51 protein-coding genes, 7 tRNA genes and 4 pseudogenes (1 of these 62 running past the window's edge) are annotated in these 56158 nt (G+C 72.1%); 19 read left to right on the plus strand and 43 right to left on the minus strand.

What is annotated here, in order from left to right:
• Window positions 1-93: 93 nt before the first annotated feature.
• The 7 genes from M2266_RS06765 to pgsA form a co-directional block, all read right to left on the minus strand.
• The gene (locus M2266_RS06765) at window positions 94-846 is read right to left on the minus strand and encodes a YebC/PmpR family DNA-binding transcriptional regulator (RefSeq protein ID WP_138352640.1); all 753 of its coding nucleotides are present in this window, start codon (window positions 844-846) and stop codon (window positions 94-96) included.
• A gap of 60 nt (window positions 847-906) precedes the next feature.
• Complete coding sequence (pdxT, locus tag M2266_RS06770; RefSeq protein WP_277437329.1) at window positions 907-1503, minus strand: pyridoxal 5'-phosphate synthase glutaminase subunit PdxT; 597 nt, start codon at window positions 1501-1503, stop codon at window positions 907-909.
• A gap of 7 nt (window positions 1504-1510) precedes the next feature.
• Window positions 1511-2422: a pyridoxal 5'-phosphate synthase lyase subunit PdxS gene (gene pdxS / locus M2266_RS06775; protein ID WP_277437330.1), complete on the minus strand. Its 912-nt coding sequence runs from the start codon at window positions 2420-2422 to the stop codon at window positions 1511-1513.
• Window positions 2423-2504: 82 nt separating this feature from the next.
• Entirely contained in the window at window positions 2505-3062 is a 558-nt protein-coding gene (locus M2266_RS06780; protein ID WP_277437331.1) for a hypothetical protein, read from the minus strand.
• 22 nt (window positions 3063-3084) lie between these two features.
• The gene (locus tag M2266_RS06785; protein ID WP_277437332.1) at window positions 3085-4281 is read right to left on the minus strand and encodes a glycosyltransferase family 4 protein; all 1197 of its coding nucleotides are present in this window, start codon (window positions 4279-4281) and stop codon (window positions 3085-3087) included.
• Complete coding sequence (locus M2266_RS06790; protein WP_277437333.1) at window positions 4278-5192, minus strand: phosphatidylinositol mannoside acyltransferase; 915 nt, start codon at window positions 5190-5192, stop codon at window positions 4278-4280. The genes M2266_RS06785 and M2266_RS06790 overlap by 4 nt, the downstream gene beginning before the upstream one ends.
• Window positions 5189-5860 carry a phosphatidylinositol phosphate synthase gene (pgsA, locus tag M2266_RS06795; RefSeq protein ID WP_277437334.1) on the minus strand — a complete coding sequence of 224 codons (672 nt, stop codon included), beginning with the start codon at window positions 5858-5860 and terminating at the stop codon, window positions 5189-5191. The genes M2266_RS06790 and pgsA overlap by 4 nt, the downstream gene beginning before the upstream one ends.
• A 279-nt stretch (window positions 5861-6139) precedes the next feature.
• Between pgsA and M2266_RS06800 the strand changes: the two are divergent.
• Both M2266_RS06800 and M2266_RS06805 read left to right on the plus strand, forming a co-directional pair.
• A pseudogene (locus M2266_RS06800) lies at window positions 6140-8372 on the plus strand (elongation factor G-like protein EF-G2).
• Between the two features lie 159 nt (window positions 8373-8531).
• Window positions 8532-10181, plus strand: a complete 1650-nt coding sequence (locus M2266_RS06805; RefSeq protein WP_277437335.1) for a hypothetical protein — start codon at window positions 8532-8534, stop codon at window positions 10179-10181.
• 63 nt (window positions 10182-10244) lie between these two features.
• On the opposite strand, the gene M2266_RS06810 is transcribed toward M2266_RS06805, so the two are convergent.
• The 4 genes and pseudogenes from M2266_RS06810 to M2266_RS06825 all read right to left on the minus strand — a co-directional run bounded on the left by M2266_RS06810 (window position 10245) and on the right by M2266_RS06825 (window position 14869).
• A complete protein-coding gene (locus M2266_RS06810; RefSeq protein WP_277437336.1) occupies window positions 10245-10805 on the minus strand; it encodes an HIT domain-containing protein in 561 nt (186 codons plus the stop codon).
• Window positions 10806-10927: 122 nt separating this feature from the next.
• Window positions 10928-12908, minus strand: a pseudogene (gene thrS, locus M2266_RS06815) (threonine--tRNA ligase).
• A gap of 135 nt (window positions 12909-13043) precedes the next feature.
• A complete protein-coding gene (locus M2266_RS06820; RefSeq protein ID WP_277437337.1) occupies window positions 13044-14303 on the minus strand; it encodes a hypothetical protein in 1260 nt (419 codons plus the stop codon).
• On the minus strand, window positions 14303-14869 hold the full coding sequence (locus M2266_RS06825) for a DUF4365 domain-containing protein (RefSeq protein ID WP_277437338.1): 567 nt from the start codon (window positions 14867-14869) through the stop codon (window positions 14303-14305). The genes M2266_RS06820 and M2266_RS06825 overlap by 1 nt, the downstream gene beginning before the upstream one ends.
• Window positions 14870-15081: 212 nt before the next feature.
• Between M2266_RS06825 and M2266_RS06830 the strand changes: the two genes are divergently transcribed.
• On the plus strand, window positions 15082-15831 hold the full coding sequence (locus tag M2266_RS06830; RefSeq protein WP_277437339.1) for an exonuclease domain-containing protein: 750 nt from the start codon (window positions 15082-15084) through the stop codon (window positions 15829-15831).
• A gap of 110 nt (window positions 15832-15941) precedes the next feature.
• Here M2266_RS06830 and M2266_RS06835 read toward each other — a convergent pair.
• The 4 genes from M2266_RS06835 to M2266_RS06850 form a co-directional block, all read right to left on the minus strand.
• A tRNA-Val gene (locus M2266_RS06835) sits at window positions 15942-16013 on the minus strand.
• 38 nt (window positions 16014-16051) lie between these two features.
• Window positions 16052-16516 (minus strand): SRPBCC family protein, encoded by a 465-nt coding sequence (locus M2266_RS06840; RefSeq protein WP_277437340.1) that lies wholly within the window; start codon window positions 16514-16516, stop codon window positions 16052-16054.
• Window positions 16517-16611: 95 nt separating this feature from the next.
• Window positions 16612-16683, minus strand: a tRNA-Val gene (locus tag M2266_RS06845).
• A gap of 54 nt (window positions 16684-16737) precedes the next feature.
• On the minus strand, window positions 16738-17154 hold the full coding sequence (locus tag M2266_RS06850; protein WP_277437341.1) for a TIGR02611 family protein: 417 nt from the start codon (window positions 17152-17154) through the stop codon (window positions 16738-16740).
• A gap of 190 nt (window positions 17155-17344) precedes the next feature.
• On the opposite strand from M2266_RS06850, the gene M2266_RS06855 reads away from it, so the two are divergent.
• Together M2266_RS06855 and M2266_RS06860 are read left to right on the plus strand one after the other, a co-directional pair.
• Window positions 17345-17758, plus strand: a complete 414-nt coding sequence (locus tag M2266_RS06855) for an SsgA family sporulation/cell division regulator (protein WP_003959770.1) — start codon at window positions 17345-17347, stop codon at window positions 17756-17758.
• Window positions 17759-17945: 187 nt separating this feature from the next.
• Window positions 17946-18503, plus strand: a complete 558-nt coding sequence (locus M2266_RS06860) for a CGNR zinc finger domain-containing protein (RefSeq protein WP_277437342.1) — start codon at window positions 17946-17948, stop codon at window positions 18501-18503.
• Between the two features lie 243 nt (window positions 18504-18746).
• Here M2266_RS06860 and M2266_RS06865 read toward each other — a convergent pair whose 3' ends face one another.
• Window positions 18747-18983, minus strand: a complete 237-nt coding sequence (locus M2266_RS06865; protein ID WP_277441424.1) for a hypothetical protein — start codon at window positions 18981-18983, stop codon at window positions 18747-18749.
• 88 nt (window positions 18984-19071) lie between these two features.
• Window positions 19072-19548: a hypothetical protein gene (locus M2266_RS06870; protein WP_277437343.1), complete on the minus strand. Its 477-nt coding sequence runs from the start codon at window positions 19546-19548 to the stop codon at window positions 19072-19074.
• 166 nt (window positions 19549-19714) lie between these two features.
• On the opposite strand from M2266_RS06870, the gene M2266_RS06875 reads away from it, so the two are divergent.
• Window positions 19715-20230: a DsbA family protein gene (locus M2266_RS06875; protein ID WP_277437344.1), complete on the plus strand. Its 516-nt coding sequence runs from the start codon at window positions 19715-19717 to the stop codon at window positions 20228-20230.
• 31 nt (window positions 20231-20261) lie between these two features.
• Here M2266_RS06875 and M2266_RS06880 read toward each other — a convergent pair whose 3' ends face one another.
• From M2266_RS06880 to M2266_RS06890, 3 genes are all read right to left on the minus strand, one after another.
• Window positions 20262-21101 carry a GNAT family N-acetyltransferase gene (locus M2266_RS06880; RefSeq protein ID WP_277437345.1) on the minus strand — a complete coding sequence of 280 codons (840 nt, stop codon included), beginning with the start codon at window positions 21099-21101 and terminating at the stop codon, window positions 20262-20264.
• 68 nt (window positions 21102-21169) lie between these two features.
• Window positions 21170-21991, minus strand: a complete 822-nt coding sequence (locus M2266_RS06885) for an aminodeoxychorismate lyase (RefSeq protein WP_277437346.1) — start codon at window positions 21989-21991, stop codon at window positions 21170-21172.
• Window positions 21988-23037 carry a chorismate-binding protein gene (locus M2266_RS06890; RefSeq protein WP_277437347.1) on the minus strand — a complete coding sequence of 350 codons (1050 nt, stop codon included), beginning with the start codon at window positions 23035-23037 and terminating at the stop codon, window positions 21988-21990. Before M2266_RS06890 ends, M2266_RS06885 begins: the two co-directional genes overlap by 4 nt.
• 187 nt (window positions 23038-23224) lie before the next feature.
• Between M2266_RS06890 and M2266_RS06895 the strand changes: the two genes are divergently transcribed.
• The 5 genes from M2266_RS06895 (at window position 23225) to M2266_RS06915 (ending at window position 23704) form a co-directional block, all read left to right on the plus strand.
• Window positions 23225-23296, plus strand: a tRNA-Gly gene (locus tag M2266_RS06895).
• A gap of 32 nt (window positions 23297-23328) precedes the next feature.
• Window positions 23329-23399, plus strand: a tRNA-Cys gene (locus M2266_RS06900).
• Between the two features lie 3 nt (window positions 23400-23402).
• Window positions 23403-23474: transfer RNA gene (locus M2266_RS06905), tRNA-Val, on the plus strand.
• Between the two features lie 43 nt (window positions 23475-23517).
• Window positions 23518-23589: transfer RNA gene (locus M2266_RS06910), tRNA-Val, on the plus strand.
• Between the two features lie 43 nt (window positions 23590-23632).
• Window positions 23633-23704 (plus strand) — tRNA-Val (locus M2266_RS06915).
• A gap of 85 nt (window positions 23705-23789) precedes the next feature.
• On the opposite strand, the gene M2266_RS06920 is transcribed toward M2266_RS06915, so the two are convergent.
• From M2266_RS06920 to M2266_RS06935, 4 genes are all read right to left on the minus strand, one after another.
• On the minus strand, window positions 23790-24104 hold the full coding sequence (locus M2266_RS06920) for a zf-TFIIB domain-containing protein (RefSeq protein WP_277437348.1): 315 nt from the start codon (window positions 24102-24104) through the stop codon (window positions 23790-23792).
• 64 nt (window positions 24105-24168) lie between these two features.
• Window positions 24169-25098: an aminoglycoside phosphotransferase family protein gene (locus M2266_RS06925; RefSeq protein ID WP_277437349.1), complete on the minus strand. Its 930-nt coding sequence runs from the start codon at window positions 25096-25098 to the stop codon at window positions 24169-24171.
• Window positions 25099-25270: 172 nt separating this feature from the next.
• Window positions 25271-25474, minus strand: coding sequence for a hypothetical protein (locus M2266_RS06930; RefSeq protein ID WP_277437350.1), 204 nt, complete (start codon window positions 25472-25474; stop codon window positions 25271-25273).
• A gap of 299 nt (window positions 25475-25773) precedes the next feature.
• Window positions 25774-26010: a hypothetical protein gene (locus M2266_RS06935; RefSeq protein ID WP_277437351.1), complete on the minus strand. Its 237-nt coding sequence runs from the start codon at window positions 26008-26010 to the stop codon at window positions 25774-25776.
• A gap of 201 nt (window positions 26011-26211) precedes the next feature.
• Between M2266_RS06935 and M2266_RS06940 the strand changes: the two genes are divergently transcribed.
• From M2266_RS06940 to M2266_RS06950, 3 genes are all read left to right on the plus strand, one after another.
• The gene (locus tag M2266_RS06940) at window positions 26212-27375 is read left to right on the plus strand and encodes a serine/threonine-protein kinase (protein ID WP_277437352.1); all 1164 of its coding nucleotides are present in this window, start codon (window positions 26212-26214) and stop codon (window positions 27373-27375) included.
• A gap of 635 nt (window positions 27376-28010) precedes the next feature.
• On the plus strand, window positions 28011-29213 hold the full coding sequence (locus tag M2266_RS06945) for an acyl-CoA dehydrogenase family protein (protein ID WP_277437353.1): 1203 nt from the start codon (window positions 28011-28013) through the stop codon (window positions 29211-29213).
• Window positions 29210-30373, plus strand: a complete 1164-nt coding sequence (locus M2266_RS06950; RefSeq protein WP_277437354.1) for an acyl-CoA dehydrogenase family protein — start codon at window positions 29210-29212, stop codon at window positions 30371-30373. Before M2266_RS06945 ends, M2266_RS06950 begins: the two co-directional genes overlap by 4 nt.
• A 305-nt stretch (window positions 30374-30678) precedes the next feature.
• Here the strand turns inward: M2266_RS06950 and M2266_RS06955 are convergent, their stop codons facing one another.
• The 5 genes from M2266_RS06955 to M2266_RS06975 form a co-directional block, all read right to left on the minus strand.
• Window positions 30679-31497, minus strand: a complete 819-nt coding sequence (locus tag M2266_RS06955; RefSeq protein ID WP_277437355.1) for an RNA methyltransferase — start codon at window positions 31495-31497, stop codon at window positions 30679-30681.
• Window positions 31498-31647: 150 nt separating this feature from the next.
• The gene (gene cobA / locus M2266_RS06960) at window positions 31648-32880 is read right to left on the minus strand and encodes a uroporphyrinogen-III C-methyltransferase (RefSeq protein ID WP_277437356.1); all 1233 of its coding nucleotides are present in this window, start codon (window positions 32878-32880) and stop codon (window positions 31648-31650) included.
• 453 nt (window positions 32881-33333) lie between these two features.
• Complete coding sequence (gene cobT, locus M2266_RS06965; RefSeq protein ID WP_277437357.1) at window positions 33334-36519, minus strand: nicotinate-nucleotide--dimethylbenzimidazole phosphoribosyltransferase; 3186 nt, start codon at window positions 36517-36519, stop codon at window positions 33334-33336.
• A 261-nt stretch (window positions 36520-36780) separates the two neighbouring features.
• Window positions 36781-37983, minus strand: a complete 1203-nt coding sequence (gene cbiE, locus M2266_RS06970) for a precorrin-6y C5,15-methyltransferase (decarboxylating) subunit CbiE (protein ID WP_277437358.1) — start codon at window positions 37981-37983, stop codon at window positions 36781-36783.
• Between the two features lie 183 nt (window positions 37984-38166).
• Entirely contained in the window at window positions 38167-38814 is a 648-nt protein-coding gene (locus M2266_RS06975) for a GNAT family N-acetyltransferase (RefSeq protein ID WP_277437359.1), read from the minus strand.
• A gap of 186 nt (window positions 38815-39000) precedes the next feature.
• Here M2266_RS06975 and M2266_RS06980 point away from each other — a divergent pair, with 186 nt between their 5' ends.
• On the plus strand, window positions 39001-39792 hold the full coding sequence (locus tag M2266_RS06980) for a class I SAM-dependent methyltransferase (RefSeq protein ID WP_277437360.1): 792 nt from the start codon (window positions 39001-39003) through the stop codon (window positions 39790-39792).
• 62 nt (window positions 39793-39854) lie between these two features.
• On the opposite strand, the gene M2266_RS06985 is transcribed toward M2266_RS06980, so the two are convergent.
• From M2266_RS06985 to M2266_RS06995, 3 genes are read right to left on the minus strand one after another with little or no spacing between them, the layout of a single operon-like run.
• On the minus strand, window positions 39855-40691 hold the full coding sequence (locus tag M2266_RS06985; RefSeq protein WP_277437361.1) for a MetQ/NlpA family ABC transporter substrate-binding protein: 837 nt from the start codon (window positions 40689-40691) through the stop codon (window positions 39855-39857).
• 53 nt (window positions 40692-40744) lie between these two features.
• Entirely contained in the window at window positions 40745-41476 is a 732-nt protein-coding gene (locus tag M2266_RS06990; protein ID WP_277437362.1) for a methionine ABC transporter permease, read from the minus strand.
• Entirely contained in the window at window positions 41473-42507 is a 1035-nt protein-coding gene (locus M2266_RS06995; RefSeq protein WP_277437363.1) for an ATP-binding cassette domain-containing protein, read from the minus strand. Before M2266_RS06995 ends, M2266_RS06990 begins: the two co-directional genes overlap by 4 nt.
• A gap of 357 nt (window positions 42508-42864) precedes the next feature.
• On the opposite strand from M2266_RS06995, the gene M2266_RS07000 reads away from it, so the two are divergent.
• Both M2266_RS07000 and M2266_RS07005 read left to right on the plus strand, forming a co-directional pair.
• Window positions 42865-43233: a hypothetical protein gene (locus M2266_RS07000; RefSeq protein ID WP_277437364.1), complete on the plus strand. Its 369-nt coding sequence runs from the start codon at window positions 42865-42867 to the stop codon at window positions 43231-43233.
• A 55-nt stretch (window positions 43234-43288) separates the two neighbouring features.
• A complete protein-coding gene (locus M2266_RS07005) occupies window positions 43289-43714 on the plus strand; it encodes a hypothetical protein (protein ID WP_277441091.1) in 426 nt (141 codons plus the stop codon).
• A gap of 13 nt (window positions 43715-43727) precedes the next feature.
• On the opposite strand, the gene M2266_RS07010 is transcribed toward M2266_RS07005, so the two are convergent.
• From M2266_RS07010 to M2266_RS07020, 3 genes are all read right to left on the minus strand, one after another.
• Window positions 43728-44234, minus strand: a complete 507-nt coding sequence (locus M2266_RS07010; protein WP_277437365.1) for a GNAT family N-acetyltransferase — start codon at window positions 44232-44234, stop codon at window positions 43728-43730.
• A gap of 204 nt (window positions 44235-44438) precedes the next feature.
• Window positions 44439-44957, minus strand: coding sequence for a sigma-70 family RNA polymerase sigma factor (locus M2266_RS07015; RefSeq protein WP_346780873.1), 519 nt, complete (start codon window positions 44955-44957; stop codon window positions 44439-44441).
• Between the two features lie 91 nt (window positions 44958-45048).
• On the minus strand, window positions 45049-46218 hold the full coding sequence (locus M2266_RS07020) for a glycerophosphodiester phosphodiesterase (RefSeq protein WP_277437367.1): 1170 nt from the start codon (window positions 46216-46218) through the stop codon (window positions 45049-45051).
• 275 nt (window positions 46219-46493) lie between these two features.
• On the opposite strand from M2266_RS07020, the pseudogene M2266_RS07025 reads away from it, so the two are divergent.
• Window positions 46494-47163, plus strand: a pseudogene (locus tag M2266_RS07025) (lysophospholipid acyltransferase family protein).
• A 21-nt stretch (window positions 47164-47184) separates the two neighbouring features.
• On the opposite strand, the pseudogene M2266_RS32295 reads toward M2266_RS07025, so the two are convergent.
• The 8 genes and pseudogenes from M2266_RS32295 to argC form a co-directional block, all read right to left on the minus strand.
• Window positions 47185-48739 (minus strand): annotated as a pseudogene (locus tag M2266_RS32295) (MFS transporter).
• Window positions 48736-49284 carry a TetR/AcrR family transcriptional regulator gene (locus M2266_RS07040; RefSeq protein ID WP_277437369.1) on the minus strand — a complete coding sequence of 183 codons (549 nt, stop codon included), beginning with the start codon at window positions 49282-49284 and terminating at the stop codon, window positions 48736-48738. The pseudogene M2266_RS32295 and the gene M2266_RS07040 overlap by 4 nt, the downstream one beginning before the upstream one ends.
• Before the next feature lie 96 nt (window positions 49285-49380).
• Window positions 49381-50805 carry an argininosuccinate lyase gene (gene argH, locus M2266_RS07045; protein WP_277437370.1) on the minus strand — a complete coding sequence of 475 codons (1425 nt, stop codon included), beginning with the start codon at window positions 50803-50805 and terminating at the stop codon, window positions 49381-49383.
• Window positions 50806-50974: 169 nt separating this feature from the next.
• Window positions 50975-51511, minus strand: a complete 537-nt coding sequence (locus M2266_RS07050) for an arginine repressor (RefSeq protein WP_277437371.1) — start codon at window positions 51509-51511, stop codon at window positions 50975-50977.
• The gene (locus tag M2266_RS07055; protein ID WP_277437372.1) at window positions 51508-52710 is read right to left on the minus strand and encodes an acetylornithine transaminase; all 1203 of its coding nucleotides are present in this window, start codon (window positions 52708-52710) and stop codon (window positions 51508-51510) included. The genes M2266_RS07050 and M2266_RS07055 overlap by 4 nt, the downstream gene beginning before the upstream one ends.
• A complete protein-coding gene (gene argB, locus M2266_RS07060; RefSeq protein ID WP_277437373.1) occupies window positions 52707-53615 on the minus strand; it encodes an acetylglutamate kinase in 909 nt (302 codons plus the stop codon). The genes M2266_RS07055 and argB overlap by 4 nt, the downstream gene beginning before the upstream one ends.
• On the minus strand, window positions 53612-54763 hold the full coding sequence (gene argJ / locus M2266_RS07065; protein WP_277437374.1) for a bifunctional glutamate N-acetyltransferase/amino-acid acetyltransferase ArgJ: 1152 nt from the start codon (window positions 54761-54763) through the stop codon (window positions 53612-53614). The genes argB and argJ overlap by 4 nt, the downstream gene beginning before the upstream one ends.
• Window positions 54760-55788 carry an N-acetyl-gamma-glutamyl-phosphate reductase gene (argC, locus tag M2266_RS07070; RefSeq protein WP_277437375.1) on the minus strand — a complete coding sequence of 343 codons (1029 nt, stop codon included), beginning with the start codon at window positions 55786-55788 and terminating at the stop codon, window positions 54760-54762. Before argC ends, argJ begins: the two co-directional genes overlap by 4 nt.
• A gap of 87 nt (window positions 55789-55875) precedes the next feature.
• On the opposite strand from argC, the gene M2266_RS07075 reads away from it, so the two are divergent.
• On the plus strand, window positions 55876-56158 hold the start of the coding sequence (locus M2266_RS07075) for a YdeI/OmpD-associated family protein (protein ID WP_277437376.1). Its footprint extends 293 nt past the window's final position; 283 of the gene's 576 nt are visible here — the first part of the coding sequence; its start codon is at window positions 55876-55878; its stop codon lies off the right edge, out of view.

Consider the following 56158-nt stretch of genomic DNA (forward strand, 5'->3'; position numbering starts at 1 on the left):
GCCGTTCCGACTGACAACGCCGCAAAAGCCGACGGGCCGGCGGGGTGTGTCCCCCTCCGGCCCGTCGGCTGACAGTGCGCGATCGAACGGCGATCAGGCGTCGACCTGTTCCATGACCTCGTCGCTCACGTCGAAGTTGGCGAAGACGTTCTGCACGTCGTCGCTGTCCTCCAGCGCGTCGATGAGCTTGAAGATCTTTCGGGCGCCGTCCTCGTCCAGTTCCACCTGCATGGTGGGGACGAAGTTGGCGTCCGCCGAGTCGTAGTCGATGCCGGCGTCCTGGAGCGCGGTACGGACCGCGACCATGTCGGTGGCCTCGCTGATGACCTCGAAGGACTCGCCGAGGTCGTTGACCTCTTCGGCCCCCGCGTCCAGCACCGCGCCCAGCACGTCGTCCTCCGACAGCTCACCCTTGGGGACGATGACGACGCCCTTGCGGTTGAACAGGTAGGAGACCGAGCCCGGGTCCGCCATGGCGCCGCCGTTGCGGGTCATCGCGACCCGGACGTCGGACGCCGCGCGGTTGCGGTTGTCGGTGAGGCACTCGATGAGCACCGCGACGCCGTTCGGCCCGTAGCCCTCGTACATGATCGTCTGGTAGTCGGCGCCGCCGGCTTCCAGACCGGCACCGCGCTTGACCGCGCTGTCGATGTTCTTGTTCGGGACCGAGCTCTTCTTCGCCTTCTGGATGGCGTCGTAGAGGGTCGGGTTACCGGAGACGTCACCGCCACCCATGCGCGCCGCCACCTCGATGTTCTTGATCATCTTGGCGAAGAGCTTGCCGCGCTTGGCGTCAACCACGGCCTTCTTGTGCTTGGTGGTAGCCCATTTAGAGTGGCCGGACATCGCCAGCTCCTTACAACGTCGCCAGTAGAAATGAACAGGAGAGATCCTACCGGGGTCGGGCTAGGTAGCGGTGCGCGCCATGGCGACGAAGAGCTCGTGGACCCGGTGGTCGCCGGTCAGCTCGGGGTGGAACGAGGTGGCCAGCAGGTTTCCGGAGCGCACGGCGACGACCGTGCCGTCGTCGAGCCGCGCCAGCACCTCGGTGCGCTCGCCGGTCGACTCCACCCACGGGGCGCGGATGAAGACGCCCTCGACCGGGCCGCCGCCGATACCGGTGATCTCCACGGCCGCTTCGAAGGACTCGTTCTGCCGTCCGAAGGCGTTGCGGCGCACGATCATGTCGATGCCGCCGATCGTCTCCTGGTCGTCCCGGCCGTCCAGGATCTTGTCGGCGAGCATGATCATGCCCGCGCAGGACCCGTAGGCCGGCATACCGGCCGCGACCCGCTCGCGCAGCGGCTCCAGCATGCCGAAGATGACCGCCAACTTGGACATCGTGGTGGACTCGCCGCCGGGGATGACCAGGCCGTCGACCGCGGCGAGCTCCGCCGGCCGGCGCACGGGCACGGCCCGTGCGCCGGCGGCGGTGAGCGCCGCGAGGTGTTCGCGTACGTCGCCCTGCAGGGCCAGTACGCCGATGGTGGGTATGGCGCTCACGGTCCGGTTACCAGCCGCGGTTGGCGTAGCGCTCGGACTCGGGGAGGGTGTCGCAGTTGATGCCGACCATGGCCTCGCCCAGGCCGCGCGAGACGTCCGCGATGACCTTCGGGTCGTCGTAGAAGGTGGTGGCCTTCACGATGGCGGCGGCGCGCTGCGCCGGGTCGCCGGACTTGAAGATGCCGGAGCCGACGAAGACGCCCTCGGCGCCGAGCTGCATCATCAGCGCGGCGTCCGCCGGGGTGGCCACACCACCGGCGCTGAAGAGCACGACGGGCAGCTTGCCGAGGCGCGCCACCTCCTTGACCAGCTCGTACGGCGCCTGAAGGTTCTTGGCGGCGACGAACAGCTCGGTCTCGTCCAGGGTGCCGAGGCGGCGGATGTCGGTGCGGATCTGGCGCATGTGGCGCACGGCCTCGACGACGTTGCCGGTACCGGCCTCGCCCTTGGAGCGGATCATGGCCGCGCCCTCGGCGATACGGCGCAGGGCCTCGCCCAGGTTGGTGGCGCCGCAGACGAAGGGGGTGGTGAACGCCCACTTGTCGCTGTGGTTGACCTCGTCGGCCGGGGTCAGGACCTCGGACTCGTCGATGTAGTCGACACCGAGCGCCTGCAGGACCTGGGCCTCGACGAAGTGGCCGATGCGGGACTTCGCCATGACGGGGATGGAGACCGCGCCGATGATGCCGTCGATCATGTCCGGGTCGGACATACGGGCCACGCCGCCGTCCTTGCGGATGTCGGCGGGCACCCGCTCCAGGGCCATGACCGCGACGGCGCCGGCGTCCTCGGCGATCTTCGCCTGCTCGGCGTTGACGACGTCCATGATCACGCCGCCCTTGAGCTGCTCGGCCATGCCGCGCTTGACGCGCGCGGTGCCGGTCTCGGGGTTCTGGGCGGTGGCGGGGGTGCTGGACACGGTATGACCTCACTCGATGACGAATGGTGCGTTGTAGCCATCGTGAACCGGTCCACCTTGCCGGAAAAGGGCCAATCCGGGTTCAGTGGCCTGCCGCGCCGTCCGCTGTGAACGCCGTCGGTGGCTCGTCGTCCATCTCGAAGGCCAGCGGGAAGGGCGCGTGGCCGGCCAGCCGGAACCAGCGCACCACCCGGTGCCTGCGCACCGCCCGCGTGCCCCGGACCGCGTCGTTGTGGAAGCGCCGGGCCATCGGCACCCGGCGCACGGCCTGGGTCAGCTCGCCGACGGTCTCCTCGCCGCCGGGCGCGGCCAGCACCGCCTCGACGGCGTCCGGCTCGGCGAAGACGGCCCGCAGCGCCTGGCTCAGCTCGCTCTCGGCCACTTCCCGGTGCTCGTCCTCGCTCTGCCGGGCGGCGTGCGCGGACTGGTACAGCACGATGGAGGCCGCCGGGTCCAGCACCCCGGACGTCGCGAGCTCCTGGGCCACCGAGGCGCGGCGCAGCAGCTGCGCGTCCAGGGCGGCACGGGCGGCGTCGATACGGGCGTGCAGCCGGTCAAGGCGGCCCGCGGTCCAGCTCAGGTACAGGCCGATGGCGACGACAGCCACCGCGACCCAGATGAAGGTGGTCACGGGCGGCAAGGCTACCGTCGCGCCGGGTGCCTCAGTCCCGGGCCAGCCCCAGGCGGGCCCGCAGGCCCACGCGTTCGTCGGCGGCGACCGCGGTGGCGCCCTCCGTCACCGTCTCGTAGACGGAGAGGATGTCGGCGCCGACCGTGCTCCAGTCGAAGCGGCGCACATGCCGGCTGCCCAGCTCCCGCAGCTCCCGCAGTCGCTGGGGATCGCCGAGCAGCCGCACCGCGGCGACCGCGAGCGCGTCGGCGTCCTCGACCGGGAACAGTTCGCCGGCCGCTCCCCCGTCCAGGACCTGGCGGAACGCGTCCAGATCGCTGGCCAGCACCGGGGCGCCCGCCGACATCGCCTCGACGAGGATGATGCCGAAGCTCTCGCCGCCGGTGTTGGGGGCCACGTACAGGTCGACGCTGCGCAGCAGCCGGGCCTTGTCCCGGTCGCTGACCATGCCGAGGAACTCCACCTGGCCGCGCAGGTGTTCCGGCAGGGCCTCGACGGCCTCCTTCTCGTCGCCCTTCCCGGCGACCAGCAGCCGGGTGCCCGGGCGTTCGGCGAGGATCTTCGGCAGGGCCCGCATGAGCGCGGGCAAGCCCTTGCGCGGCTCGTCGATCCGGCCGATGAACCCGATCGTCCCGCCCGCCGGGGGCCGGCCGTCCGCGCCGGTGCCCGGCGTCTGCCACTTCGGCTCGGCCTCGGCGGTGGCGAAGAAGTCGACGTCCACGCCGTTGGGAATGACCACCGCGTCGCCGCCGAGGTGCTCCACCAGGGTGCGCCGGGCGTACTCGCTCACCGCGATGCGGGCGCTGATCTTCTCCAGCGCGGGCTGCAGGATCGGATAGGCGGCGATCATGGCCCGCGAGCGCGGGTTGGAGGTGTGGAAGGTGGCGACGATCGGCCCCTGGGCCGCCCAGCACGCCAGCAGGCCCAGCGACGGCGAGGTCGGTTCGTGGATGTGGATGACGTCGAAGCCGCCGTCGTGCAGCCAGCGGCGCACCCGCGCGGCGGACAGGAAGCCGAAGTTGAGCCGGGCCACCGAGCCGTTGTACGGGACGGGGACGGCGCGGCCGGCCGAGACGACGTACGGCGGGAGCGGCGTCTCGTCGTCGGCGGGCGCGAGCACGGAGACCTCGTGGCCGAGCTTGATCAGGTGCTCGGCGAGGTCGCGGATGTGGAACTGGACGCCTCCGGGGACGTCCCAGGAGTACGGGCAGACGATCCCGATCCTCAAGGCTTCTCCGTTCCGGAACTGTTCGAGCGCGCTTCGAGGTCGGCGAGCCACAGCCGTTGGAGCATGTGCCAGTCCGCGGGGTGCTCCGCGATCCCGGAGGCGAAGGCGTCGGCCAGGTCCTGCGTCATGACCGCGGCCTTCTCGGTCCGGTCCCCGAGCTCGGGGACGTCGACGGGCGGGTGGATCCGGCCGCGCATGACGGGGCCGTCGTACCAGAGGGTGACCGGCAGGAGCAGGGCGCCGGTCTGCTGCGCCAGCAGCGCGGGCCCGGCGGGCATCCGCGTGGCCTCGCCGAAGAACGTGACCTCGATGCCCGAGGCGGACAGGTCGCGGTCGGCGACCAGGCAGATCAGACCACCCGCGCGCAGTCGGCGGGCGAGGGTGCCGAAGGCCGCGCCGCCGGTGTGCGGCAGCACCTCCATGCCGAGCCCCTCGCGGTAGGCCACGAAGCGGTCGTACAGGGTCTCGGGCTTGAGGCGCTCCGCGACCGTGGTGAAGGGCACCCCGATCTTGGTGGTCACCCAGGCGCCGGCCAGGTCGTAGTTGCCCATGTGCGGCAGGGCGATGACGACGCCGCGGCCGGACGCCAGCCCGTCCTCCAGGATGTGCGCGTCCTGGATGAGGACGTCGGTGCGGAAGCGTTCCCGGTCCCAGGCGGGCATCCGGAAGGACTCCATCCAGTACCGCAGGTAGGAGCGCATCCCGGCCCGGGACAGCTCGCGCAGCCGGGCCTCGTCCGCGTCCGGGACGACACGGGCCAGGTTGGACTCCAGCCGGAGCACTCCCTTGCCACGCCGCCGCCAGACCGTGTCGGCGATCCGCCGGCCGAGGGCGTTCGCCACCGGTTCCGGCAGCTTCTTCACCGCTCCCCAGCCCAGCCCGTACAGGCCGTCGGTCAGCCGGTCCTTCACGCGGCGCCGCCCCCGTTCGCGCCGGCGACGGCGTCGGCCGCGTCGGCCTCCGCCGCCTCGCGGCGCACGGTGACGACCCGCTGGACCAGCGTCACCAGGCTGCCCACGGCGACGACCCACAGGGCGATCGGCAGGAGCCACTCGATATAGGGAACGCCGAACTTGTGCAGTCCTGCCAGACCGCACAGGACGAGGGTGATCACGAGCCGTTCGGCGCGCTCGACGAGCCCGTTGACGTTCACCGGCAGGCCGATGGCCTCGCCGCGGGCCTTGGTGTAGGACACCACCTGGCCGCTGGCGAGGCAGAACAGCGTCACCGCGCAGAGCACGAGGTCGTCGCCGCCCCCGGCGTACCAGAGCGCGAGCCCGCCGAAGACCGCGGAGTCGGCGACCCGGTCGAGGGTGGAGTCGAGGAAGGCGCCCCATCGGCTGGAGACCCCGGACTGCCGGGCCATGTTCCCGTCGACCAGGTCCGAGAAGACGAACAGGGTGATGACGACGGTGCCCCAGAAGAACTCGCCCCTGGGGTAGAAGACCAGCGCACCCGACATCACTCCCCCGGTGCCGATGAGGGTCACCGCGTCGGGGGTGACCCCGATGCGGAGCAGGAACGAGGCGAACGGCGTGAGGACACGCGTGAAGAATGCACGCGCGTACTTGTTCAGCATGGCCTTCCCGGATGGAATCGGTGGAAGTCGGCTGGCCCGGTCGGCCACTGGACGGCCCATCGTAGCCAGCCCGCGTCGTCCGTACGCGTGAGGCTCCCGCCGGGACCCCGGGCGGTACGACGTATGGACGCACCGTGACCGTCGTGGGAAGGTCGAAGTACCGCGGGCGTCGCCGGAAACCCTCCTTTTGTACCCCGTCGGGGCACTCCGGTGCGGTCTCTCGTGACGCTGCGCGTTCGTGCCCCCGCAGAGGGCGCGGTCCCCCATGCAATGACGGACATGGAGGCGAGACCCGTGGGTGGAGCAGCCGACAGGAGAGACGTACATCCAGGAGCCGCCGGAAGGGCACCGGCGGCCGGCCGTCCCGAGAAGGTGCGCAACGTGGTGCTGGTCGGCCACAGTGGAGCGGGCAAGACCACACTCGTCGAGGCGCTGGCGCTGGCGACCGGCGCGGTGAACCGGGCGGGGCGGGTGGAGGACGGCGGATCGATCTCCGATCACGACGAGATCGAACAGCGGCAGCAGCGGTCGGTACAGCTGTCGCTGGTGCCGGTCCTCTGGGGCGACATCAAGATAAATCTGCTGGACACTCCCGGATACGCCGACTTCGTCGGGGAGTTGAGGGCCGGGTCTGCGAGCTGCGGACGCGGCCCTCTTCGTCGTCTCGGCGGCGCAGGACGCCACGGGCGTGGGCGGCGCGACCCGGCTGCTGTGGGACGAGTGCGCCGCCGTCGGGATGCCGCGGGCGGTGGTGGTGACCCATCTGGAGGCGACCAGGTCCGACTTCGACGAGATGACGGCGCTGTGCTCGCGGGTCCTGGGCGGCGATGCCCCCGACGCGCTGCTGCCGCTGTACCTGCCGCTGCACGGCCCGCAGGGCGCGGACGGGCACGCCCCGGTGACCGGGTTGATCGGCCTGCTCTCGCAACGGGTCTTCGACTACTCCTCGGGTGAGCGGACCGAACGGGCCCCGGAGCCGGGCGAGTTGCCGCTGATCGAGGAGGCCCGCAACCGGCTCATCGAGGGGATCATCGCCGAGAGCGAGGACGAGACCCTGATGGACCGCTACCTCGGCGGTGAGGAGCTGGACCTCAAGACCCTCACCGAGGACCTGGAGCGGGCGGTCGCCCGCGGCAGGTTCCACCCGGTGCTGGCCGCCGCCCCGGCGGCCGACGGCGCCCGCCAGGGGCTGGGCACCCTGGAGCTGCTGGAACTCGTCACCGGCGGCTTCCCGACCCCGCTGGAGCGCGAGGCGCCGCCGGTGAGCACCCCGCAGGGCGGCTCCTGCCCCCCACTGACCTGCGATCCCGACGGGCCGCTCGCCGCGGAGGTGGTGAAGACCTCCTCCGACCCGTACGTCGGGCGGATCAGCCTGGTGCGGGTCTTCTCGGGGACGCTGCGGCCGGACGAGACGGTCCATGTCTCGGGCCATGGCATGGCGGACCGCGGACACGCGGACCATGACGTGGACGAGCGGGTGGGCGCCCTCTCCTCGCCCTTCGGCAAGCAGCAGCGCGGGGTGGGGAGCTGCGTCGCGGGCGACCTGGCCTGTGTCGCCAAGCTGACCCGCGCCGAGACCGGTGACACCCTCTCGGCCAAGGAGCAGCCGCTGCTCATGGAGCCGTGGGTGATGCCCGACCCGCTGCTCCCGGTGGCCATCCAGGCGCACAGCAAGGCCGACGAGGACAAGCTCTCGCAGGGGCTGGCGCGGCTGGTCGCCGAGGATCCCACGATGCGGCTCGAGCAGAACCCGGACACCCGGCAGGTCGTCCTGTGGTGCCTGGGCGAGGCGCATGTCGATGTCGCGCTGGAGCGGTTGCGCAGCCGCTACGGGGTCCAGGTGGACGCCGTGCCGCACCGGGTCTCGCTGCGCGAGACGTTCGGCGAGAAGATCACCGCGCGCGGCCGGCACGTCAAGCAGTCGGGCGGGCACGGGCAGTTCGCGATCTGTGAGATCCAGGTCGAGCCGCTGCCGACCGGTTCCGGCATCGAGTTCGTCGACAAGGTGATCGGCGGGGCGGTACCGCGGCAGTTCATCCCATCCGTGGAGAAGGGCGTCCGCGCGCAGGCCGCCCGTGGCGTAGCCCTCGGCCACCCGGTGGTGGACATCAGGGTGACCCTGGTCGACGGCAAGGCGCACTCGGTGGACTCCTCCGACGCCGCGTTCCAGACCGCCGGCGCGCTCGCCATGCGGGAGGCGGCCGCCGGGGCCAGGATCGATCTGCTCGAACCGGTCTCCGAGGTCGGGGTGATGGTCCCGGACGACTACGTCGGCCCGGTGATGAGTGATCTGTCCGGACGGCGCGGCCGGGTCCTGGGCACCGAACCGGCCGGGCCGGGGCGCACCCTGGTACGGGCCGAGGTGCCCGAGATTGAGATCGGCCGGTACGCCGTCGACCTCCGGTCGCTGTCGCACGGCACCGGCCGCTTCAGCCGCGCGTACGCCCGCCACGAGCCGATGCCCCCGCCGCTGGCGGCCAAGCTCAGGCAAGAGGCGGACGGCCCCAAGTAACCCCGTACGAGGGCCGGTCGGTGGTCCGCGCGCCCCGCGCGGACCGCCGCGCCGATACGCTGGGCACTGCTCCATAAGTGTGACGGCCCCCCTCGCGGGGAATTGGGTCGGGGGAGTCGCTGTGCCCGCGGGGTCGTGTGGGGGAATGAAGGAGCGGTAGTGGCAGACGGCAAGGGGTTCGACTTCAGCCCCGGGGCGCAGGTCCCGCTGATCGGTACGGAAGGCGGCACCGCCGCGACCCAGGCCCTGTCGTCCGCGGCCTATCGGGACTCCCCGGTCGAGGACCTCAGGAAGGCCAACGAGGACGCGGTCTTCACGCCTCCCCGGCTCTCCCTGTTCGAGCCCAACCTCGGTGAGGCGTTCGCCCGTTCCGTCCAGGTGCGGATGCTCGGCGCGGCGCGCGGGGAACTCGTCCAGTCCTTCGGCGCCGAGCCCCAGTCCGTGGTCGAGCACTGCCTCGCCGCGAACCGCATCCGCCAGGAGCGCGACAACAAACTGACGATCGTGATGGCCGTCTTCGGGCTGCTGTTCCTGCCCGGGGTGTTGGTCTGGCTCGGCGCGTTCCAGCTGCGCAGGTCACTGGCGAAGGTGCAGGGCTCGAAGGCCGGCCCGCTGGGCGGGGTCATCCTGCTGGTCGTCGTCGCGTTCGCCCTGCTGCTCCTGCTGCGGCCGCCGCTGACCGGCTTCTGGCGCCAGTACCTCCGCTTCATGATGCTCGTGCCGGTGCTGGGCTGGTTCATCGCCAAGCGCATCTGCGAGAAGACCGCGCAGGACCTGCGCGAACGCTGGGCCGGCCTGGTCTCCGGCAGCGGCGTCGGGGCCAAGATCCCGGAGGCCGTCCCCCGAAACCCCAACCAGGTCCGGGCCGAGACCCTGCGGCAGAGCCTGGCCAAGCTCTCCGCCGAGCAGAACAGCAACGTGATCTTCTACGCCGGCCCCAAGGGAATACTGGGCATGGGCACCCGCTGGGGCAGCTGGCAGATGGCCGAGGAACTGGTACCGCGCGACGGGCTCGCCGAGATCCACCCGTTCCGCAGCTGGGACGTGGTGCGCGCCATCCACGACAGACTGCGGATGCTGGAGCGCGGCCCGCTGCACACCGGGGGCTTCCCCAAGGCGTCGATACGGCACTGGGTCGTCGCCCCGACCGGGGAGAACGCCAAGACCATCTCCCGGCCCACCGGGGCCGAGGTCGAGGCGTTCACCGTCAAGGACTTCGAGATCCAGCGGATCTGTAACACCCAGCAGTTCGGCAAGGGCAACCGGCACTACCTGGGCATCCAGTTCGTCCTGTGGGACGGCCAGCTGGTGATCAGCCTGATGGTCACCGTGACCGTGCTGGCGCACACCCTGCGGGTCGAGGTGACCGGCCACGCGCTGGGCCCCGTGCACCCCATCTTCACCGCCGCGCCCGCCCCCAACTCCAAGACCGTCTCCCACCCGGTCAAGTTCTGGGAGACCCGGACGGTGCAGCTCCCGCTGATCCACCCCGGCGAGGTGGTCCGGCTGGCGGCCCGCGCGCCGCTCACCCGCTTCCCCAGCGTGCTGGACCACCTCGGCGGCACGCTCTCGCTGCCCGAGCCGTTCGGCCTGCGGCACACCTGGGCGGACAAGCCGTGGAAGCACCGCTTCATGGCCGATGACGCACTGCGCGCCGCGACCCCGGTGCTGCGGGCGGTACACGCGGCGGCGATCAGCGTCATGAAGGAGAACGGCGTGGACGTCTCGCACTTCACCAGCCGCTCGCTGATGCTGAGCGGCCTGGTCCAGGGCGCGGAACCGCGCAAGGCGGACGTGTACGACGCGTGACGCCCTTCCGGCGGATCGTGGGAGCCGGGCCCGGAGGGGCCCGGCTCTTCCGGCCCTGAGCCCTTAGTCCTTCGGCCAGACGTCCGCGAGCATCTTGCGGGTGTCGGCCAGCAGTTGGGGCAGGACGCGGGTGTGGCCGACGATCGGCATGAAGTTGGTGTCGCCGCCCCAGCGCGGCACCACATGCTGGTGCAGATGGGCCGCGATGCCCGCGCCCGCCGCCCCGCCCTGGTTCATGCCGATGTTGAAGCCGTGCGCCCCCGACGCGGTGCGCAGCGCCCGCATCGCGCGCTTGGTCAGTTCCGCCAGCTCCGCGGTCTCCGCGAGGTCCAGCTCGGTGTAGTCCGCGACGTGCCGGTACGGGACCACCATCAGGTGGCCGCCGTTGTACGGGTAGAGGTTGAGCACCGCGTAGACGTGCTCGCCCCGCGCGATGATCAGGCCGTCCTCGTCGGATGTGGACGGGATCGAGCAGAACGGACATCCGTCGCCGGCCTCCGGGCCGGTCGGCTTGTTCTCGCCCTGGATGTACGCCATCCGGTGCGGGGTCCACAGGCGCTGGAACGCGTCCTGCGTACCCACTCCGATCTGCTGCTCCGGCTCACTCGTCATGCCGATCAGCATAGGACTTCGGTCCGCGCCGCGTGTCGCAGGGGCGGTTACGTCCGCGGTGTGCCGGTAGCCGGGCACGGCAGCGCGCGAAGGCCCCCGGAGCACACGCTCCGGGGGCCCGCGTACGCCGTGCGTCAGACCTGGACGCGGTCCTCGACGGCCTTGGCGATCTCGGCGATGGCCTCGTCGACCGGCACGCCGTTCTTCTGCGAGCCGTCGCGGTAGCGGAAGGACACCGCGCCGGCCGCCATGTCCTCGTCACCGGCGATGATCATGAAGGGCACCTTGGCCTTCTGGGCGTTGCGGATCTTCTTCTGCATCCGGTCCGAGGACGCGTCCACGTCGACCCGCAGCCCGAGCGCCTTCGCCTTGGCGGCGAACTCCTGCAGGTACGGGATGTGCGCGTCGCCGATCGGGATGCAGGTCGCCTGCACCGGCGCCAGCCAGGCCGGGAACGCGCCCGCGTAGTGCTCCAGCAGCACGGCGAAGAACCGCTCGATCGAGCCGAAGAGGGCACGGTGGATCATCACCGGACGCTGCTTGGAGCCGTCGGGCGAGGTGTACTCCAGGTCGAAGCGCTCCGGCAGGTTGAAGTCGACCTGGATGGTCGACATCTGCCAGGTCCTGCCGATGGCGTCGCGCGCCTGAACGGAGATCTTCGGGCCGTAGAAGGCGGCGCCGCCCGGGTCCATGACCAGTTCGAGGCCCTGCTTCTCGGCGGCCTTGCGCAGCGTCTCGGTGGCCTCGTCCCAGTTCTCGTCCGACCCGATGAACTTCTCCGGGTCCTTGGTCGAGAGCTCCAGGTAGAAGTCCTCCAGGCCGTAGTCGCGCAGCAGGTTCAGCACGAAGGTGAGGGTCGAGTCGAGCTCGTCCGCCATCTGCTCCTTGGTGCAGTAGATGTGCGCGTCGTCCTGGGTGAAGCCGCGGGCGCGGGTCAGGCCGTGCACGACGCCGGACTTCTCGTACCGGTACACGGTGCCGAACTCGAAGAGCCGCAGCGGCAGTTCGCGGTAGGACCGGCCCCGGGCGTCGAAGATCAGGTTGTGCATCGGGCAGTTCATGGGCTTGAGGTAGTAGTCCGTGCCCTCGTCGAGCTGCATGGGCGGGTACATGCCGTCCGCGTACCAGTCCAGGTGCCCGCTCTTCTCGAAGAGCGCGCCCTTGGTGGCGTGCGGGGTGTAGACGAACTCGTACCCCCTCCTGCTCGTGCCGCCTGCGCGAGTAGTCCTCCATGACCCGGCGGATGATGCCGCCGCGCGGGTGGAAGACCGCCAGGCCCGAGCCGATCTCCTCGGGGATCGAGAAGAGGTCCAGCTCGGAGCCGAGCTTGCGGTGGTCGCGCTTCTCGGCCTCGGCGAGGAACTCCAGGTACGCCTTCAGCTCGTCCTTCGACGGCCACGCGGTGCCGTAGATGCGCTGCAGCTGCTTGTTCTTCTCGCTGCCGCGCCAGTACGCGGCGGCGCTGCGCATCAGCTTGAAGGCGGGGATGAGCCGGGTGCTGGGCAGGTGCGGACCACGGCAGAGGTCCTTCCAGCACAGGTCGCCGGTCCTGCTGTCGATGTTGTCGTAGATCGTCAGCTCGCCCGCGCCGACCTCCACGTCCGCGCCGTCGTCGGAGGAGGCGGAGCCCTTGAGGCCGATCAGCTCCAGCTTGTACGGCTCGGCCGCCAGCTCGGTGCGCGCCTCGTCGTCGGTCACCACGCGGCGCGAGAAGCGCTGGCCGCGCTTCTGGATCTCCTGCATCTTCTTCTCGATGCTCTTGAGATCCTCCGGGGTGAAGGGGGTCTCGACGTCGAAGTCGTAGTAGAAGCCGTCCTTGATGGGCGGGCCGATGCCGAGCTTCGCCGACGGGAACAGCTCCTGCACGGCCTGGGCCATCACGTGCGCGGCGGAGTGCCGCAGGATGTTCAGCCCGTCCTCGCTGGTCAGGGGGACGGCTTCGACCTCGTCGCCGTCGGCGACCGGGTACGCCAGGTCTTTGAGCGCACCGGCGACGCGCGCGGCCACGATGCTGCGGTCGCCGTCGAAGAGCTCGCCGGCGGTCGTCCCGGTCGTGACCACCCGCTCTTCCCGCTCAACGGAATCGCGAATGATGATCACTCGGACGTCAGACACCGGTTCTCTCCCATGACTCAATACCGCACGGCGGCGGATGCCGCACGGGTGAATCGTACCGAGCCCGGCGGGTGCGCCGCGAAGCGCGATCCGCTCCGCGGGGGTGGACGGGGGCGGCCGCCGGGCCGGTCCGCGTCAGGAGTCCCCGCCGCAGGCGTCCTCGAAGGTGTCGACCCCGCCGTGCAGCGACTTCAGCAGCCGGTCCCGCTCGGCCTCGTCCACCTGGACCGGCGTGACGCCGACGGCCTCGGTGAGCCGGCGGAAGCCGCCCCGGCTCTCCAGTTGCCCGCTGACCCGGATCGGCAGCCCGACCAGGTGGGCGTGGGCGGCTATGCGGTACGCCGCCTCGTCCAGCCGGACCCGGACCTGGCGGACGTCGGCACCCGCGAGGACGCGGAGCCGGACCGAGCCGCCGCCGGACGGGGTGGGCCGGCGCAGCCGGACGACGGTGCCCGTCACCCGGACCGGGATCGACGGTTCGCGGCGCAGGTAGCGGGCGCTCGCCGCCTCCAGGGCCGGCAGGTCGCCGGGCGAGAACTCCACCGGCTCGGGGCGGCCGCCGAAGCCGCCGGGCGGCCCGGCCGCCGCCGGCGACCAGGCGAAGGCCACCTCCATGCCCTCGGTGCCGCGCACCAGCCGGACCAGGGCCTCGGCCAGCTCGTGGCAGACCCCGAGGTCGACCGCGGCGTCGAACGCCTCCATCCCACCGGTGGCGCGCTGGAAGTCCACGGCGTCCCTGGCCGCCTGCAGGGCGCGCAGCAGGGTCGAGGTCACCGGCCGGCCGTCGGGAACGGGGGTGTACGCGGTGAGCAGGTGGCCGCCGGTCACCGGCCCGACCAGGACCTGCTCCAGGAACCCGGCGGCGTGCGGCCCGTGCCGCTCGCCGAAGTACCCGGCGGCCTGCCGGGCGCCGCGGGCGGCGGCCAGCAGCATCGCCCGGGCGCCGGCCCGCAGCTGCTCCGCCGTGGTCCACGGCACCGCGTCGCCGACCCGCGGCACGTCGCGCCGCCAGCGGATCTCGTCGCCGGGGACGGTGAGGGCGAGCAGCACCTCGCGGGCGGACGGGGCCGCGGAGCGGGCGAGGGCGGTGAGCGCCTCACCGAGCAGGTCGGTGTGGTCCGCGTAGCCGGCGTCCGTGGCCCGGCCGCGGCGCGGGCGGCCCTCGGGGACGAGCAGGCTGGTGCCGCTGCCCGCCGTCGGGCCGGCGTCCGCCGCGGAGCCCTGGAGGTGCGGGAGGCGGCCGGCGCCGCCGGGCGGGGTCCAGCGGCTGTAGCGGCCGGGGGCGCCGCCGCGCCGCTCCCAGCCGTGCCGCGCGAGCAGCGCGGTCAGCACCGCCGGGTCGACCCGCTCGGGGTCGGGCAGGGCGGGCTCGTCGGTGTCGGTGGGCCGGTACATCACGGTCTTCCTCCCGCCCCGACCCGCGCCATGATCTGGCACAGCGCTCGGTCGTCGAAGATCCGCGCGGTCGGTATCCGCACTGTGGTCTTGCGCTTTCCGGTCACGGCGACACCGGCCAGGTTCGTCCAGTAGCAGCAGTGCCGCAGTTCCAGCCGGTCGTGCCCGGCCGCCAGCCAGTCGTCCTGCGTGCGCGGCACGAGCATCACCACCAGGATCTTGTGCACCGACGCCGGGGTCCTGGCCAACTTCACCAGGTGCTCGTTCTCCAACGTGAAGCCGAAGGACGGCCCCGGCGGCCGCGGGGCGACCTGGTAGGTGCACTTGAGCTGCACCTTTATCGTCACCTCGTCATCGACGGCGTGCGCGCGCGAACTGTGGCTGAGGTGCCAGTCGATGCCGTTGTCCGGGAAGGGCTGGGCCAGTGAGCAACCGGCCGCCGCCGCGACCGCGTGCAAGTACCCCACCTGCAAGGTCTCCATGCAACTGGTGGTGGCGAGCCCTCCTCTGAGCGGTGCCGCCCGCTCGGCCGTCGGCTCGCCCGGGGCGGGCTGCGTCAGCGCCATCGCTCTTCCGTGCCTTCCGTGCCTTCCGGGCCGTGCGTCGTCAGTGCGTGTGTCACTACGCGCTCCGGTACGTATCCGTCTCCCGTGTCTTCTCCACCAGCGGAGCGTCGCAAACAGTCGCGGTTCAGTAACCCGGGGTTACGGGTACATACCGCACAACGGCGGCACGCCTGACCGCCCGTCAACCTCCCCGACATCCTTGGGAGTACGCCATGCCTCGCTGGTACGACGGACCACTGGCCTCCTTCGACACCGAGACCACCGGCGTGGACGTGGAGCACGACCGCATAGTCTCCGGGGCCCTCGTCGAACAGGACGCCCCCGGGGCCGAACCCCGCGTCCTGCGCTGGCTGGTGGACCCGGGCGTACCCGTGCCGGACGGCGCGCGGGCCATACACGGACTCAGCGACGCCTTCCTGCGGCGGCACGGCCGCCGTCCCGGTCCCGTCATGGAGGAGATCGCGCGGGCGCTGGCCGGGCGGGCGGCCCTGTCCGTGCCGCTGGTGGTGATGAACGCGCCGTTCGACCTCACACTGCTGGACCGGGAGTTGAAGCGGCACCGCGGCACGACGCTGAGCGGCCGACTCGACGGGGCGCCGCTGTGCGTCCTGGACCCCCGGGTGCTCGACAAGGCGCTGGACCGCTACCGCAAGGGCCGGCGCACCCTCACCGACCTGTGCGCGCACTACGGCGTCGAACTGTCGGCCGCGCACGACGCCGCGGCGGACGCGACCGCGTCCCTGGACCTGGCCCGGGCCATAGGCCGCCGCTTCGCGGAGCGGCTCGCCGAGTTCGGCCCCGCCGAGCTGCACGAGCGCCAGACGGCCTGGCACGCGGGCCAAGCCCGCGGCCTGCAGGCCTACTTCGCCAGGAACGGTTCGCCGGAACGCTGCGACCCGTCCTGGCCGCTGCGCCCCGCACCGATGATCCCCGCACAGCGCGCCCGACCCCCGGCCGCCTGAGCCCGTGCATGCGCCGGCCCGGACGTGGACGCACGGCCGGACGCGGACGCACAGCCGGCCCGGACGCACGAAACCGGCCGGTCCTGAAGGACCGGCCGGCTGCGATGCTGTGGGCGATACTGGGATCGAACCAGTGACCCCTTCGGTGTGAACGAAGTGCTCTCCCGCTGAGCTAATCGCCCGGGACGTTCCGAACAATACAGGGCGCGGGGCCGTCCGTTCAAACGCCATTGCCGGCCGGGCCGGCTGCCAGCAGGCCCCGCAGCCCGCGCCGTCCCTGGCGCATCATGAGCGCGTGGTTGGCCCGGAAGAACGGCCGGCACGGCACCGCGAGGCGGCGCATCAGGGGCTTGCGGACGACCACGTCCTCCTCGAAGAGCAGCCGCGTGCCGTCGCCGTCGGCCGTCACCGTCCAGCGGACCCAACCCTCCAGGTCGCCGGTCATGGCCACCTCCAGCACCCCCGCGGCGTCGTCGTGGCGCGACTCGCGCGCGTCGACCACCAGGTCGTAGGGGAGCACCGAACGGAACCGGAGGGTGCCGGTGGTGCCGCTGGTGCGCCGCACCTCGCGCACCTGCCGCCACCAGAGCGGGTACTCGTCGAGGCGTTCGAGGACGGCGTGGACGGCTTCGGGCCGGGCATCGAGGCGCCAGCTGTTGCGGAAGCGGTAGCGGCTCCAGTCCATCGGGCCAGTGTGGGCTCTACGGCGGGCTCCCGGTACCCGGTTCCGGAAACGCCGAAGGCCCGGAAGCTTCTCGGCTTCCGGGCCTCCGGTCGGGGTGGGCGATACTGGGTTCGAACCAGTGACCCCTTCGGTGTGAACGAAGTGCTCTCCCACTGAGCTAATCGCCCTCGTGCGGGGACAACGTTACCGCACCTCAGACGGTGCCCGGGACCACCCGCGGATCAGCTGATCCGCCACGGCATCTCGAATCCGAACCGCCAGACGTAGTAGCCGGCCAGTGCGGCGATGATCACGAGTCCGACGGTCGTCAGGATGATGTTGCGCCGCCGCACCTTGGGGTCGAGCGCGCGCTGCGCCGCCTCGGTCACCTTGCGCTTCGTCCAGCGCAGCACCAGCTGCGCCCAGACGAACTCGGTGGCCCAGATCGCCATGCCGCCGAAGATCACCAGCCAGCCGGGGCCGGGCAGCGGCAGCATCACCACGCCTGCCGCCACCACGGCCAGCCCGACGATGAAGACCCCCACCTGCCAGCTGAGGTGCAGTCCCCGGGATTTCCTGATGAATGCAGGAGCCCTGGAACCGAGCCCCCGGTCCACGGCGGCCTCCTCCTCCTGAATTTCGTCACTCTCCGCAGTCATGACACCAAACTTACCCGACGCGCGGAGATCACCGGAATGGCCTTCGACACCGTAAAAGTACTGGGCCGGACGAGGTACCAGAAGCCTCACAAACCAGTCAGAGGGGTTTACAACGTCCCTGCAGGTGGCATGTCGATTTCGCCGACGTGCGAATCCCCGAGCGCACACTGAGCGAAAGGCCCTGGCGCTTATGAACACCACGGTCAGCTGCGAGCTGCACCTGCGCCTCGTTGTGTCGAGCGAATCCTCACTGCCTGTACCCGCAGGCCTGCGGTACGACACGGCCGATCCCTATGCCGTGCACGCCACATTCCACACTGGTGCCGAAGAGACGGTCGAATGGGTGTTTGCCCGCGATCTTCTCGCCGAGGGCCTGCACCGGCCTACCGGCACCGGAGACGTCCGGGTCTGGCCGTCCCGCAGTCATGGCCAGGGCGTCGTGTGCATCGCCCTCAGCTCCCCAGAGGGGGAGGCGCTGCTCGAAGCCCCGGCGCGGGCACTGGAGTCGTTCCTCAAGCGGACCGACGCCGCCGTGCCCCCGGGCACCGAGCATCGTCACTTCGATCTGGACACCGAGCTCTCCCACATCCTCGCGGAGAGCTGACCCCAGCCCATAAGCCGTCCGGGCCGTCCTACTCGGGGGCATGGCCCGGACCCGACCAGCCGTACGAAGCCTGGCAAGCGCTTCCCAGAGCCACCGCCGCGGAGCACGACTCCCACGGCGGTGGCTCTCGCGCGCTAGAGTCGCCGGAACGCATCCGCCCGCCCCCTCACCGGCCAGGAGCGATTCCGTGTTGGTCAACCATGACACCAGGTACGCACTCGACTGCGTGGTGGACCTGATCAACACCTCCCCGGAGAGCGAGGGCCGGGAGGGCCTGCACGACGTCGCCGCGCTGCGCGCGTTCGTCGAGGAGCACCGCGTGAGCGAGGTGGGACGGCTCGGCGAGAGCGACCTCGCCGCCGTGCGCCGGGTGCGGGAGCGGTTCGCGCAGGTCTTCTGCGCCCCCAGCGTCCAGGCGGCGGCCACCCTGCTCAACTCGATGGTCGCCGAGGCCGGGACCACCCCGCGGCTGACCGACCACGACGGCCACGACTGGCACGTGCACTACTTCGCACCGGGCGCGTCGCTCTCCGACCACCTGGCCGCCGACGGCGGCATGGCGCTGACGTTCCTGGTCGTCGCCGGCGAGTGCGAGCGGCTGCGGCGCTGCGACGCCCCGGCCTGCCGCCGGGCCTTCGTCGACCTGTCGCGCAACCGCTCACGGCGCTACTGCGACAGCCGCACCTGCGGAAACCGGCTGCACGTCGCCGCGTACCGGGCACGCCGGCGCGAGGCCAACCGCTAGTGCTCCGGCCAGAGCACTGGGTCGCGTCTTCAAACTGGCGCCTGCCCGGCGACGCCTGGCACGCACGCTCTCCCCCAGCCACCGCTGGGCGTGCCCCCAGTTATCGGGCTCGCCTCGGTACGTCCAGTACAGGGCGAGCCTCCGCCGTGCGATCGCACGCGCCAGACGCCGCCGGGCCCGCCCTTCGGGCGGACACCGCCCGTTTGACGACACGACCCAGGTCCAGGGGTCAGGCGGCGCGCGTCACAGCATGACGATGTCGTAGAGCGCCCCGAACCCGATGAGCCCCGCGATCACGCACAGGAAGAGCATCAGCGGCGGTTGGGAGAGCGCGAACAGACACCCCTTGGGTTCGTCGGCGCCTCGGTCGGCGCCCTCGTCGGCACCCGTCCTCGGCCGCGGGATGTCTCCGGGGGCCGGCCTCTCGGCCTCGGATGTCGGCCTTGGGCACGGGGGTGACCCCCCGGAAGATCGCAGCACACCGCGATGATGACGCAGCACCCCGTCCCGCCGCGCCCAAGACGCGAACTCTCAGGGGTGGTTCTGCGTTCCGAAACCCGTCGGCAGGTCAGATACCGCGCCGCTTGAGGATCTCCTCGACGTCCGAGAAGTCGGACAGTCCGCCGTCGGCCGAAGCCTTGGGCTTGGCCGCGGGCTTGCGGCCCGTGGGCAGCGAGGGCCGGTCGGCACCGGGGGCCACCGCCGGGGCGCCCGCGGCGCCGGCGGCGGCCTTCCGCTCGCGGCGGCTGCGGCCGCCGTCGCGTCCGGCGGCGAAGCGCGTCACCGTGTAGAGCGCCGCGGAGACCGCGAGCACCCCGAAACCCACCCACACCGAGGGCTTGAAGACCAGGTCCGCGGCCCAGCTCCCGGTGGCCGTGCCGACCTTCCGGCCAAGCGTCACCAGGCCCGTCATGTACAGGCCCACCGGCAGCAGGGCGAACGCGGCGGTGCGGACGGCCGCGAGGTACCGCCGGCGGTACGCGGTCAGCATCGCGATCGCCAGGCCCGCCGCGGACAGGGCGACGCATACGGTCACGGTCAGCATCCAGTGCTCCTGATCCTGTACTCCTGCGGCTGTGTCTTCGGGGTCCTCGGGGTCTGAGGTTCCCGCATCCATCGTGCACCCGTCACGAAGCCGGAGGCCACGTCCCGGGGCCCGTCTCAGGGTGATCTCGGGGGAGGGCTCCTCCCCAGGTGCGAGACTGGGCCGCATGAACGACGTCACTCCTCCGACCGCCGCCCGCGCCGTCCTGGAAGTCTGGTGCGAGTTGCAGTGCCCCGACTGCCGCACCGCCCTCGACGACGTACGGGCCCTGCGCGCCCGCTACGGCGACACGCTCGACATCCAGCTGCGGCACTTCCCGCTGGAGAAGCACCGGCACGCCCTCGCGGCCGCCCAGGCGGCCGAGGAGGCCTGGGCGCAGGGGCAGGGCTGGCCGTACACCGAGGCGGTGCTCGCGCGGACGAAGGAGCTCGGCGAGCGCGGCGAGGAAGTCCTCGTCGAGGTGGCCCGCGAGCTGGGGCTGGACGCGGAGGAGCTGGACACCGCGCTCATCGACGGACGGCACATGCTGATCGTCGACGCCGACGAGGCCGAGGGCCGGGCGATCGGTGTCACGGGCACGCCGACGTACGTGATCGACGGGCAGCGGCTCGACGGCGGCAAGAGCCAGGAGGGACTGCGCGCGCGGATCGAGGAGATCGCGGACCGGCTGCTGGCCGGATGACCCGCTGCCGGCCGGATGGGCGCGACCTGGGTCAGAGCAGCCGCTTGAACAGGTACCGGCGCGTGGTCGCGTACCTCAGGGACTCGTACAACCGCAACGCCGGCGTGTTGCCGCCGAAGACGTTCAGGCCCAGGTCGGTGACCCCGGCGTCCAGGCACTCCCGTTCCGCGACGAGCATCAGGGTGCGGCCGTGCCCCTGGCCGCGGTGCTCCTCGCCCACCTCGACGGAGTAGACCCACGCCGGTACGGCCGGGTCGGCCGCGTCCCGCAGCCGCAACCACAGGATGCCGACGTCCCGGCGCCCGTGGACCAGGGTCAGCAGCAGGGTGCCCGCGGTGCGGGGTCCGTCGGGCAGGATCGCGCCGTGCTCCGTCTCGGCCTGGGCGGAGGCCTGGGCGAACGGGACGCCGCGCGCCACCAGGCCTTCCACGTAGCCGATCGTCTGGTGCTCGTTCCAGACCTCGTACTCCGCCTCGGTCATCGGCCGGACGGTGCTGCCCGCGGGCAGTTCCGGGGCCGGACCGGACAGCGGCTTGGCCATGTTGCGGTTGCGCTCGGTGTAGCCGAGGGTCTCCGCGAGCCGCTGCGCGGGGGTGGCGTCCCCCGCGAGGTCCACCTGCACCTCGTCGCAGCCCCAGCCGCGGAGCACCTCCTCGGCGGCGAGCGCGGCGACCGTGGCGCGGCCGCGCCGCCGGTCCGCCTCGTGGATCTCCAGTGCGGTGATCCGGCCGGCCATGACGCCGAACCGCAGCCCGGCGGAGAGCTCGATCCCGCCGACCGGTCTGCTGTTGACGCATACCGTGTAGCGGCGCGAACGCGCGCCGCCCGTTCCGTGCCGCTCCGGCTGATCGGGTCGCAGGGTGGTTGTCATGGCGTCTCCCCCGTTCGGAACTCCCCCGTTCGGACTGAGGCCAGTTCTACCCAATCCTCGGTGCCACGTCACGGATTCAGGTCGGCTCCGGCCCGTTCCGCGAAGACCCGCATCGCCTTGGCGGTGACCGGGCCCGGCGCTCCCGGCACTTCCCGCCCGTCGACCAGCCGTACGGCCTGGACGTCGCGGAGGGTGGACGTCAGGAAGATCTCCTCGGCCTCGTCGAGCGCTTCGAGCGGCAGATCCGCCTCCTGGGCCCCGCTCCACTCGGCGACCAGTTCGCGGGTGATGCCCGCCAGGCAGCCGGAGGAGAGCGGCGGGGTGAGCAGCTGCCCGCCGAGCACGACGAAGACGTTGGAGCCGGTGCCTTCGCAGAGGCGCCCGACGGTGTTGCCGAAGAGGGCTTCGGAGGCGCCCTGCGCGTGGGCGCGGGCCAGGGCCACGACGTTCTCGCCGTAGGAGGTGGTCTTCAGGCCGCTGAGCGCGCCCCGCTCGTTGCGCGTCCACGGCACCGTGACCACGGCGGTGGTGTCCGGCCGGACGGAGGCCGCGCCGAGGGCGATGACCAGGGTGGGGCCCGCGTCGCCCCGGTCGGAGCCGAGCGGGGAGATACCGCCGGTGTAGGTGATCCTGAGCCGGCCGAGGGGTGCCGGGTTGGCCGCCAGGACCGCCTCGCAGCCCCTGCGCACCTCGTCGAGGTCCGGGTCGGGCAGGCCGAGACCGCGCGCGGACCGGGTCAGCCGGTCCAGGTGGCGGGTGGTCGCGAAGGCCGCGCCCTCGACGGTCTTCAGCGTCTCGAAGACGCCGTCGCCCACGGTGAGTCCGTGGTCGAGCACCGACACCGTGGCGTCGTCGGCGTTCCGCAGCGTGCCATCGACCCAGATCCTCAACGTGTGATCCCTTCGTGTCCCTGATGTTCCCCCGACGCTACCGCCAGCAGCCGGGACGCCTTCAGCTCGGTCTCCTCCCACTCCCGCACGGGGTCGGAGCCCCACGTGATACCCGCCCCCGTGCCGAAGCGCAGCGTCGCGGCCGGGCCGGTGCGGTCGAGCCAGAACGTCCTGATGCCCACGGCCAGTTCACCGGTGCCGCGGTCGGCGTCGACCCAGCCCACGCCCCCGCAGTAGGGGCCGCGCGGCGCCGTCTCCAGCTCGGCGATGATCCGCAGTGCGCTGGACTTGGGGGCGCCGGTGACCGAACCGGGCGGGAAGGTGGCGGCGAACAGCCCGGCCCAGCCGGTGTCCCGGCGCAGCTCGCCCCGCACGGTGGAGACGAGGTGGACCAGGCCGGGGTGCTTCTCGACCGCGCACAGCTCGGGGACGGTGACCGAGCCGGTGGCGCAGACCCGTCCCAGGTCGTTGCGGACCAGGTCCACGATCATCACGTTCTCGGCGTGGTCCTTGGGCAGCAGGTCCGCCTCCGTACGCCCGGTGCCCTTGATCGGGCCGGATTCGACGAGGGAGCGATCACGGCGCAGATAGAGCTCGGGGGACGCCGTGGCGATCTCCACCCCGTGCGCCGGGAGCCGGATGGTGCCGGCGTACGGTGCGGGATTGCCGTGGGCGAGCACCGTGGCGAGCGCGTCGACGTCGGACCGGGCGGGGTCGGGCAGCGGCGCGGACAGCACCCGGCAGAGGTTCGCCTGGTAGACGTCTCCGGTCGCGATGTACTCGCGTATGCGGCGGACACCGGCGATGTAGGCGTCCCGGTCCAGCGAGGAGGTCCATGCCGCGGCGTCCGGTCCGCGCCAGCGTTCGGGGGCCGTCCGCGGCGCCGGGCGGACGTCTCCGAAGCGCGCGCACAGCACCCGTCCCTCGAAGTCCGCGGAGACCGCCCAGAAGCCGGCGGAGTCGAGCGCGGCAAGATCGCTGGTGACATCTCGCAGGTCGGAGGCGACGAGGCCGCCGAAGCGGGCCATCGGGACGAGGTCTCGCACAGTGCTTCCAGGGTCGGTCCGAAGGGGTGGGCCCGAGTCTAGAGCGGCGCCCGTCGCGGCGCCCCGCTGGTCATTCGCTGGTCAGCAGCCCGGCACGCTGCGGAAACCGGTTTTTGAGCTGGCCGGGGAATCCGCTAGAGTTCAACACGTCGCCGGGACGCGGAAGCGCCCCGGAGCTACGACACCTGCGGACGTGGCTCAGTGGTAGAGCATCACCTTGCCAAGGTGAGGGTCGCGAGTTCGAATCTCGTCGTCCGCTCGGCGTGGGGGATTCCCGTCCCTCGCGATGTTGGTGGAGTGGCCGAGAGGCGAGGCAACGGCCTGCAAAGCCGTCTACACGGGTTCAAATCCCGTCTCCACCTCACGCGCGATTAGCTCAGCGGGAGAGCGCTTCCCTGACACGGAAGAGGTCACTGGTTCAATCCCAGTATCGCGCACGCAGCACAGCAGCACGTGTACGGCAGTAGTCGTAGTGGTCCCGCGCGATTAGCTCAGCGGGAGAGCGCTTCCCTGACACGGAAGAGGTCACTGGTTCAATCCCAGTATCGCGCACGCAGCACAGCAGCACGTGTACGGCAGCAGTTGTAGTGGTCCCGCGCGATTAGCTCAGCGGGAGAGCGCTTCCCTGACACGGAAGAGGTCACTGGTTCAATCCCAGTATCGCGCACACGTCATGACCGAGGGCCGGAGCGATCATCGCTCCGGCCCTCGGTCGTTCCCGCGTCCGGGATCACTCCGGGATCACTCCGGGATCAGGACGAGAAGAGCATGTGCCCGAAGCTGCGGTGCTTCTGGTGGTGGCCGTGGTGGCCGCCGTGGCCGCCGTGCTGCGGGGCGCCCCAGGCGGGACCCGCGGGGTACGCCTGCGGCGCCGGGTAGGGCTGCTGGGCCGGGTAACCCTGCTGCTGCGGCGGCGCGACCGGCTGGCTCCACTGGCCTTCGACGCGGGTGAGGGCCTCCAACTCGCCGTAGTCCAGGAAGATCCCCCGGCAGTTGCCGCATTGCTCGATCTGGACACCGTTGCGATTGAACGTCTGCATCGGGCCCTGGCACTTGGGACAGTGCATCTCCGGCTCAACTCCTCGATTTGCGGTGATTCGCCGCCGGAACGCCCGTCCGGCGGAGCTGGGTTCACGATACGTCGGCGATCCGGGCGCAGGCAGCGGTGAGGTCCTGTTCGACCTCGTCCAGGGGGCGGCCCTCGCGGGCTGCGCGCACCACCGCCAGGGCGGCCGACTGGACGGTCAGGGCGCGGGCCGGCACATCCAGGGACGGCCAGGGGTCGCCGTCGGCGGGCACCGCCCGGCCGCCCGCCTCCCGGTAGGCGCCCAGGAAGCGCGTCCAGGCGTCCGGGTCGAGCAGGCCGGTCGCGAACCACATGGCGGGGCGGGCCAGGTCCCAGGCGGGATCACCGATCCCCATGTCGTCGACGTCGATGAGCCGCCACGGGCCGCCGGGGACGGGATGGCGGACGAGCTGGCCGAGGTGCAGATCGCCGTGGCAGAGGGTGTCCGCCCGCGGTTGCGGGGCCTCGTCGCGGGCCCAGGCCGGCAGCCGCTGCCAGGCGCGCAGCACGGTGCCCGCGGCGGGCGACGGGGTGCCGGTCGCCATCCGCGCGACGGCGCGGGCCGCCTTGGCGGGGCCGCGCATCGGAGGCAGCGGAGACGGCAGGGCGTGCGGGGGGACGGCGTGCAGCCGGGCGAGGAGGACGGCGGCGTCCTCCCAGGGCGCGCTGCCGGGCTCCGCCCGGTCCACCGGTTCGCCCAGCGGCCAGCCGGTGACCGGGCGGCCGTGCAGCAGGGGGCCGGTCGCGGGACCTGGCAGCGGGGCGAGCAGGATGCCGTGCAGCAGCCGGTGCGCGGCGACGGCGAGGCGGACGGCGAGGGCCGCACGATCGGTGTCGGGCGCGTGGGCCTTGGCGACGAACGCACCGCTGCGGACCACGGTGCCGTCGGGCCGGTGGGCCAGCACCGAGGTCTCGGGTATGCCGGAGATTCCCGCGGCGAGCGCGCCGAGCTCCGCGGTCAGCTCGTCCCCCGGCTCCTCCCCCGGCACTGTCATACGTGCAGTCAAGCACCCTCGCGGGCCTTGACGTCGCGATGCCCGGGTGCCCACCACGGGTACCCGGGCATCACGGCCGTCCGTCGCACCCCCGTCCCCACGGGGTTTCGAACCGGTTCCCCCGCCCGGACCGCTCTTCCGGGCATGGGGCCGATCGACGGGACGCTGAGGATCAGCGACCCATCAACCCGGCTACGGACGACGCTTGGGTGACCACCGCGTCGAATCCTCCGAAGAGCAGGGCGAGGAGCACCGCGAGCGGCAGCACCATGGCCGCTGCGACCAGCGGATGGCGCGTGCCGGACGGGCGGGTACCGAAGGCGGCGATCCTGCTGCCGCGCATGGGGCGCACCGTGCGACTCACTGTGTTCGCCATGGCCCTCTCCTGAGGTGTCGGTCGTGCACGCTGGTGGTACGTCGGTTGGTCGGTCAGGCAAGCGGCGGGCGTCTGACCTCGGGGGACGAGTGCTACGCCCGCCGCTTGACTTCAACATTAGGCACGCGCCGCGGCCGGGTCGTCATGCCGTCGTACCGCTTCGCGGGCCTCCGGGAGGATGACGCGGGACCGCCCGAGGTACTCCCTTGGGTGGACACCGGGCCGCCGGTCCCAGGGTGATCCCGGAGGGGGCTTCCCCCAGGTACCACCCAGGGAGGGGCCGCCCGGCGGGGCTCCGGCTATGGCTGGGCTTCGGTGTCGTCCCTCGGAATGGGCTGTTCCACCAGGGCGAGCACCCGGGTGGACATGAAGCGGGCGGTGCGTACGACGGTGCCGTTCCGGGTGACTTCACTCACTTCCACCACGCCGCGGCGCACCGCGGTCTCGACCCGGCGGCCGGCCCTGGTGGCCACCACCTCATAGGTACGGGTGGTGTCCCCGGCATCCACGACTATCTCCACGCGATCACCTTTCACGGCGTCATTCCCCCTTGGCAGAGCGGCCGTTGACGGTGCGGGCACAGCCTTTCCACGCCTTCGGAGCGGCCTGTTCCCACCTCTCAAGGATCCCACCCGGCACTGACAATCCACCGTCCGGCGCATGCGCGGCCTATCGGCGCACCGGGAGTTCAGTCCGTAAGCTGTGGACGTCCAACTGGCCAGGCAGCGGGGAAGAACATGGCGATGATGCGGCTCCGGCGCGAGGATCCGCGTGTCGTCGGCTCGTTCAGGCTGCACCGGCGGCTGGGCGCCGGCGGTATGGGTGTGGTCTACCTGGGCGCGGACAAGCGCGGCCAGCGGGTGGCGTTGAAGGTGATCCGGCCGGAACTGGCGGAGGATCAGGAGTTCCGTTCGCGGTTCGCCCGTGAGGTCTCGGCCGCGCGCAGGATCCGCGGCGGCTGCACGGCGCGGCTGGTGGCGGCCGACCTGGACGCGGACCGGCCGTGGTTCGCCACCCAGTACGTGCCGGGACCCTCGCTGCACGACAAGGTCGCGGAGGGCGGGACGCTGCCGGCGTCCGAGGTCGCCGCGATCGGCTCGGCGCTCGCCGACGGCCTGGTGGCGGTGCACGAGGCCGGGGTGGTCCACCGCGACCTGAAGCCCTCGAACATCCTGCTGTCGCCGAAGGGCCCGCGGATCATCGACTTCGGGATCGCGTGGTCGACGGGCGCGAGCACCCTGACGCATGTGGGGACGGCCGTCGGCTCCCCCGGGTTCCTCGCCCCCGAGCAGGTGCGCGGCGCGGCCGTCACCCCGGCGACCGACGTCTTCGCGTTCGGCGCCACCCTCGCCTACGCGGCGACCGCGGACTCGCCGTTCGGGCAGGGCAGCTCCGAGGTGATGCTGTACCGGGTGGTGCACGAGGAGCCGGACCTGAGCGCCGTGCCGGACGCGCTCGCGCCGCTGGTCTACGCGTGCCTCGCGAAGGATCCCGGGGACCGGCCGAGCACCGTCCAGCTCTCCGAGCGGCTCGCGGAGATCGCGGCGCGCGAGGCGCGCGGGCTCGGCTCGCCGCGGCGCGAGGCGGTGCCGAAGGCGGCAGGACCGCGCCCGGAGCGGCCCACCGGCCGGCGGGCCGAGGAGTACGCCCAGCAGCACACCGAGCGGCGCACGGCGGGCGGCGCGTCGTCCACCGCGCGGCACACCGGCCGTACACCGGTGCCGCGGCCTCCGGCGCAGCGCACGCCCGCACCGCGCAACCCGGCGCCACGCACGCCCACCGGGCGCCGTCCCGGCCACCCGGACCGGCGGCTGCTGCGCCAGCGCCTCATCGTGTTCGTGATCGTGACGCTGCTGGCCGCGGCCTGCATCGCGGTCGCGCAGGGCGCCTGGCCGCGCTGATCGGCTGGGCTCCGGCTGCGCTGGGTCGCTGTCCTGCCGTGCCGCTGTGCTGCGGGCGCTTGGCCGTACCGGCCCGCTGGGCGCTTGGCCGTACCGGATCGCTGGGCGCGTGGCCGTACCGGCCCGCTGGGCGCTTGGCCGTACCGGATCGCCGGGCGCCTGGCCGCACCGGCCCGCTGGGCACCTGGCCGTACCGGATCGCCGGGCACCTGGCTGCACTGCCTCGCCGGGCACCTGGCTGCACCGGATCACCGGGCACTTGGCCGTACCGGCCCGCTGGGCACGTGGCCGTACCGGCACTGCCTCGCTGGGGCGGGTGGCCGCACCGGCCCGCTGGGCGCTTGGCCGTACCGGATCGCCGGCCGCTTGGCCGTACCGGCCCGCTGGGCGCCTGGCCGTACGGGCACTGCCTCGCCGGGCGCGTGGCCACGCCGGCCCGCCGTTCTGTGGGGCGCTCGGCCGCCATGCCGGCTGCGTTGCCGTGTGGGCGCTTGGCCGCGCCAGGCGCTTGCCGCGCCGGCCTGCTTTTCCGCGGCGCCCCCCGGAGGGGTCTGGCGTCGACACCCTCACATCGACTACGTTACCAAGCGCTTGCTTAGTCACGATGAGATGGATGAGCGGGAAGGACGTGGCGTATGACGACCGAACCGGCGGGCACCCCCGACGAGGAGGGCCTGCGCCACCGCGTGCGGGCGCTGCTCGACGCGAACGACCCCGCCTCCACCGACCGCCTCGCGTTCCTGCGGGCGCGGTTCGACGCGGGTCTGGCCTGGGTGCACTACCCCGAGGGTCTGGGCGGGCTCGGCTCCCGCCGCTCCCTGCAGGGCGTCGTGGAGGCCGAGTTCACGGCCGCCGGAGCGCCCGACAACGAGCCGCGGCGGATCGGCATCGGCCTGGGCATGGCGGCCCCGACCGTCCTGACCTACGGCACCGACGAGCAGAAGGCGCGCTTCCTGCGGCCGCTGTGGACCGGTGAGGAGGTCTGGTGCCAGCTCTTCAGCGAACCGGGTGCCGGCTCCGACCTGGCCTCGCTCGGTACCCGCGCGGTACGGGACGGCGACGACTGGCTGGTGACGGGCCAGAAGGTCTGGACGTCCAACGCGCACAGCGCTCGCTGGGCCATCCTCATCGCCCGCACCGACCCCGACCTGCCCAAGCACCGCGGCATCACGTACTTCGTCTGCGACATGACCGACCCCGGCGTCGAGGTCCGCCCGCTGCGGCAGATCACCGGCGAGGCCGAGTTCAACGAGGTCTTCCTGACGAACGTCCGGATCCCGGACGCGCACCGGCTCGGGGCCGTCGGTGACGGCTGGCGGGTGGCGCAGACCACGCTCATGAACGAGCGGGTCGCGATCGGCGGCGCCTCCATCCCGCGCGAGGGCGGCATGATCGGCACCGTCGCCGCCACCTGGCGCGAGCGGCCCGAACTGCGCACCCCGGACCTGCACGACCGGCTGCTGCGCCTGTGGGTGGACTCCGAGGTCTCCCGGCTCACCGCCGAGCGGGTCCGCCAGCAGCTCGCCGTCGGTGCGCCCGGCCCTGAGGGCTCCGGGCTGAAGCTCGCCTTCGCCCGGCTCAACCAGCAGGTCAGCGGCCTGGAGGTGGAACTCCTCGGCGAAGATGGACTGCGCTACGGCGACTGGACGATGACCCGGCCCGAGACCGTGGACTTCTTCGGACGGGACGCGGGCTACCGCTACCTGCGCGCCAAGGGCAACTCGATCGAGGGCGGCACGTCCGAGATCCTGCGCAACATCGTCTCCGAGCGGGTGCTCGGCCTGCCGTCCGAGCCCCGCACCGACAAGGACGCCGCCTGGAAGGACCTCCCCCGATGAATCAGCCGTCGTCGCAGCCCGCGACCCCTGACCTGCTGTACTCCGACGTCGAGGACGACCTGCGGTCCGCCGTGCGCGGCCTGCTGGCGGACCGCTGCCCGCCGACCTCGATCCTCGCCCGGATCGAGAGCGGCACCCCGTACGACCTGGAGCTGTGGCGCACGCTGGCCGCGGAGATCGGCGTCGCGGGGCTGCTCGTCCCGGAGGAGTTCGGCGGCCAGGGGGCGTCCGCCCGCGAGGCCGCGGTGGTCCTGGAGGAACTCGGCGGCTCGGTGGCCCCGGTGCCGTTCCTCGGCAGCGCGGTGCTCGCCACCTCGGCGCTGCTGGCAGCGCCCGCGGCGGCGGGGCCGCTGCTGAAGCGGCTCGCCTCCGGCGAGGCGACCGCGGCGCTGGCCGTGGCGCTGCCGACCGCGCCCGGCGCGGCGTTCCCTTCGGGCGTCCGGGTCGCGGCGGACGGCACGCTGAGCGGCCGGATCACCAGCGTCGCCGACGCCTCGGCCGCGGACGTGCTCGTCGTGCCGGCTGTCGGTCCCGACGGGGAGCCGGGGCTCTACGAGGTCGCGGCCGACGCGTCCGGGGTCGGCATCGAGGTGCCGGTGTCGCTCGATCTGACGCGGCCGATCGCGGATCTCGCCTTCGACGCGGTTGCCGCCCGATTGGTCGTCGGTCCCGACTCTGCTGCCCGAGCGCTGCACACGGCGCTGCTCACCGGGGCGGGCCTGCTCGCCTCCGAGCAGCTGGGCATCGCCCAGTGGTGCCTCGACGAGACCGTGCGCTACCTGAAGGAGCGGCACCAGTTCGGCCGTCCCGTCGGTTCCTTCCAGTCGCTCAAGCACCGGCTCGCCGACCTCTGGCTGGAGGTCGTCTCGGCCCGCGCCGCCGCGCGCAACGCCGCTGACGCCCTGGCGTCGGGGTCCGACGGGTCCGACGGGTCCGACGTGGCGGTGGCGGTGGCCGTCGCCCAGGCGCACTGCGCCACGACCGCCGTGCACGCGGCGGAGGAGTGCGTCCAGCTGCACGGCGGCATCGGGATGACGTGGGAACACCCCGTCCACCTCTACCTCAAGCGCGCCAAGGCCGACGAGATCGCGCTGGGGACGCCGGGGCGGCACCGGGCGGCTCTCGCCGAACTGGTGGACCTGCCGTCGGCTTCCGGCTGACGGGCGCCTCCGGCTGGAGGGTGCGGTGTCTTCGCGCCCACCGGCCGGTGGACGTGCGGACCGTCGTTGCCGGGTCGGGGACGCGACGGGGCACCTCCTCGGCGCTCGAACCCGCGGGCCGTCCGCACAGTGACGGTCGTGGATTCTCGTCGCCTGCGGGGGCACCCCGCCGCGTCCCCTCCGGTCGGACGGGCGCCCGCAGACGGCAGGGCGCCGGGCCGTCCGCCGTGTCGACAGGTGGGGGTGTTACGCCGTGGGGCCCGCGCCCGGATGGACGCCTCGGGGCCGACTGGTGCGGGCGCTTCTCAGCTCTGGGGGCGGCCGGAAGCCACTGCGTAGAAGGCGACAGCCGCCGCCGCGCCGACGTTCAGGGAGTCCACGCCGTGGGCCATGGGGATGCGGACCCATTCGTCGGCGGCGACCAGGGCCTGGGTGGAGAGGCCGTCGCCTTCCGCTCCGAGGAGCAGGGCTACCCGTTCCAGCCGGTGCGGGGCGGCCTCGTCGATGTCGGTGGCCTTGTCGGCCGGGGTGAGGGCGAGCAGCTTGAAGCCGGCCTCGCGCACCGTCTCCAGGTCGCGGGGCCAGCTGTCGAGGCGGGCGTAGGGCACTGAGAAGACCGCGCCCATGGAGACCTTGACGGAGCGTCGGTAGAGCGGGTCGGCGCAGTCCGGGGAGAGCAGCACGGCGTCCATGCCGAGCGCCGCGGCGCTGCGGAAGATCGCGCCGATGTTGGTGTGGTCGTTCACGGACTCCATGACGACGATGCGGCGGGCGGTTCCCAGCAGCTCGTCCGCCTCCGGCAGTGGCTTGCGGCCCATGGACGCGAGCGCGCCGCGGTGCACGTGATAGCCGGTGACCTGCTCGGCGAGCTCCGGGCTCACCGCGTACACCGGCGCCGGCACCTCGTCGATGACGTCCCGCATGACGTCGACCCACTTGGCCGACAGCAGCATGGACCGCATACGGTACCCGGCGTGCCGGGCACGCCGGATCACCTTCTCGCCCTCCGCGATGAACAGCCCTTCGGCGGGCTCACGGCGGCGGCGCAACTCGACGTCGGTCAGGGCCACGTAGTCGTGAAGGCGCGGGTCGTCCGGGTCGTCGATCGTGATGAGCTCAGCCACAGGCTGATACTGCCCTGTCCGGCGGCACATGCCAACGCCGGGGTGGCTACCCGGCCGGTACGCAGCGGCCGGGGGCCCGGCCCTGTCCGTCGAAGGGGCGGGTCAGGCTGCCCCGGCGGTGGCTGGAAGCCGGATGCGTCAAACGCGGCTTCAGCCGCGCACGGCGCGGCCGACGCCGACGACATCGCCGATGACGATGACGGCCGGGGGGCGGATCTCCGTGTCGGTGACGACCTGGGCGACGGTGGCCAGGGTGGCGTCCACGCGGCGCTGCGTGGCCATGGTGCCCTCCTGGATGACGGCGACCGGGGTGGTCGCCGAGCGGCCGTGCCGGACGAGGGCGGTGGCGATGGCGCCGATCCGCTCGACGGCCATGAGCAGCACGAGGGTGCCGCGCAGCTTCGCGAGCGCCTCCCAGTCGACGAGGGAGCGCGGGTCCTCGGGGGCGACGTGGCCGCTGACGACGGTGAACTCGTGGGCGACGCCCCGGTGGGTGACCGGGATGCCCGCGGCACCCGGCACGCTGATGGAGCTGGAGATGCCCGGCACGACCGTGCAGGCGATGCCCGCCTCGGCGAGCGCCTCGGCCTCCTCCATGCCGCGCCCGAAGACGAACGGGTCGCCGCCCTTGAGCCGGACCACGGCCTTGCCGGCCCTGGCGTGTTCGATGAGCGCGTTGTTGATCGCCTCCTGGGCCATGAAGCGGCCGTAGGGGATCTTCGCCGCGTCGATCACCTCGACGTGCGGCGGGAGTTCGTCCAGCAGGTCGCGCGGGCCGAGCCGGTCGGCGATCACGACATCGGCCTCGGCGAGCAGCCGCCGGCCGCGCACCGTGATCAGGTCCGGGTCGCCGGGGCCGCCGCCGACGAGCGCCACGCCGGGGGTCCGCTCGCGGTGCCGGGGGGCGACCAGGGTGCCGTCCCGCAGCCCTTCGACGACCGCGTCGCGCACGGCGGCGGAACGGCGCGGGTCGCGGCCCGTGAGGACGGCGACGGTGACTCCCTCGCTGCGTCCGGTGGCCGGCGTCCAGGCGGTGGCGGCCTCGGCGTCGTCGCTGCGCACGCACCAGACGCGGCGCGCCTCCGCCTCCGCGGACGCGGCGGCGTTGGCCGTGGTGTCGGTGGTGGCGATCAGCGCGTACCAGGCGTCCGCGAGGTCACCCTCCTGGTACGGACGGCGCTCCCAGCGCAACTCGCCCGCGTCGGCCATCGCTTCGACGGACGGGGTCGCCGACGGGGAGATGAGCACGATGTCGGCTCCCGCCGACACCAGCGCCGGCAGCCTGCGCTGGGCGACGGTGCCGCCGCCGAGGACGACGACCCGCCGTCCGGACAGCCGCAGCCCGACGGGGTAGGCGGGAGCGTCGTTGCGGTCGTCGGCCATGGCTGTACGGCTCCTTGGGGCGAAGTATCTCTGCCGCTGCTCCCTCGGAGCGGCTGGGGTGCGTACGGGGCCGGGCCCCTGGGGCAAACCATACGGTCCGACGCCCCCCGACCGCAGCGCGCAAGATCACACCCGCGCACGCATCCACGGAACTGAGCCGGTAGCAATGCAGCCCGCCGGGCGTCTGAGCGTGCGGCCGAGCAGGACGACATTCAGCCCGTCGGGCGTCTGAGCGTGCGGCCGGACAGAACGACATTCAGCCCGCCGGGCGTCTGAGCGCGCGCCCGGACAGGCCCACATTCAGCCCACCCGGGGTTTGAGGGCGCCCGCCGCAGGCGCAGGGGGGCCGCAGGCTCCTGGTCGAGCCCGGCCGCAACCCAGCCCGCCCGGCGTCTGAGGGCGCCCGCCGCAGGCGCAGGGGGGCGGGGCTCCGCCCCCCTGGGTGCAAGGGCGTCAGCCCTTCTCGGTGACTCCCGCGGAGTCGAACGTCGCGACCTCGTGCATGACGCGCGCAGCGCTCTGTACCAGCGGCAGCGCCAGCAGCGCCCCGGTGCCCTCGCCGAGCCGCAGGTCGAGATCGATCAGCGGGCGCAGGCCCAGCTTGGTGAGGGCCGCGACGTGGCCCGGCTCGGCGCTGCGGTGGCCTGCGATGCAGGCCGCGAGCACCTCGGGGGCGATGGCGCGGGCGACCAGCGCGGCGGCGCCGGCGCTGACACCGTCCAGGATCACCGGGGTGCGCAGCGCCGCGGCGCCGAGCAGGAGGCCGACCATGGCGGCGTGCTCCAGGCCGCCGATCGCCTCCAGTACGCCGATCGGGTCGGCCGGGTCCGGGCGGTGCAGGTCCAGCGCGCGGCGGACGACGTCGATCTTGCGGGCGTGCATCTCGTCGTTGATGCCGGTGCCGCGGCCGGTCACCTCGGCCGGGTCCTGGCCGGTGTAGACCGAGATGAGCGCGGCCGACGTGGTGGTGTTGGCGATGCCCATCTCGCCGGTGAGCAGCGCCTTGTTGCCGGCCGCGACCAGGTCGCGGGCGGTCTCGATGCCGACCTCGATGGCGCGCAGCACCTCGTCGCGGGTCATGGCGGGCCCGGCGGTGAAGTCCGCGGTGCCGTACCTGACCTTGCGGGGCAGCAGCCCGGGTGTGCTGGGGAGTTCCGACGCCACGCCGACGTCGATGACGCAGACCTCGGCGCCGACCTGGTTGGCGAACGCGTTGCAGACCGCGCCACCGCCGAGGAAGTTGGCGACCATCTGGCCGGTGACCTCCTGCGGCCAGGACGTGACGCCCTGGGCGTGCACCCCGTGGTCGCCGGCGAAGATCGCGACGGCCGCGGGCTCCGGGATCGGCGGCGGGCACTGCCGGGACAGGCCGCTGAGCTGCGCGGAGATGATCTCCAGCATGCCGAGCGCGCCGGCCGGCTTCGTCATCCGCTTCTGCCGTTCCCAGGCCTCGCCGAGCGCCTTGGCGTCCAGCGGGCGGATGCCCCGCAGCGTCTCCTCCAGCAGGTCGTGCGGCTCCTCGCCGGGCAGTGCCCGGTTTCCGTACTCCTCCTCGTGGACCACCCAGGAGAGTGGACGGCGCTGGGACCAGCCGGCCTGCATCAGTTCGGGCTCTTCGGGGAACTCGTCGACGTAGCCGATGCACAGGTACGCGACGACTTCGAGGTGCTCGGGCAGCCCCAACTCGCGAACCATCTGGCGCTCGTCGAAGAAGCTGACCCAGCCGACGCCGAGCCCTTCGGCGCGGGCGGCGAGCCACAGGTTCTCGACCGCGAGGGCGGCGGAGTACGGGGCCATCTGCGGCTGGGTGTGCCGGCCGAGGGTGTGCCGGCCGCCGCGGGTCGGGTCGGCGGTGACGACGATGTTGACCGGGGTGTCGAGGATCGCCTCGATCTTCAGCTCGCGGAACTGCTTGGCGCGGGCCTTCGGCAGCGACTTGGCGTACGCGTCGCGCTGCTCGTTGGCCAGTTCGTGCATGCGCTCGCGCGTCTTGGCGGAGCGGATGACGACGAAGTCCCAGGGCTGCGAGTGGCCGACGCTGGGGGCGGTGTGGGCCGCCTCCAGGACGCGCAGCAGCACCTCGTGCGGGATGGGGTCGTCGCGGAAGCCGTTGCGGATGTCCCGGCGTTCGCGGATCACCCGGTGGACCGCGTCACGGACGGCGGGTTCGTATCCGTCGGCGGCGGGCAGCCGCATGGGCGGTACGGGGGTCTCGACGGGAGCCTCGGCAAGAGCGGGGGTTTCGGCGGGGGCGGCGGACTCCGCGGGCTCACCGGGGAGTTCGGCCGCGACCGGCGCGGCGGGTGCGGGCGGCTGCTCCGCGGCGATCGGCGCGGGGAGTGCGGGGGCCTGCTCCTGGACGGGGGCCCGCGGCGCGGGGGCCGGCACTTCCAGGGCGGCGATGGGCTCGGGCAGCGCGTCCGGCAGGACGTACGGCTCCGCCGGGAGCGGGGCGGGAGCCGTCGGGGGGATGAGCGCTTCGGCGGGGGCCTCGGGGGCCTGCCCCGCGACCACGACGGGCTCTGCGGCGGGAACCGCCTCCGGCGCCACGGGCGGGACGAGCGCGATGGATTCGACGAGTGTGAGGGATGCGACGGGCTCGGCCGGAACGGCCGGCTCGACGGCGATCGGTGCGGCCTGCTCGGGCGCGGCGTCCGGAACGGGAGTGCCCGCGGGCGGCGTTGTCGGCTCTTCCTGGGCCGGCGCGGCCGGCGTCGGAACCGGGTCGTGGTGCTCGGCGGCCGGAACGGGCGGCAGGTCCGCCACCGGCTGCTCGACCGCCGCCTGCGGCTCGGCCGGCTCGGGCGCGGGCGCCGCCGCGAGGACCACGGGCGGGACGTCGTGCTGCCGCTCGACCGGGGCGGTGGACGCCGCCGACGGCCACGCGCTGCCCTGGACGGGCGTGCCCGGCTGGGCGACGGCGGACGGCTCGGGGGCCTCGCCGTTCTGCTGCGCGGGGATCGCGACGGAGTCGCTGTGGGGTACGTCGAGGTACTCGGGTCCGGCGGTGGCCGGGCCGCCGGTCGCGCGCAGCGGGGCGGGAGTCTGGCCCTGGGCCGTCGCCGGGCCGCGGTCGGCCAGCGAGCGGACGGAGGCGTTGGCGGAGGCCGGGTCCGGCATCGGCGGACCCATGTGCAACGGCCGCCGCGGCGGCGCCGGCGGCTCGGCGGCCGGTGGCGGAACCTGCTCGGCGGCGGGCTGCGCCACCGGCTCCTGCTCCTCGACGGCGGCAGCGGGGACCGCCTCGGGCGGCGGGGTCTGCGCCAGCCGGACCGTCCCGTAGTCGAAGGATCCGGAGTCGCGTCCCGCGGACTCGTGGGTCTCGTGCCCCTCCCCGTTCAGGGGGGGCATGACGACCTCGGGCTGCGGCGGAACGGGCTGGGGGTCGCTCCAGGAGCCCTGCAGACTGGGCATCAGGAGCAGGTCCTCGTCGTCGTCGACGGGTGCCCCGGGGGCGCCCGACTGGTCGAGGAAGGTGTACGCGGGAGAGCCGTCACCGCTCAGCTCGTCCGTGCTCCAGCTGGGAGCGGTCGGTTGGTGAGCGGCGCTGCCGTGCAGGTCGGCGGGCGGCTGCGGAGCCGCTTCCCCGACTGCGTTCTCCGGCAGTCCCTCGCCCGGGACCTGGCCGGTGTCAGTCATGCGTGCCCCTCGCCCATCGGTATCGCTCCTTCCAACGCCGCGCCGCGCACACTGTCCGCCCGCCGGCCGAACCGGCCGAAAAGCAGGGAATGCGGCGCGTCGGCACCGCGTGTGCTGCCCGGCGGCGACGGATGACCAGCGGATCGAAAACTGTTCGATCCGTCAACGCACGACGACGGCACAACGATCCGCCAGCCTACCGCGCGTGCGCCGGAGGGCCGTCCAAGGGTCCACACTGCGGGCGGACCGACGGCCTCGCCGTCACCTGCGGTGGCCGCAGAGTGCGAAGGTGACGAGGCGTTCGCGTTCCGCCCAGCCGGAATCAAGTTCGACGGTCTGCAGCAGGGCGCGTTCGACGTCGTAGCCGCCCTCCTCGAGGGCCCGGCTGACCGCCTCCGCCTCGTCCCGGTTTCCCGCGCTCGCGACGATGCGCTCGGGGCGCCGGGCGGCGCACGCCGTGACGACTTCCGCGTCTCCCCCGCCGATCCGGATGACGTCGGGTTCGGGGAGGTCCTCCAGCGCCTGCGGCGCGGTGCCGTGGACGACCTGGAGTTGGACGCCGAAGCGCCGGCCGGCGGCCGTGATCCAGTCGCAGGCGTCCTCGTCCCGGTCCACCGCGATCACGGCCGCGCCGAACCGGGCGGCCTCGACGGCGAACGCACCGTCCGCGGAGCCGATGTCCCAGACCAGGTCGCCGGTGCGCGGGCCCAGCCGCGCGAGTTGCAGCGCCCGCAGCTGGTGGGAACCGTCGCCGCCGTACTCCGAGGACGGCAGGCCCCAGCCGCGCACCGTGCCGGGGAACGCCGGATCGCGGCCGGCGATCCAGCCGCTGCGACCGGCGACCGCCGGGTCGCGCGAGGTGATCCCGCCGACGACCAGGACGACGTTGGGGTCGCGCCAGACGTGGTCGGCGACCTTGTCCGAGGTGAGGACGCTGACCTGTTCCTGCTCGGTGCCGAGCGCCTCGCAGATGACGAAGGTGCGGTGCACACCGTCGAGCAGCAGGGAGAGTTCCGCGGGGCCCGCGCCGGGCGCGGTCAGCACGGCGACCTTGGGGTAGGCGCGGCACACGTTGACCGCGCGCCGCAGCGAGCGGCTGTGCGCGACGACGACGCGGGCGTCCTCCCACGGCATGCCGGCCAGCGCGAAGGCCCGCGCGACGGAGGAGACGCCGGGTACGACCTCGATCTCCAGGCCGAGCTCCGGGTCACGCAGGGCGCGCACGACGCCGAAGAAGCCCGGGTCGCCGTCGGCCAGCACCACCGCGGTGCCCCGGTGCTTGGCGATCCGGCGGGCGGCGAGGTCGATGCTGCCGAGCACGATCCGTTCCGCGGACTCGGGTACGTGGGGGAGGTCCAGATGACGGCGGGTGCCGGCCACCAGCGTGGCGGCGGTGAGCGCCGACAGCGCGGCTTCGGACGGCGGCGAGCCGTCCCACCCGATCACGGTGACCCGGTCGGCCATGTCGTCAGTCTCCTGGGCGTGGTCGCGGTCGGTGTCCGGGCGTGGTCGCGGTCCGAGTGCGGTCGCGGTCCGGGTGCGGCGCGGCTGGGCGTGGTCGCGGTCCCCGAGGAAGCACAGTACCCCGGGCCAGGGCCTCGGCCGACGACGGTGTCGGCGGTGCCGACCCGGGAGCCGCAGGGTCGTTTACTCCCAGTCGGCGAAGGCGGTGTACCCCTGGTCCCCGGAGTCCCGGCCGGGCAGTACGTCCAGGTCTTCGGGGAGCAGGCTCCACACGATCAGGTCGGTGCGGATCTCCGCCCATCGGCCGCCCGGATCCTCCTCCGGCCGGCTGCGCACTATGCCGGCGTTGCGCAGCACGCCCTCGCTGATGCAGCCGATCTTCTGGGCGACCTGCTGGGAGGCGGTGTTGTCGGCGGCGATGCGCAGTTCGAGGCGCTCGAACTTCTGGTCGTCGAAGAGCCACTGGGTCACGGCGAGCACCGACTCGGAGGCGTATCCCTCACCACGCGCCCACGGGGCGGTCATGTAGCCGATCTCGCTGCTGCGGATGCGCCAGTCGGTGTTCTGCAGATGGACTGTGCCGACCAGCCGCTGGGTCAGGAACTCGGTGACGGCGAAGACGATGCCGCGGCCCTCGGTGCGTTCCGCGGGGGCGATCCGGGTGGCGAAGGCGCGGGCGTCGTCCTCGGTGTACGGCTGCGCGACGGAGGTCCAGGCGATGACCAGCTCATCGTTCACCATCTCCGCGAGGGCGGGGATGTCGGCCTCCTCGTAGGGGCGCAGCACCAGCCGCTCCGTACTGATGGAGATGTCCGGAAAGGTGGAGGTCATTCGCTGCTCCGTAACCAGGGCATGTGTGGAGAGCACAGCATGCAGCATCGGCCGCGACATTCGCAGAGCGGGCTCGCGAGAACCGTTCGTGGGAGCGTGATCCGCGAACGCCCTTCCAGGGTAGGCCGTATGACGGCCGGGGCGGGTATCGGCCGCCGTCACCCGACCCTGCTAGCGTCTGGCCGCGTGACATTGCACCACGCAGCAGGAGTCGGATCCCAGCGGGCCGCGGGTTTGTACGAGCGCTCCCGCCCGTCGTACCCCATGGCCGCGCTCGCCGCGCTGGCGGACGCCCTGCCGTTGCAGGCGGGTCGGACGGCGGTCGATCTCGGGGCGGGCACGGGCAAGTTCACCCGGCTGCTGGCGCTGACCGGGGCCGAGGTGCTGGCCGTGGAGCCGGTGCAGGAGATGCGCGAACGGCTGGCCGCGCTGCTGCCCGGCGTGGTGGTGACGGCGGGCACCGCGGAGGCGACGGGGCTGCCGGACGGCTGCGCGGACGCGGTCGTGGCGGCGCAGTCCTGGCACTGGTTCCAGGAGACGGACGCGCTCGACGAGGTGGAGCGGCTACTGCGGCCGGGCGGGGCGCTCGCCCTGGTGTGGAACACGTACGACACCTCGGTGCCGTGGGTGCGCGACTTCCAGGACATCTTCTTCCGGCTGGCGCCGCACGATCTGCCGAGCCCGCCGCTGGCCTCCGGGATCGGGGACCCCGACAACCGGTGGCGCAGGTCCTTCGAGGGGCGGCCGGGCTGGGGCCGGGTGCACGAGCGGCACTGGCCCAACCCGCATTCGACGACCGTGGAGGACGTCGTCGAGCGGATGATGTCGTCCAGCCACATCGCGGTGCTGGACGCGGCCGAGCAGGAGCGGGTGCGGGCCGATCTGGAGTCGCTGCTCGGGGCGCACGAGCCGACCCGGCGCGGCGGCGACATCGAGATGCCGTACATGACGGACGTGTACTGGGTGCGGCACCGGTAGCGGAGACGCACCGCACCCCGGCCGCCTGGTCGGGCGGCCGGGGTGCGCCGGGTCGGGTGCGGTCAGGCGGTCTTGCCGAACGCCGGGACGACCGAGCCGTGGTACTTGGTCTCGATGAACTTCCTGACCTCGTCGGAGTTGAGGAGCTTGGCGAGCTTCACGACCCGCGGGTCGTTCTGCTTGCCGTCCTTGACCGCCAGGAAGTTGGCGTACGGGTTGCCCTCGGCCTTCTCCAGGGCGAGGGTGCCCTTGGCCGGGTCGAGCTTGGCGCCGAGCGCCACGTTGCCGTTGATGACGGCGGCGGCGACGTCGGGCAGCTGGCTGGGGAGCAGCTCCGCCTTCGCGTCCTTGAACTTCAGGCCCTTGGCGTCGGCGATGTCCTGCAGGCTGGCGTTGGCGCCGACGCCGGGCTTGAGGGTGATCAGGCCCTTGGAGGCGATCAGCTGCAGCGCGCGGCCCTGGTTGGTCGTGTCGCTGGGCACGGCGATGGTGTCGCCGGACGTGATGTCGGCCAGCGTCTTGGCCTTGCCCGGGTAGAGGCCGAGCGGTTCCAGCTCGACGTTCACGACCGGGACGATGTGCGTCTTGTTCTTGGCGTTGAAGTCGTCGAGGTACGGCTTGTGCTGGAAGAAGTTCGCGCCGACCTCGCCGTTCTCGGTGGCGGTGTTCGGTATGACGTAGTCGTCGAACTCCTTCACCTCCAGCTTCAATCCGGCTTTCTCCGCCAGGTTGTCCTTGACGAACTTCAGGATGTCGGCGTGCGGCACGGGGCTCGCGGCGACGACGAGCGCGTCGTTCTCGCCGTCCTTCTGAGTCGGGTTGGAGGCGCACGCGCTCAGGCCCAGGGCGAGGGCTCCGGCGGCCAGCACAGCAGTGGTGATCTTGGTGGTGTTACGCACGAAAAGTGCCTCTTTCTCAGTGGATGGAACGAGCCGGAAGGAAGTCCGGCGGGTCAGGAGGTCTCGGTGGCCCGCGCGACACGGGCGGACCGCAGCAGCCGGAGTCCGGGGGCGCCGGACGTCCGGCCGCCGCGGCGGGCCAGGGCGCGGGCGGTCAGGTCGCCGGCCAGCTGGACGACGGTGACCAGGGCGATGAGCAGCACGATCGTGGCGACCATGACCTTGTTCTCGAACCGCTGGTAGCCGTAGGTCCACGCCAGGTTGCCGAGGCCGCCGGCGGAGATCGTGCCCGCCATCGCCGAGTAGCCGACGAGGGCGATGACGGTGGTGGTGAGGCCGGAGACCAGGGACGGCAGCGACTCGGGCAGCAGCGCCTTGACGACCACGGTGCGGGTGTTGCCGCCCATCGCGTGGACCGCTTCGACGAGACCGGGGTCCACCTCGCGGATCGAGGTCTCCACCAGGCGCGCGAAGAACGGGATCGCGCCGACGGACAGCATCACGACGGCGGCGTTGAGCCCGAACGCCGCACCGACGAGCCAGCGGGTGAAGGGGATCAGCGCGACCATCAGGATGATGAACGGCAGCGACCGCGTGATGTTCACGATGACACCGGTCACCTTGTTCACCACCACGTTCTGCAGCAGGCCGCCCCGGCTCGTGAGCACCAGGAGCACGCCCAGCGGCAGTCCGACCGCGGCCGTGATCACGGTGGACCAGCCCACCATGTAGAGCGTCTCCCAACAGGCCGTCGTGAGCAGCGGCTGTATCTCGGCCCAGGTCATTTCACGGTCTCCTTCACACGCGCGGCGGCGGTCCGCGCCACCTCGACCTGGATGCCCTGCTCGCGCAGGAAGCCGATCGGTACGACGTTGTCCTCGAACGGGCCCGGCAGCTCGATCCGCATCCGGCCGATCTGCCGGCCGGCGATGGTCTCGATGGCCGCGCCCAGGATCGACACGTCCACGTTGTAGGTGCGGGCCAGCTGGGAGACGACCGGCTCGGTCGCGTTCTCACCGTGGAAGGTGAGGTCGACGACGGTGCGGTCGGGTCCCGACGGCTCACCGCCCACCGGGAACAGCTCGTGCGCGAGCTCGGAGCCGGGGGTGGCGAGCAGCTCGGTGACGGTGCCGGACTCCACGACCCTGCCGTTCTTCATCAGCGCGGCCGAGTCGCAGATCGCCTTCACGACGTCCATCTCGTGCGTGATGAGCAGCACGGTCAGCCCCAGCTGCCGGTTGAGGTCGCGCAGCAGCTGCAGGATGGAGCGGGTGGTCTCCGGGTCGAGCGCCGAGGTGGCCTCGTCGGAGAGCAGCACCTTGGGGTCGCCGGCCAGCGCGCGGGCGATGCCGACGCGCTGCTTCTGGCCGCCGGACAGCTGCGCGGGGTAGGCGCGGGCCTTGTCGGCGAGGCCGACCAGGTCCAGCAGTTCCAGGGCCTTGCGGGAGCGCTGCTTGCCGGAGACGCCGAGGATCTCCAGCGGCAGCTCGACGTTGCCCTGCACGGTGCGCGAGGCCAGCAGGTTGAAGTGTTGGAAGACCATGCCGATGCCGCTACGGGCGGCGCGCAGCGCGGCTCCGGCCCGGTCGGTGCGGCCGCCGAGCGCGGTCAGGTCCTGCCCGGCGACCTCGACGGTGCCGGACGTGGGGCGCTCGAGGAGGTTGACGCAGCGGATGAGGGTGGACTTGCCGGCGCCGCTCTGTCCGACGACACCGTAGACCTCGCCTTCGCGGACGTGCAGATCGACGCCGTCCAGGGCGGTGATCTCGCGGTCACGCGAGTGGTAGACCTTTCTCAGGTCCGTGGTGGTGATCACAAGGGGTATCCGTCACTGTCGAGTTCGCGGCGGGCATAGCACCGCGCAAGGGGCATTTCTCTCGGATCGCGGCACGGATCGGCCCGTCAGGGGCCAAGCGGAGATCAGCGACGGGAAGAGGGAGTCGCTGGAACCACAGGTGACGCGGGGCTGAGCCCTTCGCTAGTCACACATTCGACACATACAACGAACACCGGGCGTGGTCGCCTCGGTCGCGCGGCAGCGGCTGTTCGTCGTGGTCATGAGATCCAGTAAAGCAGACCTGGACACCGCGTCCCGCATTCCGGGCGAGGTGTTCACTATGCGGACAGCCGGGGGTCGCGTCCGGGTCCTTTTGGCCCGTAATAGAGTCACGGCATGCTCGACGCAGTCACCATCACGGTCTCGGTCGCGGCGCTGCTGCTCGCGGCGTGGTGCGGCTTCGCCGCACTCCGGGACCAGCCGACCAAGGACTGGCACTTCATCGGCATGGCCGTGGTCACGGTGCTGGCGCTGGTCCAGCTGGTGATCGCCCTGGTGAAGCTCTCGCACGGCGAGAAGCCGGAGCAGGGCACGTTGATCTTCGTCTCCTACCTGGTCGGCGCCGCCTGCACGATCCCGGCGGCCGGCTTCATGTCGCTGACCGAACGCACCCGCTGGGGATCGGCGATCGTCGCCGCGGGCGGAGTGATCCTCGCCGTGCTCGAAGTACGGCTTTTCGACATCTGGGGAGGCGGCGGTGTCTGACCCCGCACGCGAGGCATCCGGGGCACCGGCCGTGAACGAGTCCGGGCAGCCGGCCGTGCCCGAGGACGACGGGGCCGGGACCGGACGGATCGGCCGTGGTCCCGGGCGGTTGCTGCTCTCCCTCTACGGGGTGTTCACCGTCGCGGCGGTGTCGCGCTCGCTCGTCCAGATGTTCACGAAGTTCCATGACGCGCCGCTGGCGTACGTGCTGTCGGCGGTGGCCGGGCTCGTGTACGCGGTGATCACCGTCGCGCTGTGGCGCGGCGGCGAGGCGGCCCGCAGGGTGGCGCTGGTGTGCTGCTCGGCCGAACTGGCCGGGGTGATCGCGGTGGGAACCTTCACCCTCGTCGACCCGGCCGCGTTCCCCGACGCGACCGTGTGGTCGGACTTCGGGATCGGCTATCTCTTCCTGCCCCTGCTGCTGCCGGTCGCCGGACTGCTGTGGCTGCGCAGGTCGGCGCAGCCACAGCAGGAGCGGTGACCCGGGGTTCGGATCAGGCGCTGGCGGCGAACGACGTCCTCGGCGCGTCCTTCTCCATGGTGACCAGGCTCAGCCGCCGGGTGATCGGCTCGGCGTCGCCCACCTGCTCGTACCCCAGCTTGCGGTACAGCCGCAGGTTCAGGTCGCTGCGGTGCCCGGTGAACAGCCGGTAGCGCTTCGCCTCGCTCTCGGCGGACAGCCGCTCCTCGACGGCGTGCAGCAGCCGGCCGCCGAGGCCGTGCCGCTGCATACGGGGGTGGACGATCAACTTGGCGATCCGCGCGGTGCCGTCGTCGTCGACGACCCCGCGTACGGAGCCGACGACCTCGTCGCCGAGCCGCGCGACCAGGACGCACCCCTGAGCCAACTCGGCGCGCAGCGCCTCGAAGGTCTGGGTGAGCGGCTCTATGGAGTAGTCGCCGTAGAGCTCCGCCTCGCTCTGGTAGCAGAGGTACTGGAGTTTGAGGATCTTCTCGGCGTCGCCTTGGTCCGCCGTAGAGATGGTCACGCTCATGCCCATGGGCCGCAGGCCTCCCCTTCGAGTCCGCCCGGGCTGATGAGGGTGGAATGCGCGCCCGGGACGTATGCCTGACCGGAGTTGGTACGGGTGTGCGCCGTCTCCGTGGCGCTGATGATCGCACAAACGCCCCGGCGCGGTAGATGCCTCGCAATACCCGCATCCGGCCGCGCTCGAACGCGCCAGGAACGCCTTGTCGCCGACTGTTTACCGTGCCTTACCCCGTCTTACCGGGGATGCAACCCCGGATTTCAGGATCGAGCGCAGGCAGCCGAGACAGCGTGAGCGCAATGGGCCGATACTGCCCTGTGAGATTCCCAACTCGCGGGAGATTTCCTGGTATGTGGGGTCGGAACGGGACATCAGGGCGGTAACCACCTGCGGGCAGCGCCCAGGCAGCCGCTCCACGGCGGCGTGCACGGCCGCCCGCTGCTCGGCGCCGAGCACCTGTTCCTCGACGGACGGCCCGCGGTCCGCCACCGGTTCGCGGCCCGGGGCGTACCGCAGCTCGCGGCGGACCCGGCGAGCGGCCTCGCGCACCTCGCGGCGCACCGCCGCCCGCAGCCAGCGGGCCGGATCGGACGGCGGCACGGCCAGTTCCAGCAGCCGCAGCCACACCGCCTGTTCGAGGTCGGCGGCCTCGATGCCGCCGGAGACCGCCTCGGCGGCCGCCTCCGCGGCGACCAGGGGACGCAGCCGGGTCAGTTCGTCTTCTCGCAGCGACACGTTCACGATCGCCGGGACGACACGGCCGCGCCCGGCGGTTGCCGGACGCGGCCGTCTTCACCCGTCAGAGTGGATCACCGGTGCGGATGGTTCACCGGTTCTTCAGGAAGTCCTCGCGGGCGAGGAGCGCGGTGTCGGCGTTGTCGGAGAAGATCCCGTCGATGCCCTGCTCGAAGTACGTCGTGAACGCGCCGAAGGAGTCGCCGTAGGCGTTCGGGTCGGTGCCCTTGCGGAAGTCGACGGGCAGGAAGGTGTTCTCGTTGCGCATCGTGTAGGGGTGCAGGATCAGCCCGGCGGCGTGCGCGTCGCGCACCAGCGTGGTCGGGGTGCCGAGCCTGCCCGTGGCGTCGAGCGGAATGACCAGCAGCAGCGTCGGGCCGATGCCCCGGGCGAAGCGCGCGATCCACCGCAGTCCGTCCGGGGTGACCAGGTCGGCGACGGTGCGCGGGTCACCCGCCTCGACGAAGTCGTACGGGCGCGAGGTGAGGTCGGACAGCAGGAAGATCTTGGGGGCGCCCACACCCAGCGAGCCCAACCGCTGCAGGCTGCTCGACTCGAACGACTCCAGGAACTGCGGAGAGTCCCTGCGGTCGCGGCCGTAGCGGCGCAGCAGCCCGGCCAGCCGCTCCTCCAGGCCGAGGCCGAGCTTGCGGAAGTAGGTGGGGTGCTTGGTCTCGGAATGCAGCCACACCGGGCGGCCGCGCTTGCGGCCCTGCTCCTCGGCCCACCGGAGCACCTCCTCGAAGGTGGGGATCTCCCAGCGGCCGTCGTAGAGGGTGTTGCGCTGCCGATTGGCCGGCAGCCGTTCCACGGCACGCAGCGTCTTGAGCTCGGCGAGGGTGAAGTCCTCGGTGAACCAGCCCGTGGTGGTGGTGCCGTCGATGGTCTTGGTGGTCCTGCGGCTCGCGAACTCGGGGTGCTTCGAGACGTCGGTGGTGCCGCCGATCTCGGGCTCGTGCCGGCAGACCAGGTGGCCGTCCTTGGTGGGCACGACGTCCTGCTCGATGACGTCCGCGCCGAGGTCCAGGGCGTGCTGGTAGGAGCCGAGGGTGTGCTCGGGGCGGTAGCCGCTGGCGCCGCGGTGCCCGATGACGGTCGGCACCGGCAGTTTGTACGAGTGGTGTCCGCCGCGGCCGGCGGACGTGCCCGCCGCCTCCGCCACGCCCGGCAGGGCGAACACCGCGCCGCCGGCGCCCAGCGCCGCCGCCGCGCCGAGGACGGCCCGGCGGCCCGGTCCTGAACCCTGCTGGTCGTGCGTCATGAGCTCTCCCTGAGTCCGGTGGATCCGGCGATCGCGGCCGAACGCCCGTGCGGCACCTGCCGGTCGACCCGCGCAGCGTAGGCGCGTACACCTTTCGTACGGCCCACGACAGGCGAAACACGTGCGGAACGTACGTCAACACTGCGTAGCCACTGTGTGAACCCGGCGTGCGCTCACCCGGCGAACGGAAGTATCGTCCTCATCCATAGGGGGTGTGCGCCAGTGGGCGCGCGCCCCTGGTCTTCGATCCGTCGATCCCCTGCCCGGAGGGCCCGTTGTTCCGTTTCCTGATCAATACGCTGCTCGTACCGCTCCTCCGCGTGCTGTACCGCCCGCGTGTCGAGGGAATCGAGAACATCCCCGCCACCGGTCCCGTGATCCTGGCGGGCAACCACCTCGCGTTCTCGGACTCACCGTTCATGACCCTGGTGGCTCCGCGACCGGTCTACTTCCTCGGCAAGGACGAGTACGTGACCGGCAAGGGCCTCAAGGGACGCGTGAAGGCCGCGTTCTTCACCACCGTCGGCATGATCCCGGTGGACCGGGACGGCGCCCGCGGCGGCGCCGCGGCGCTGATGACCGGCCGCCGGGTGCTGGAGGAGGGCCAGATCTTCGGCATCCACCCGGAGGGCACCCGCTCCCCCGACGGCCGGCTGTACCGGGGTCGCACGGGTGTCGCGCGGCTCGCCCTGATGACGGGCGCGGTCGTCGTGCCCTGCGCGCTGATCGGCACCGAGCGCGTGCAGCCGGTGGGCAAGAAGCTGCCCCGCATCCCACCGGGTGACCATCCGCTTCGGCGCGCCCCTCGACTTCTCCCGCTACGAGGGCATGGACCGCGACCGCTATGTGCTGCGTGCCATCACCGACGAGGTGATGAGCGACGTCATGCGGCTGTCGGGCCAGGAGTACGTCGACATGTACGCCACCAAGGCCAAGGCCGCCTGACGTTCTCCGGCGGTCCCGCTCTCAGTGATGGGAGCGGGTCGTCGCCAGCTTGGTGTGGCGCAGCATCCGCCAGGCCCACACGGCTGCCCCGAGCAGCACCACCGCGCCGACCATGGCCGCGATGCGCAGCCCGTCGGTGAACGAAGCCTGCGCCGCCAGGAGCAGCGCGTCCCCGTCCCCGCCGGGCAGCGTGTCCGCCACCTCGACGGCGCCCGCCAGGGAGTCCTTGGCCTGCGCCGCGCCGTCCGCCGACAGCCCGGCGGGCAGCGTCAGGTTGGAGTAGATGCCGGTGACGATGGAGCCGAGCAGCGCGATGCCGAGCGCGGCGCCGAGTTCGTAGGCCGTCTCGGAGACCGCGGCCGAGGCGCCCGCCTCCTCCTCGGGGACGCTGGAAAGGATCACGTCGGCGGTGACGGTGAACGAGAACCCCGCGCCGACGCCGACGATCAGCAGCACGGCGAAGAGCAGCGGGTACCCGGTGTCCGGCGTGAGGCCGAACAGCCCGGCGAGCGCCAGGCCGCTGGCGCCCAGGCCGCCGGCGACGACCATCCGCACGGAGAACCGGCGGGCGGCGACGCCCGCGCACAGCCCGGCCCCCACGGCCCCGACCATGGCCGGCAGTTCGGCGAGGCCGGCCTCCAGCGGCGAGCGGCCCTGCACCATCTGCAGGAACTGCGACAGGAAGAAGATCAGCCCGGACAGGCCCAGCACGGTGAGCAGGTCGGCCAGCACCGAGGCGGAGAAGCCCCGGTTGCGGAAGAGCCGCATGTCCAGCAGCGGCGCGGGCAGCGTGTGCTGCCGCCGGACGAAGGCGTAGAGGCAGACCAGGGCCCACCCCGCCCGCGGCGAAGGCCGCGGTGCCGGGACCGTGGGCTGCCAGCTCCTTGATGCAGTACACAACGCCGAACATGCCGACGAGGGAGAGCGCGACGCTGAACAGGTCCCAGGGGCCCGGGTCGGGGTTGCGGGACTCCGGCAGCAGCTTGGAGCCGACGATCAGCAGCACCGCCATGACCGGCAGGTTGATCAGGAAGACCGAGCCCCACCAGAAGTGCTCCAGCAGGATGCCGCCGACGACCGGTCCCACGGCGGCGCCCGCCGTCGAGGCAGCACCCCACACGCCGATCGCGAAGCTGCGCTCGCGCGGATCGGTGAAGAGGTTGCGGATCAGCGCGAGGGTGGACGGCATCAAGGTGGCCCCGGCCACGCCCATCAGGGCGCGGGCGATGATCAGCGTCTCCGGGGTGTGCGCATACGCGGCGAGCACCGACAGCCCGCCGAACGCGGCGGAGCCGATGAGCAGCAGTTTCTTGCGGCCGACGCGGTCGCCGAGGCTGCCCATCGAGACCAGCAGGCCGGCGATGACGAACGAGTAGATGTCGCCGATCCACAGCACCTGTGTCGAGGACGGCTGCAGGTCCTCGGTCAGGAACGGCATCGCCAGCCCGAGCACCGTCGCGTCCACCGCGACGAGCAGCAGCGCCAGCGTCAGGATGGCGAGCGCGAGCCAACGTGAGGGGTGCGGGGGCGTCGGTGACACGGGTGCGGACGGCTTGTGCAGGGCGTCGCGGGTCATGACGCGCTCCGCAGCATCCCGCCGAGCAGCAGCTCGGAGACCATACGGGCCGAATCGTTCCGTGCCATACGTCCATCCTGGACGCACCAGGCCGAGGCCGCGATCAGGGCGTACAGCGCCTCGCCCAGCCAGGTGGGCGTCAGGTCGTACCGGAACAGCCCCTGCTCCTGGCCGCGCCGGAACAGCGCGCTGACCCGCTCGTCGACCCGCGCCCAGCCCTCGGTCACCTCCGGCACGTCGTACAGCTGGTTCTCGCCGTAGAGGAAGGCCAGAAATCCGGAGACGGGGATGGCCTCGTCGATCAGCCGGCGCACCGCCGCGACCGGGTCGCCCTCCTCTATGCGGGCGGCGTCCAGCCTCTCGTCCATCTGCGCGTTCCCGAGCAGGCCCAGCGCCCGGACGAGGGCGTCGCGGCCGGGGAAGTGCCGGTGCAGGGTGGCGCGGCTGATGCCGGCCGCCTTGGCGATCTCGTCCATGGACGCGGTGGCTCGGCGACTCAGCAGGGCCGCGGCGTCGCGCAGCACCTGGTCACGATCGAAGCTCATGAGACAAAGATAGCGCGCATGAGACAGTGATGTCTCATGTAGAAGGCGCAGAAAGGGCGGAGGCCGAGCCGTCGCGGCCCGGCGCTCCGCCCGGTGTCAGCGTTCGGCCAGCGCCCAGGCCAGCTGCGCGGCCACGTCCTGCTTGACCTCCGCCAGCTGCTCCGCCACCCGGACCGGCGCCGTGCCGCCCCTGCCGTCACGGGAGGCGAGCGCGCCCTTGACGTTCAGGACAGTGCGGACCTCGGGGGTCAGGTGCGGTGAGATCTTGGCGAACTGCTCGTCCGTCAGACCGTCCAGCTCGATGCCCTCGGCCTCGCAGACCTTGACGCACTCCCCCGCGACCTCGTGCGCGACCCGGAACGGCACGTTCTGCTTGACCAGCCACTCGGCGATGTCGGTGGCCAGGGAGAAGCCGGCCGGCGCCAGCTCCTCCATCCGCGCGGTGTTGACGGTGAGGGTCGCCATCATGCCGGTGAAGGCGGGCAGCAGGACCTCGAGGGTGTCGCAGGAGTCGAAGACCGGCTCCTTGTCCTCCTGCAGATCGCGGTTGTACGCGAGCGGCAGCGCCTTGAGCGTCGCCAGCAGGCCGGTCAGGTTGCCGATGAGCCGGCCGGACTTGCCGCGCGCCAGCTCGGCGATGTCCGGGTTCTTCTTCTGCGGCATGATCGAGGAGCCGGTGGAGAAGGCGTCGTGGAGGGTGACGAAGGAGAACTCCTTCGTGTTCCAGATGATGATTTCCTCGGCGATCCGTGACAGGTCGATCCCGATCATCGCGGTGATGAACGCGAACTCCGCGACGAAGTCGCGCGAGGCCGTGCCGTCGATGGAGTTGGCGACCGAGCCGCGCTCGAAGCCGAGCTCGGCGGCGACCGCCACCGGGTCGAGGCCCAGCGACGAGCCCGCGAGCGCGCCCGAGCCGTACGGGGAGACGGCCGTCCGCTCGTCCCACTGCCGCAGCCGCTCGGCGTCCCGGCCCAGCGCCTGCACGTGCGCCAGGACGTGGTGGGCGAAGAGCACCGGCTGGGCGTGCTGCAGATGCGTGCGTCCCGGCATGGCGACGTCCGCGTGCGTCTCGGCGAGACCGACCAGCGCCTCCTGCAACTCGGCGAGCAGCCCGCCGATCGTCCGCGCGTGGTCGCGCAGGTACATCCGGAAGAGCGTGGCGATCTGGTCGTTGCGGGACCGGCCGGCCCGCAGCTTGCCGCCCAGGTCCGCGCCGATCCGCTCCAGCAGGCCGCGCTCCAGCGCGGTGTGCACGTCCTCGTCGGCGATGGTGCCGGTGATGGTGCCCGCCTCGACGTCGGTGGCCAGCTGGTCGAGTCCGGCCAGCATCCGCCCCAGCTCGTCGTCGGTCAGCAGCCCGGCCTTGTGCAGCGCGCGGGCGTGGGCGCGGGAGCCGGCGATGTCGTAGGGGGCCAGCCGCCAGTCGAAGTGGACCGACGCGGAAAGCTTGGCCAGGGCCTCCGCCGGGCCGTCCGCGAACCGGCCGCCCCAGAGCCTGACATCGCCGTTGCTGCTCACCGCTGCTCCTCAAGGTGTCGCGTGGACCGTCGCCTGGTGACGGCCGCACTGACTGGCATAAGTATGCATTGGACTGCATGATTCGTCAAAAGCCGGATCCGGCGGGTCCGCCACCCCGAAAACACGGAAGGACCCCCGCGAACGGGGGCCCTTCCTTCGAGGATGCGGCTCAGTGCTGCCGGTGGTCGCCCGCCGCGAGCCGGAGCAGGTGGTCGGCCAGCGCCTGGCCGCCGGCCGCGTCCCGGCTGATCAGCATGAGGGTGTCGTCGCCCGCGATGGTGCCCAGGATGTCGTGCACCTCGGCCTGGTCGATCGCGGAGGCCAGGAACTGGGCCGCGCCCGGCGGGGTGCGCAGGACGACCAGGTTGGCGGACGCCTCCGCCGAGATGAGCAGCTCGCCCGCGAGCCGGGCCATCCGCTCCTCCTTGACGGACTCCCCCAGCGGCGCCTGCGGGGTGCGGAAGCCGCCCTCGGACGGCACCGCGTAGATCAGCTCGCCGCCGGCGTTACGGATCTTGACCGCGCCCAGCTCGTCCAGGTCGCGCGAGAGCGTCGCCTGCGTGACGCTCAGCCCGTCGTCGGAGAGCATCTTGGCGAGCTGGCTCTGCGACCGCACCGGCTGCCGGTTGAGGATGTCCACGATCCGCCGGTGGCGTGCGGTGCGGGTCTGCGGTACGGCCTGGCCGCCCTGCTGCGCCTCGGTCATCGTCGCGTTTCTCCGGATCGTTGGCCCTTGTGTACCGCGTCGAGGACGGCGGGCAGAGCCTGGAGGAACACCTCCACCTCGTCATCGCCGAGGATGAGCGGAGGGGCGAGCCGTACCGTGTCGGGCACAGCCGCGTTCACCAGGATTCCGGCGTCCTGAGCCGCCTGTTGCACCTGCGGCGCGAGCGGCTCCGTGAGAACGATACCCAGCAGGAGCCCCGCACCGCGCACATGATCGACCAACGGGTGCCCGAGCGCCTCGATCCCGTGCCGCAGCCGGTCGCCCTGCCGCTTGACGTTGTCGAGGATCCCGTCGGCCGCGATGGTGTCCAGGACGGCGAGCGCGGCGGCGCAGGCGACCGGGTTCCCGCCGAAGGTGGTGCCGTGCTGACCCGGCGTGAGGAGGTCGGCCGCGGCGCCGAAGGCGATCGTCGCACCGATCGGCAGACCGGCCCCCAGGCCCTTGGCGAGGGTGACGACATCGGGCTCGACGCCGTGCGCCTGGTGCTCGAACCACTGGCCCGTCCGTCCGATGCCGGTCTGCACCTCGTCCAGGACCAGCAGGGTGCCGGTGGCGGTGGTGATCTCCCGCGCGGCCTTCAGGTATCCGGCGGGCGGCACGACCACGCCGTTCTCGCCCTGGATCGGTTCGATGATCACCAGCGCGGTGTCGGTGGTGACGGCGGCGCGCAGCGCGTCCACGTCGCCGAACGCCACATGCGTGACGTCACCGGGCAGCGGGTGGAACGCCTCCTGCTTCTTCGGCTGGCCGGTGAGCGCGAGGGCGCCCATCGTCCGGCCGTGGAAGGCGCCCGAGGTGGCCACCATGTGCCGGCGGCCGGTCAGCCGGCCGATCTTGAAGGCGGCCTCCACCGCCTCCGCGCCGGAGTTGGAGAAGAAGACCCTCCCGACCCGGCCGAAGAGCTGCAGCAGCCGCTCCGCCACGGCCACCGGGGGCTCGGCGATGAAGAGGTTCGACACATGGCCGAGCGTGCCGATCTGCTCGGAGACGGCCCGGACCACGGCCGGATGCCCGGTGCCCAGGGAGTTGACCGCGATGCCGCCGACGAAGTCGAGGTAGACCTTGCCGTCGGCGTCCCAGAACTTCACGCCCTCGCCGCGGACCAGCGGGACGCGCGGCGTCCCGTAGTTGTCCATCAGCGAGCCCTGCCAGCGCCGCGTCAGTTCCTCGTTGCTCATGATCCGTCCCCCCGCGCGTCCGGCACGATCATCGTGCCGATGCCGTCGTCCGTGAATACCTCGAGGAGCATCGAGTGCGGCACCCGGCCGTCGATGATCCGTGCGCTGCCGACACCGTGGCGCACGGCGTACAGGCAGCCCTCCATCTTGGGCACCATGCCGCTCGACAGATCGGGCAGCAGCTTCTCCAGTTCGCTCGCGGTGAGCCGGCTGATCACGTCCTCGCTGGACGGCCAGTCGGCGTACAGCCCCTCGACGTCGGTGAGGACCACGAGGACCTCGGCGTCCAGCGCCGAGGCGAGCGCGGCGGCGGCGGTGTCCGCGTTGATGTTGTAGACGTGACCGTCCTCGCCGCGGGCGATGGACGAGACGACCGGGATCCGGCCGTCGTCCAGCAGCGCCTGGATGGCGCCCGGGTCGACCTCGGTGATCTCACCGACCAGGCCGATGTCCACCTGCTCCCCGTCCACGACCGCGTGCCGCCGGACGGCCGTCATGGTGTGCGCGTCCTCGCCGGTCATCCCGACGGCGAACGGCCCGTGCTCGTTGAGCAGCCCGACCAACTGCCGCTGGACCTGCCCGGCGAGCACCATCCGGACGACGTCCATCGTCTCGGGGGTGGTCACCCGCAGTCCGGCGGTGAAGGACGACGCGATGCCGAGCCGGTCGAGTTGTGCGCTGATCTGCGGGCCGCCGCCGTGCACGACGACGGGCTTGAGGCCGGCGTGCCGCAGGAAGACGACGTCCTGGGCGAAGGCCGCCTTCAGCTCCTCGTCGACCATGGCGTTGCCGCCGAACTTGATGACGACGGTCTTGCCGTTGAAGCGGGTGAGCCACGGCAGCGCCTCGATGAGGATGCGGGCCTTGGGCAGCGCGGTGTGGTTCCGCGCGGTGGGGTTGGTCATGAGCTGTACGCGCTGTTCTCGTGGACGTAGTCCGCCGTCAGGTCGTTGGTCCAGATGGTGGCGGCGGCGGCGCCCGCGTTCAGGTCGGCGGTGATGACGACCTCGCGGAACCGCATGTCGACCAGGTCCCGGTCCTCGCCGACCGAACCGTCCTTGCAGACCCAGACGCCGTTGATGGCCACGTTCAGCCGGTCCGGCTCGAAGGCGGCGGCGGTCGTGCCGATGGCGGACAGCACCCGGCCCCAGTTGGGGTCCTCGCCGTGGATCGCGCACTTGAGGAGGTTGTTGCGGGCGATGGAGCGGCCCACCTCGACGGCGTCGTCCTCGGTAGCGGCGTTGATCACCTCGACCTTGATGTCCTTGGACGCGCCCTCCGCGTCACCGATCAGCTGCCGGGCCAGGTCGGCGCAGACCTGCTCGACGGCGGCGGCGAAATCACCGTAGGCGGGAACTTCCCCTGAGGCGCCGGAGGCGAGCAGCAGCACGGTGTCGTTGGTGGACATGCAGCCATCGGAGTCGGCCCGGTCGAAGGTGGTGCGAGTGGCGGCGCGCAGCGCGGTGTCGAGCGTGCCGGCGTCCAGGTCGGCGTCGGTGGTGAGCACGACGAGCATGGTCGCCAGGCCCGGCGCGAGCATGCCCGCGCCCTTGGCCATGCCGCCGACTGACCAGCCGTCCTTCTCGGCGACGGCCGTCTTGTGCACCGAGTCGGTGGTCTTGATCGCGATGGCGGCCTTCTCGCCGCCGTGTGCCGAGAGTTCGGCCGCGGCCTTCTCGATCCCCGGCAGCAGCTTGTCCATCGGGAGGCGCAGCCCGATCAGGCCGGTGGACGCGACCGCGACCTCGGCCGCGTTCTGTCCGAGTACCTCCGCAACCTTCTCGGCGGTCGCGTGCGTGTCCTGGAAGCCGAGCGGTCCCGTGCAGGCGTTCGCGCCGCCGGAGTTGAGGACGACGGCGGACACCTGGCCGCCCTTGACGACCTGCTCCGACCAGACGACGGGCGCGGCCTTCACACGGTTGGAGGTGAAGACGCCCGCGGCGGCCAGGCGCGGCCCGTTGTTGACCACGAGGGCCAGGTCGGGGTTGCCGCTGTCCTTGATCCCGGCGGCGATGCCCGCGGCCGTGAATCCCTGCGCTGCCGTGACGCTCACGGTGCTACTCCTGTCGTGGAAAGTCCGGTGTCCTCGGGAAGTCCGAGGGCGATGTTCATGCTCTGCACCGCGCCGCCCGCGGTGCCCTTCGTCAGGTTGTCGATCGCGCTGACGGCGACGATGCGGCCGGCTGCCTCGTCGTACGCGACCTGCACCTGCACGGCGTTGGAGCCGAGCACGGCGCCGGTCGACGGCCACCGCCCCTCGGGCAGCAGGTACACGAACGGCTCGTCCGCGAAGGCCTTCTCATAGGCGGCGCGGACCGCGTCGGCGGTGACGCCCGCCCGGGCCCGCACACTGCAGGTGGCGAGGATGCCGCGCGGCATCGGGACGAGGGTCGGGGTGAACGAGACGCTCACCGGCTCCCCGGCCACGGCCGACAGGTTCTGCATCATCTCGGGGGTGTGCCGGTGCACGCCCCCGACGCCGTACGGCGTCACGGATCCCATGACCTCGCTGCCGAGCAGGTGCGGCTTGGCCGCCTTGCCCGCGCCGGACGTGCCGGAAGCGGCGACGATCACGGCCTCGGGCTCGGCGAGCCCGGCCGCGTACGCCGGGAAGAGCGCCAGCGAGACACCGGTCGGGAAGCAGCCGGGCACCGCGACGCGCTTCGAGCCCCGCAGGGCCGCCCGCGCCCCGGGCAGCTCGGGCAGCCCGTACGGCCAGGCCCCGGCGTGCGGGGAGCCGTAGAACTTCTCCCAGTCGGCGGCGTCGCGCAACCGGAAGTCGGCGCCGCAGTCGACGACCAGCACGCCGTCGCCGAGCTGCTCCGCCACCGCCGCGGACTGCCCGTGCGGCAGCGCGAGGAAGACCACGTCATGCCCGGCCAGCACCTCGGCCGACGTCGGCTCCAGCACGCGCTCGGCCAGCGGCGGCAGGTGCGGCTGCAGTGCGCCCAGTCGCTGTCCCGCGTTGGAGTTGCCGGTGAGTGCGCCGATCTCGATCTCCGGGTGCCCCAGGAGCAGCCGCAGGATCTCACCCCCCGCGTAACCACTCGCCCCTGCCACCGCTGCCCGCAAAGCCATCGAACCTCCTCGTCGAAGGCATGACTATACGTTCCACCGAAGCTTTATGCAAAGAATTACGGATTCCCTGGCCTTAACCTGGGCCGCATGGACGAGGTCGACGGGGTGGAGATCATCGCTTTCGCGGACGCGGCGGCGTTCGAGGAGTGGCTGGCCGGGCACGTCACCCGTGACGAGGGCGTGTGGATCAAGATGGCCAAGAAGGGATCCGGCATCCCGACGGTCACTTCCGACGAGCTGGTCGACGTCGGGCTGTGCTACGGCTGGATCTCCGGGCAGCGGCGCTCCCTCGACGCGCGGTACTACCTGCAGAAGTACGTGCCGCGCCGGCCCAGGAGCCTGTGGTCGCGGGTGAACGTGGACAAGGTCG

Origin of the sequence: Streptomyces sp. SPB162 (assembly GCF_029504575.1) — a bacterium.
Lineage (GTDB): Bacteria > Actinomycetota > Actinomycetes > Streptomycetales > Streptomycetaceae > Actinacidiphila.

Coding starts and splice junctions, on each gene's coding strand:
- M2266_RS06875 (WP_277437344.1), top strand. CDS start 19,715: ATGAACGACGTCACTCCTCCGACCGCCGCCCGCGCCGTCCTGGAAGTC.
- M2266_RS06870 (WP_277437343.1), bottom strand. CDS start 19,548: ATGCTGACCGTGACCGTATGCGTCGCCCTGTCCGCGGCGGGCCTGGCG.
- M2266_RS06950 (WP_277437354.1), top strand. CDS start 29,210: ATGAATCAGCCGTCGTCGCAGCCCGCGACCCCTGACCTGCTGTACTCC.
- M2266_RS06975 (WP_277437359.1), bottom strand. CDS start 38,814: ATGACCTCCACCTTTCCGGACATCTCCATCAGTACGGAGCGGCTGGTG.
- M2266_RS06850 (WP_277437341.1), bottom strand. CDS start 17,154: ATGACTGCGGAGAGTGACGAAATTCAGGAGGAGGAGGCCGCCGTGGAC.
- M2266_RS06990 (WP_277437362.1), bottom strand. CDS start 41,476: ATGACCTGGGCCGAGATACAGCCGCTGCTCACGACGGCCTGTTGGGAG.
- M2266_RS06925 (WP_277437349.1), bottom strand. CDS start 25,098: ATGACAGTGCCGGGGGAGGAGCCGGGGGACGAGCTGACCGCGGAGCTC.
- argC (WP_277437375.1), bottom strand. CDS start 55,788: ATGGCTTTGCGGGCAGCGGTGGCAGGGGCGAGTGGTTACGCGGGGGGT.
- M2266_RS06810 (WP_277437336.1), bottom strand. CDS start 10,805: ATGCTGATCGGCATGACGAGTGAGCCGGAGCAGCAGATCGGAGTGGGT.
- M2266_RS06765 (WP_138352640.1), bottom strand. CDS start 846: ATGTCCGGCCACTCTAAATGGGCTACCACCAAGCACAAGAAGGCCGTG.
- argB (WP_277437373.1), bottom strand. CDS start 53,615: ATGACCAACCCCACCGCGCGGAACCACACCGCGCTGCCCAAGGCCCGC.
- pgsA (WP_277437334.1), bottom strand. CDS start 5,860: ATGCTGAACAAGTACGCGCGTGCATTCTTCACGCGTGTCCTCACGCCG.
- M2266_RS06820 (WP_277437337.1), bottom strand. CDS start 14,303: ATGTACCGGCCCACCGACACCGACGAGCCCGCCCTGCCCGACCCCGAG.
- M2266_RS06855 (WP_003959770.1), top strand. CDS start 17,345: ATGAACACCACGGTCAGCTGCGAGCTGCACCTGCGCCTCGTTGTGTCG.
- M2266_RS07020 (WP_277437367.1), bottom strand. CDS start 46,218: ATGACGCACGACCAGCAGGGTTCAGGACCGGGCCGCCGGGCCGTCCTC.
- cobT (WP_277437357.1), bottom strand. CDS start 36,519: ATGACTGACACCGGCCAGGTCCCGGGCGAGGGACTGCCGGAGAACGCA.
- M2266_RS06920 (WP_277437348.1), bottom strand. CDS start 24,104: ATGCACTGTCCCAAGTGCCAGGGCCCGATGCAGACGTTCAATCGCAAC.
- cbiE (WP_277437358.1), bottom strand. CDS start 37,983: ATGGCCGACCGGGTCACCGTGATCGGGTGGGACGGCTCGCCGCCGTCC.
- M2266_RS07050 (WP_277437371.1), bottom strand. CDS start 51,511: ATGACCGAGGCGCAGCAGGGCGGCCAGGCCGTACCGCAGACCCGCACC.
- M2266_RS07055 (WP_277437372.1), bottom strand. CDS start 52,710: ATGAGCAACGAGGAACTGACGCGGCGCTGGCAGGGCTCGCTGATGGAC.
- M2266_RS06840 (WP_277437340.1), bottom strand. CDS start 16,516: ATGGACTGGAGCCGCTACCGCTTCCGCAACAGCTGGCGCCTCGATGCC.
- M2266_RS06825 (WP_277437338.1), bottom strand. CDS start 14,869: ATGGCGCTGACGCAGCCCGCCCCGGGCGAGCCGACGGCCGAGCGGGCG.
- M2266_RS07040 (WP_277437369.1), bottom strand. CDS start 49,284: ATGAGCTTCGATCGTGACCAGGTGCTGCGCGACGCCGCGGCCCTGCTG.
- M2266_RS06830 (WP_277437339.1), top strand. CDS start 15,082: ATGCCTCGCTGGTACGACGGACCACTGGCCTCCTTCGACACCGAGACC.
- M2266_RS07000 (WP_277437364.1), top strand. CDS start 42,865: ATGCTCGACGCAGTCACCATCACGGTCTCGGTCGCGGCGCTGCTGCTC.
- cobA (WP_277437356.1), bottom strand. CDS start 32,880: ATGGCCGACGACCGCAACGACGCTCCCGCCTACCCCGTCGGGCTGCGG.
- M2266_RS06880 (WP_277437345.1), bottom strand. CDS start 21,101: ATGACAACCACCCTGCGACCCGATCAGCCGGAGCGGCACGGAACGGGC.
- M2266_RS06945 (WP_277437353.1), top strand. CDS start 28,011: ATGACGACCGAACCGGCGGGCACCCCCGACGAGGAGGGCCTGCGCCAC.
- M2266_RS06930 (WP_277437350.1), bottom strand. CDS start 25,474: ATGGCGAACACAGTGAGTCGCACGGTGCGCCCCATGCGCGGCAGCAGG.
- M2266_RS06940 (WP_277437352.1), top strand. CDS start 26,212: ATGGCGATGATGCGGCTCCGGCGCGAGGATCCGCGTGTCGTCGGCTCG.
- M2266_RS07010 (WP_277437365.1), bottom strand. CDS start 44,234: ATGGGCATGAGCGTGACCATCTCTACGGCGGACCAAGGCGACGCCGAG.